Source organism: Cytobacillus eiseniae (genome assembly GCF_017874625.1).
GTDB lineage: Bacteria > Bacillota > Bacilli > Bacillales > Cytobacillaceae > Cytobacillus > Cytobacillus eiseniae.
This window is the reverse complement of the sequence record NZ_JAGIKZ010000004.1, coordinates 1-57,671: the sequence shown is the minus strand read 5'-3', so window position 1 is coordinate 57,671 and position 57,671 is coordinate 1. Positions and strand designations below refer to the sequence as shown.

The window sequence follows — 57,671 nt, the reverse complement described above, 5'->3', positions numbered from 1 at the left end:
CACAAACGCCACTACTCGAAAGAACGAGTAGCAAGCTAATGGTGCTAGATCGTAAAACGGGGAAAGTGGATCATGCCATTTTTAGGGAAGTAAAAGACTATTTGAAGGCTGGAGATTGTTTAGTCTTAAATGATACAAGAGTCCTTCCTGCAAGGCTTTTTGGTGAAAAAGAGGGAACTGGCGCAAAAATCGAAGTTCTTCTTTTAAAGCAACAGGAAGGCGATGTATGGGAAACACTTATTAAACCAGCAAAGCGTGTCAAAGTTGGTACACGAATTGTGTTCGGTGATGGGCTCTTAACGGCTGTATGTACAGGTACTGCTGATCATGGCGGTAGAGTATTGGCCTTCCAATATGAAGGGATTTTCTATGAGGTGCTTGAGCAATTAGGAGAGATGCCTTTGCCTCCCTATATTAAAGAGCAGTTAGATGATCAAGACCGTTATCAAACGGTATTTGCACGGGAGCGTGGCTCTGCAGCTGCACCGACAGCTGGGCTTCATTTTACAGAGGAATTGTTAGAAGAAATCAAAAGGATCGGTGTTCATATCGCATTCATCACCCTCCATGTTGGCCTTGGTACGTTTCGCCCTGTAAGTGTAGATGATATTAATGAGCATGAAATGCATTCTGAATTTTATCAAGTAACAGAAGGCACAGCAAGAGTACTTAATGAAGTTCGTGAAAATGGCGGGAGAATTATTTCAGTAGGGACAACTTCTACAAGAACACTTGAAACAATTGCGACGGCCAATAATGGCCGCTTTAAGGAGTCAAGTGGATGGACGGATATATTTATCTACCCAGGATATGAATTTAAAGCCATTGATGGCATGATCACAAATTTCCATCTGCCGAAATCCACTTTGATTATGCTTGTTAGTGCATTAGCAGGCAGGGAGAATGTGCTGAATGCCTACAATGAAGCTGTTGCACAAAGATATCGCTTCTTTAGCTTTGGAGATGCGATGCTTATTTTGTAAAAGTAAATGGGAAATTGATTGTTTGGAAGGAGAACTATTAAATTGACAGCAATTCGATATGAATTAATAAAAACTTGTAAGCAGACGGGGGCAAGACTTGGACGAGTCCACACACCACATGGTTCATTTGAGACACCTGTATTTATGCCTGTAGGAACACTTGCCACCGTAAAAACAATGTCACCTGAAGAGCTTGTGGAAATGGGTGCTGGCATTATTTTAAGTAATACGTATCATCTATGGCTTCGTCCTGGACATGAAATTGTGAAAGAAGCTGGCGGCTTACATAAATTCATGAATTGGGATCGGGCGATTTTGACCGATTCCGGTGGTTTCCAAGTATTTAGCTTAAGTGAATTCCGAAAAATTGAGGAAGAAGGCGTCCATTTCCGTAATCATTTAAACGGGGATAAGCTATTTTTATCACCAGAAAAAGCAATGGAAATTCAGAATGCATTAGGCTCAGATATAATGATGGCCTTTGATGAGTGCCCTCCATTTCCAGCTACTTATGAATATATGCAGAAATCGGTTGAGAGAACATCACGTTGGGCTGAGCGTTGTTTATCTGCTCATCAGCGTCCAAATGATCAAGGCCTATTTGGAATTGTTCAGGGTGGTGAATATGAAGAACTTCGGAAACAAAGTGCGAAAGATCTTGTCTCAATGGACTTCCCAGGCTATGCAGTTGGTGGGTTATCAGTAGGCGAACCAAAGGATATTATGAATCGGGTGCTTGAATTTACAACTCCATTGCTGCCATCTAATAAACCAAGATATTTAATGGGCGTTGGTTCTCCAGATTCATTAATTGATGGCGCAATTCGCGGGATTGATATGTTTGATTGCGTATTGCCAACTAGAATTGCTCGTAATGGCACATTAATGACAAGTGAAGGGCGTCTAGTCGTCAAAAATGCAAAATTTGCAAAAGATTTTGGACCGATTGACGAGAATTGTGATTGCTATACATGCAGAAATTATAGTCGAGCTTATATTCGTCATTTAATTCGCTGTGATGAAACATTCGGAATAAGACTTACTTCTTATCATAACCTCTATTTTCTGTTAAAATTAATGGAACAGGTCAGACAAGCAATCAGAGAAGATCGTCTAGGAGATTTTAGAGAAGAATTTTTCGAGAAATATGGCTTTAATAAGCCAAATGCGAAAAACTTCTAACTAGGGGATTATTCAAAAAATGATTATTTTGGGTAGCCGTTCATAGTGAAAGGAGGGGAAAATATATGGAAATGATTAGTACATTAGGACCACTATTATTAATGTTTGTTTTATTTTATTTCTTGCTTATTCGTCCACAGCAGAAGCGCCAAAAGGCAGTTCAGCAAATGCAGAATGAGTTGAAAAAGGGAGATAAGATTGTTACAATCGGAGGTCTCCATGGCTTTGTCGATGCAATTGATGAAGGGAAAGTAGTCATTAAGTGTGGAGATGGAAGTCGTCTTACATACGATCGTCAAGCAATACGTGAAGTAACTGAAGCATCTGCTGGAGATCTACTAGCAAAATCTTAAGTCGAAAAAAAAGCAGGATCTTAATAGATCCCGCTTTTTTTTTATATGCTCTTGTCAAAAAGTTTGTTGTTTTTAGATCAAATATTAGAATGAGTGGTTTACCAAATAGCTTGGTTGATTGGAGCGGAAGGTGAGAGACTCCTGTAGCGGAAATCAACCTTTACCAATTATGTGTAAAATAGCAACAAGGATTATTGTATTTACGCTGCTCTTGATTTATTCGTCATGTTCACACCTAAAATCCCACCCATCATTGCAGTAAGGATATAGCATACATGGTAAATAATCTGCTGCAAATTAAACAAGCTGTCATGACCTAAATATTGAAATAAAAAGATGATCAATGAATAGCTCAGTCCTGTTAATCCCCCAAGCATCCATCCCTTTTGTTTTCCTTTTCCACCAGAGACAAAGCCACCGATGAAAAGTGAAACAAATGAAACGGCAGTAACGACAAACTGAACAGATGATTCTTGAAGAGATGTAAATGTGAGTATAAGAGAAATAATAAGACTACAAACAATCGCAAGAACAAATACGATGATAAGCCCGAATAGGACCCCGCTGCCGATATTTTTTGAATCTTCTATTTTGCCCCTCCCCCTTCTATCTTTAAAGATGATCAGACGAATCGGATTGATTGACCGATTCCTTAGTACAAGCATATTCGCATAGAAAAAAAATAGAATAGAAATCTTCTAAAAGGTAAAAATATAAACTTTAGCCACTTCAAATCACAAAAGTAGCAACAAAAAGAAAATACATGTTTTCTTTCCTATTACTCATAATAAAGTGAATGATATTAAAAGGGGGAAGGGGAAATGGCGGAGTACGGGACGATTATTTTTCGGACCATTTTTTTATATATCATCATTATGGTTATCTTTCGTACAATGGGAAAGAAAGAGCTTGGTCAGCTAAGCACAGTTGATCTTGTTGTTTCAATTATGATTGCAGAAATGGCAGCATTGGCAATTGAGGACCCTAAGAGTAAATTATTTACAAATATCCTGCCGATGCTCATTTTGATGGTGATTCAGATGTCTTTTTCCTTTGCGACATTGAAAAGCAAGAAGCTCCGTGATCTTGTAGATGGAAAGCCTTCAATTATTATTAATAATGGGCAAATAGATGAAGAAGTAATGAAGAAGCATCGCTATAATTTTGATGATCTGCTTCTTCAATTGAGAGGGAAGGATATAAGGAATATTTCAGATGTTGAGTTTGCTATTTTAGAAACTACTGGTGAATTATCTGTTATAAAGAAGGAAAAGAAAAAGAAAGGAAAAATGACCGTCCCACTCATTTTGGATGGAATCATTCAAGAGGCAAATTTAATAGCAATTAATGAAACAAATTTCTGGCTTCGACAACAGTTAAGAAAAAGAGGATATACTGATATTCAAAATATCTCTTTTTGCAGCTTTGAGAATGGTCAATTTTACATCGATTTAAAGGATGAAAAAAAGTAGAAGAGACACTTAATCAAGACAGTGTCTCCCGCATTTTACTTGATTGCAAACTTTGCTAAAAACCTTCCAGCCCATGGAATTCTTTGTAATTCCTCTTTTTTTATTAATCCAAATAGGAGGCTAAGAATGGTATATATCAAAGATATAGCAATCGCTGTAACGATTACCTGAAGGAGGAGGGACATGCTCTGGCTTGTTTTTGTTAGTAAAACGGATCCTCCCCAGGCTGAAATCCCCATCACAAGAAATGTTTTTATATAGTCACGAACGTAAAAGGTGAAAGAAATCCGTTTCAAAATGGTGGCGAAATGAAGCAATGTGACTAAGACAAAACCAACGATAATGCCCATTGCCACGCCATTAATCCCAAATTCAGCTTGCCTTGCTAATAAAAAAATGATAGCTGTCTTCACAATTGCACCAATTAAGCTATTGATCATGGCAGCCCTTGCTAAGTTTAATGCTTGCAATGTTGCTTGAAGAGGTCCTTGGAAATAATGAAATAGGATGAATGGCGCCATTAGTTTTATAAACTGCGTTCCGCTGGAGGAATTGTACATCAGCTCCATTAATTCATTAGACAAAATATATAAAGTAACTGCGGCCAAGCCACCACTTAATAGGCAAAAGCGAAGTGCCTGCTGCAAACGATACTCAATTACGAGCATTTTGCCTTTTGAGTTTGCCTCACTTATCGCTGGCACAAGCGCAACTGAAAGTGAATTAGTGATGAAGGATGGCAGCATTAATAATGGCATGGCAAAACCAGTGAGAGCCCCATATTGTTTTGTCGCAGCAACAGCTGCTACTCCAGCAATCGCAAGACTATGCGCAACAACAATTGGTTCGAAAAACCAGGCAAGTGATCCAATCATTCTGCTTCCCGTAGTAGGTAGGGCAATGCTCATCAGTTCTTTAAATGTACTTTTACCTGTTTTTACAAATGTAAAAAATTGTTTTCGGACACGAAACTTTTTTTTCAACTTAAAGCTCATTAGTAAATAGATTAATGATGCCAATTCACCAATAACAGATGCAAACATCGCACCAGCAGCTGCATACTCAATCCCATATGGAAGAAATGCCTTCGTTAATGCAGCAATTAAAGTAATTCTGACAACTTGCTCAAGTACTTGCGAAAATGCTGCGGGTTTCATGTTCTGTTTTCCTTGAAAATAACCTCGAATGACAGAAGAGATCGCAACAATTGGAACGATTGGTGCAATGGCAAGCAATGGAAGATGTATACGTGGGTCGGTAAATAATGTTTCTGAAAGCAGTGGTGCGAGTAAGAGTAAGGCAGGAGTGAAAATAATCGAAAGTGAGATTGTCGTTGCAAGAGAGACAACTAAAATCTTCTTCACCTTAGAAGAGTCACCACGAGCTTCAGCCTCTGCTACGTTTTTGGATATCGCTACAGGCAATCCAAGCTGTGTAATTGTAATGACGAGCATTAAGGTTGGAAAAGCCATCATATATAATCCGACGCCCTCTTCCCCAATAAATCTTGCAATCACAATTCTGTTTATAAAGCCAAGCACCCTTATGACAAGTCCGGCTGCTAATAGAATCATTGTTCCTCTTAAAAACTTTGACATATGGCTCCCTGCCTTCTCAAAATAGGTGTAATCATATACAATTAACTATATGCAAGAACAAGGACAAACCATGACAAGCAAAAGATAATATTTTTACTAAATAGCTTTAATTGTAGAAAAGAAAATGGATGATACTTGATGTGAATGAGAAAGGGAGGTTTCAAGATGAGGGCAAGCCATGCATATGAGCAGTTTCGATTCGAGGTTCAACCTGCATTAACGAGCAAATTGGAGGAATTCACTTTATTAGGCTACGGACAAGTAAAGGAAAAGGAACTTTGGGAATATTTAATCATGAAAAAGTGGCGGAAAATTGAAGAAAATAAACGCATATCAAGTATTGTTGAAGATATTTTTTCAGTAAGAGTCGGTGACTATTTTAGCTTTGCAACGATAGAGGCTTTTAAGGGAGCAGAATTTGTATTCGATGATGAGAATGAACTTCGGGAGCTCTTAAAATAGTGGTGAATGTGAGGGAGAAAGGAAATAAGAGATTGTTCTGTTCCTTTTTCAATGATGGCTCTGTTATATTCACTGTTGATTTTTCATGTGTGTATGAGGACTTTTGCCCAGAAAACTGCAGAAGCAAAATATAAGCGGAATAATTCCGGTTAATGTAAAAAAGAAAGCTATAAAAGTGAAAACATTGTTAAATTAGAAAGGAAACTTATGAGTGAATGAGATATCCTGTTCCAAAGACTGCTGCTTTAATATGACGAGTCGCCCACTAAAAATTGGTTAAGGTAAAGTGGACAATCGTGTGCGAATAATAAGGTGATTTTTGTATTTGTCTTTACGATTCAGCTCTTAAAGGATGGGAATTGACAGCTTTTGCAAACTGTTTCATAATGAGAATATTGGAATTTCCGGTCGAAATATCATTTCTTCTTTTGGCAAGCTTAAATTACGCACAAGGGTTGATTTGACGCAACCGGTAATATGCTGGAGAAGTCTATAAATAGGCTTGGATTTGAGGAGGACACATACATAATGGTAAAACGTGGTCGCATAGTTGCATTCTTCCTTATTGTCGTATTAGTAGGGAGTTTGATTGGTGCAACAACGAATGGCATAACGAAAAATATTAAATTAGGGCTAGATCTTCAAGGTGGGTTTGAAGTTCTCTATGAGGTTTCTGCATTAGATGGTGGAAAGATTGATAAAGAGGCTTTGGCAAGCACGGCAAAAGCACTGGATAAACGGATAAATGTATTAGGTGTTAATGAACCAATTATCCAAATTGAAGGAGAAAACCGAATTCGTATTCAGCTTGCGGGCGTCACTGATCAAAATAAGGCTCGAGAGATGTTATCTACGGAAGCCAATCTTTCCTTCCGTGATGTAAATGACGTAAAAATGATGGATGGATCGGATCTAGCAGAAGGTGGAGCAAAACAAACCTTTGATGAAAATGGGAACCCAAGTGTTTCGCTTAAGCTAGTAAGTGCAAGCACATTTAAAGATGTAACTCAAAAAATTGTCAATATGGGTGTTCCTAATAATTTACTTGTTATTTGGCTTGATTTTGAAGAAGGCAATTCCTTTGCAGAAGAATCAGCGAAGGAAGATCCAGCTTATTTATCTGCACCACAAGTAAGTCAAGTATTTAACCAGGATTCAGTTTCAATCACTGGTAGATTTACGATTGAAGAAGCACAAACTTTAGCAGATTTATTAAATGCAGGTTCCCTGCCTGTGAACTTAGATGAAGTGTATTCCACTTCTGTTGGAGCTAGCTTTGGTGAGCAGGCACTGGAGAAAACAATCATCGGTGGAGCTGTAGGAATTGCACTGATCTTTTTATTCATGATTGTGTATTATCGTTTCCCAGGATTTATCGCAACGATTACATTATCTATTTATATTTTCATTATCCTTCTCGTATTTGACTGGATGAATGCCGTATTAACTCTTCCAGGTATTGCTGCTCTAATTCTTGGAGTTGGGATGGCTGTTGATGCGAATATCATTACCTTTGAGCGAATAAAAGAAGAAATGAAAGTTGGAAGAACGCTAAAGTCAGCCTTCCAAGCAGGTAGCAAAAATTCATTTGCGACCATTTTTGATGCGAACATTACAACCTTACTAGCAGCAGTTGTGCTATTTGCTTTTGGGACAAGCTCTGTAAAAGGGTTCGCAACAATGTTGATTCTTAGTATCCTTGTCAGCTTCTTGACAGCTGTCTACCTATCTAGACTATTGATGGGATTATGGGTAAACAGCAATATCTTTAATAAAAAACCAGGTTGGTTTGGTGTAAAGAAAGATGAAATTAAGAATATTGCTGAAAATTTTGAAGCACAAGATTTGCCAACAAGATTTGATCGAATTGATTTCGTTAAACATCGGAACAAATTCTTTATTTTTACAAGTGTAGCTATGGTTGTAGGGATTATTATTTTAGCTGTTTTCCGTTTGAATTTAGGTATTGACTTCTCAAGTGGTTCAAGAATTGAACTTCTGGCAAAGGATTCATTAACGAAAGAAGAAGTGAAAACAGAGCTTGCAGACTTTGGGATAGAAACCGAGGATATCGTAATCTCTGGAGATGACAAAAATATCGGTGTCGCAAGGACGAAGGATGTTCTTTCCAAAGACGAAGTGGCTGAGTTAAAAGCCCATTTCAATAAAGAATTTGGTTCAGAGCCAAATGTGAGTACAGTATCTCCGACAGTTGGGAAAGAGCTTGCAAAAAATGCAATCAAATCTTTAATTATTGCTGCCATCGGTATTATCATTTATGTAACAGTTCGTTTTGAATACCGAATGGCTATTCCAGCTGTATTAGCATTGTTGCATGATTCATTTTTCATCATTGCTATCTTTAGTATTACAAGGCTTGAAGTCGATATTACCTTTATCGCAGCAGTCCTAACGGTGGTAGGGTACTCGATTAATGATACAATCGTTACGTACGACCGTATGCGTGAAATTATGTATAAGAAAAAACGTTTGAAAACGCCTGAAGATATAGCAGAAGTTGTCAACAAAGGTCTTCGCCAAGTGATGGGACGTTCAATAAACACAATTATAACTGTTATAATTGCGATCCTAGGTTTATTGATCTTTGGTAGTGAGTCCATCCGCAACTTCTCGATTGCTTTACTTGTAGGTATAGTTGCTGGAACTTATTCTTCTATCTTCCTAGCTGCGCAAATTTGGTACGTATGGAAGTGTAAAGAACTTAAGGCAAAGGGCACAATTAAAACAGTAAAAGAAAAACGAAAAATGAGCGATGAACCACAAGTATAATTTAGGACGAAAAATAATATATTAAAATGAAGAAACCTCAGGAGCAATCTGAGGTTTCTTCATTTTAATTTGAAATAAATTCATTAAGGGGATCTTGAAGCTCCCTTTTTTCTTGAATGCTGCAATTATCAGTTGAACTAGGATAAACTATTTATACAATAGTGGAGGAAGGAAGTTTCGTATGAGCAATCAAGATCGATTTAAAAGGGCTGAGTTTGCGGCGATGCTCGGCATCATTATCAATATTCTTCTTGCAATTGTAAAATGGGGAATTGGCATCTATGCAGGAAGCCGTGCATTAGTTGCTGATGCTGTTCATTCAGCTTCAGATGTGGCTGGTTCTTTTGCTGTTTACTTAGGCCTTAAGGCGGCTAAGCAGCCTCCTGACGAAGACCATCCATACGGGCATGGGAAAGCAGAGTCGATTGCTGCAATTATCGTTGCTGTCCTCCTATTTTTTGTCGGAATTGAAATCGGAAAATCATCAGTTGAATCCTTTTTTCAGCCAATTGATGCACCGAAAACCATTGCAATTGTAGCAGTTATTCTCTCCATCGTTGTGAAGGAATTGCTTTTTCGCTATAAATATAAACTAGGAAAAGAATTGAATAGTGACGCACTTATTGTGAACGCCTATGAGCATCGATCAGATGTATACTCATCCATTGCCGCGTTAGCTGGAATTAGTTGTGCCATTATTGGCGGAAAGCTTGGGATTGAATGGCTAGAGTATGCAGACCCGGTTGCTGGATTAATTGTTTCACTAATGGTCATTAAAATGGCTTGGACACTAGGGAAAGAATCGATCCATAATACACTTGATCATGTGCTTCACGAAGAGGACACAATCGAATTGCGCCGTGTAGTCGAGGAATTTACTGAAGTAAAGCAAATTGATCAACTACATGCAAGAGAGCATGGACACTATGTCATCATTGACTTGAAAATATCAGTCGATCCCTATATGACAGTCGAAGATGGCCATCGTGTTGGTAAAAGAGTAAAAAAGAAATTATTAGAAATGAACAATGTCCAAAATGTTTTTGTTCATATTAACCCTTATAATGATGGGGAAAAAATAATCGAGTAGAAAATCCCATTTTTCTTTCATTGAAACAGAAGTTTCACTCCTGTATAATTAAAAAGTTGTGGGGTGAACATATGTTACATTCAAAAACACGTTGGATTGTTCGGAATCCAGATGCAGAAAAGGAAAATCAGCTTATTCAAGAATTAAATATCTCTCCACTTGTGGCTTCATTACTTGTAAATCGTGGATTAGAAACGGTGGAATCTGCTCAACAATTTTTATTCGATAAAAATGCAGATTTTCATGATCCCTTTTTACTAATGGGAATGGATACGGCAGTTTCTAGGATAAAAAAGGCCATTAAGCTGGAAGAACATATTTTAATATTTGGAGATTACGATGCCGATGGTGTAACAAGTACTTCAGTGATGATGAAGACGCTGAGAGAACTTGGTGCAAATGTTGATTTTTATATACCTAACAGGTTTACAGAAGGATATGGCCCTAATGTGCCTGCTTTTAAGCATGCTGCGGAAATAGGTGTTAGCTTAATCATTACCGTTGATACTGGAATTGCAGCAGTAAATGAAGCAAAAGCTGCAAGTGAGCTAGGAATTGATCTGATTATTACAGATCATCATGAACCAGGCCCTATCCTTCCAGAAGCAGTAGCCATTATTCATCCTAAACTAGAAAATAGCAACTACCCTTTTCGTGAATTAGCAGGAGTAGGGGTAGCATTTAAATTAGCTCATGCCTTATTAGGAAGGGTACCAGAGCATTTACTTGAATTAGCTGCTATTGGAACGATTGCAGACCTTGTGTCTTTAAAAGGTGAAAATCGTTTAATTGCAAAAAAAGGCATAAAGAAGCTCCAAGCAACAAGCAATGTTGGGTTGAAATCATTGTTAAAATTAGCAGGAGTGGAAACGAACACGATTAGTGAAGAAACGATTGGTTTCCTTATTGCCCCTCGGTTAAATGCTGCTGGACGCTTGGATAGTGCCGATCCTGCGGTTGACTTATTATTGACTGAAGATGTGGACGAGGCGGAAGCAATTGCTGAGGAAATTGATCAATTGAATAAAAATAGACAAGCCATTGTGAGTGAGATTGCAGAGCAGGCGATTCGTGAAGTAGAGGAAAAGTATCCAATCAGTGAAAATGCAGTACTTGTCATTGGAAAAGAAGGCTGGAATGCTGGTGTAATTGGAATTGTGGCTTCAAAGCTTGTAGAAAAATTTTATCGACCAGCAATTGTTCTTAGCTATGATTTAGAAAAAGGAATAGCGAAGGGCTCTGCAAGAAGTATTATTGGTTTTGATTTATTTAAAAATCTATCTGCTTGCAAAGAGATTTTGCCTCATTTCGGTGGCCATCCGATGGCAGCGGGAATGACATTGAGTCTTTCAGACGTGGACGACCTTCGCAATCGATTAAATATGGCTGCGAAAGAGCAATTAACTGAAGGGGATTTCATCCCGGTTACTCAATTGGATGGAGAAATTGCCTTATCGGAAATTCACCTTTCATCTCTTGAAGAAATGCAAATGCTTTCACCATATGGCATGGATAATCCGAAGCCGAAAATATTAATTAAAGATGCGAATATTAACGGAATGAGAAGGATTGGTTCAGAGCAGAACCATCTGAAGATGACGCTAGAAACGGATGGCTATTCCTTAGATGGAATCGGATTTGGGCTTGGTTCAGCTTATGAACAGATCTCCCCTTCTTCGAAAATATCGATCATTGGGGAACTATCAATAAATGAATGGAATAATATCCGAAAGCCGCAAATCTTTCTTCAGGATTTAGCCATTGATCGATGGCAGCTTTTTGATGTTAGAGGGGTAAAACGCCTCCAAAGTTTAGTAGATATTATTCCTGCTCAGACGAAGTGGATTGTATTTAATCAAGAAAATATCGAAAAGTTCCAAGCGTATTCAAAAGGCAATCATGTACTCATTTCTTCTATCGAAGAAGCGATTGCATTGGAGTTAAATAATAATCATGTGATTTTAGCAGATTTGCCATCGTCTAAAGAAATGTTAATCTCTTTGTTTTCTAAGAAAAATCCTGCAAGGGTGTATGCCCATTTTTATAAAGAGGACAGTGCTTACTTCAGTACTGTACCAACTCGAGATCATTTTAAATGGTTCTATGCTTTAGTAATGAAGAAAGGACCAATTGATTTAAAAAGGCAAGGAGAGGACATAGCTAAGTTTAAGGGATGGAGCAAAGAAGTAATTGACTATATGTCACAGGTGTTTTTTGAACTAGATTTTGTTAAAATAAACAATGGATTCATTTCAGTTAATCAAGTTACACAAAAACGTGATTTATCCGAATCAATTTCGTATAAAAAGAGACAAGCCCAGTATGCACTTGAAAGTGAGCTTGTATACTCTTCCTATCAACAGTTGAGTGAATGGTTTGACGAAGTGATCCAAGGTTCTGTGAAATTTGAGGAGGCAATGAAAGAATGGACTTAAAAAAATATGTTACGATTGTCCAAGATTGGCCAAAACCAGGCATTAAATTTAAAGATATTACAACATTAATGGATAATGGTGATGCATACAAATATGCAACAGACCAAATTGTAGAATATGCTAAGGAAAAAGAAATTGAACTTGTTGTTGGCCCAGAAGCCCGCGGCTTTATTATTGGCTGTCCTGTTGCCTATTCTCTTGGTGTTGGCTTTGCCCCTGTAAGGAAGGATGGAAAGCTTCCTCGTGAAACAATTAAAGTAGATTACGGTTTAGAATATGGGAAAGATGTTCTAACTATTCATAAGGATGCGATTAAACCGGGACAGCGAGTACTTATAACAGATGATTTACTTGCAACTGGAGGAACAATTGAAGCAACGATTAAATTAGTGGAAGATCTTGGTGGAGTCGTAGCTGGAATTGCCTTTCTAATTGAATTATCCTATTTAAATGGTCGTGAAAAGCTTGGAAAATATGATGTCCTTACATTAATGGAATTCTAATTTTCTACTAGAGCGCTATAATTGGCGCTCTTTTTTGCATATAAATAACAAAAAAACGTGCATCTGCAACAAATTTCGACATTCTTTGTGTTTTTCCTTAAAAATAACCTCCTAAGGCTTTACATCTTCGTTTTTTTTTTCGATAATAGTAACAATCATAATTATATTCATGAGGATGATGTGATTGAAGCATACCCTTATGGAGCTAAACAATAATCTTAATCAAAAGGCTCTTTTGTAAAAAATTGTTACTTTTGAATTCTATGTTAGAATGAATGGTTTACCAAATAAGTCGGTTGATTGGAGCGGAAGGTGCGAGATCCTCGAAAATGCTATCGCATTTCCTTCGTGCTGTGTGAATCCTAAGAAGCCTACTCAATGTCCTGCGGGATGCGTGGGACAGCTGAGACCCCACAGGAGCGAATGCTCCGAGGAGGCTCAGCGCCCACCCCGCGGAAAGGGAGCACACGTACGCGGAAATCAACCTTTACCAACAATTTTTCGAAAAAGAGCTTAGTCCAAAGAGAAACTTTTTAACTTATTCAATCAAACGGAGTCTCAGTAAAACAAATATTAGATAAAGGTGATCCCATGGCAAACGATCATGTTCTGACCGCTGAACAAGTCATCGACAGGACAAAAGTATATTTAAATGATGAGCATGCGGAACTAGTGAAAAAAGCATATGAATTCGCGAGGCATGCGCATCGTGAACAATATCGAAAATCGGGTGAACCTTATATCATCCATCCTATTCAAGTTGCTGGGATACTAGCAGATTTGGAGATGGATCCTTCAACGGTTGCAGCTGGTTTTCTACATGATGTTGTTGAGGATACAGATGTCACATTAGAAGATATTAAGGTTGCTTTCAATGAGGAAGTAGCAATGCTTGTTGATGGCGTGACAAAGCTCGGAAAAATTAAATATAAATCCAAAGAAGAACAGCAAGCAGAAAATCACCGAAAAATGTTTGTGGCAATGGCTCAGGATATTCGTGTGATTTTAATTAAACTAGCCGACCGACTTCATAATATGCGTACACTTAAGCATCTGCCAGCTGAAAAACAAAGACGGATTGCAAATGAAACGCTAGAAATTTTCGCCCCGCTAGCCCATCGATTAGGGATTTCTAAAATTAAATGGGAGCTTGAAGATACTGCTTTAAGATATTTAAATCCGCAGCAATATTATCGGATTGTTAATCTCATGAAAAAGAAGAGAGCAGAACGGGAGCAATATCTTGAAGATGTCATCGAGATGATGCGTGAGCGTATGGGTGAGGTATCGATTAAATCAGACATTTCTGGCCGACCGAAGCATATTTACAGCATCTATCGAAAAATGGCTTTACAAAATAAGCAGTTTAGTGAAATTTATGATTTACTAGCTGTCCGAATTGTCGTAAATAGCATTAAAGATTGTTATGCAGTGTTAGGGATTATTCATACTTGCTGGAAGCCAATGCCTGGACGTTTCAAAGATTATATCGCGATGCCAAAGCAAAATATGTATCAATCTCTTCATACAACAGTGATTGGACCAAAAGGGGATCCGCTGGAAGTACAGATAAGGACCTTTGATATGCATCGCATTGCGGAATTCGGGATTGCTGCTCACTGGGCTTATAAAGAGGGGAAAAAGGTGAATGAAGGCTCCTCGATAGAAGATAAGCTGACATGGTTCCGTGAGATTCTAGAGTTCCAAGATGATGCCGTGAATGCAGAAGAATTTATGGAATCCCTTAAAATTGACTTATTTTCTGATATGGTTTTTGTTTTCACCCCTAAAGGTGATGTCATCGAGCTGCCTTCAGGATCTGTACCAATTGACTTTGCTTACCGGATTCACTCAGAGATTGGCAATAAAACAATCGGAGCAAAAGTGAATGGGAAAATGGTGACCCTTGATTATAAGCTTGGAACGGGAGATATTATTGAAATATTAACGTCTAAGCATTCATATGGCCCAAGTAAAGATTGGCTAAAGCTTGCACAAACATCGCAGGCAAAAAATAAAATCAGAGCCTTTTTTAAAAAGCAATTGCGAGATGAGAATGTTGAAAAAGGCAGAGAACAGGTTGAAAAAGAAATCCGCAATATGGATTTTGATTTGAAGGAAATTTTAACAAATGAAAATATTAAAAGAGTCGTTGAAAAGTTCAATTTCATGAATGAGGAAGATATGTATGCTGCCGTCGGTTATAGCGGAGTCACGGCATTACAGGTCGCCAATCGATTAACAGAGAAATGGCGTAAGAAAAGAGATTTAGAGCAAACAGCTAACATTATTACAAATGCTGTATCGGAACTAAAGACCTTCCCTTCAACGAAAAAACGTGAATCAGGCGTTAGGGTAGCTGGAATTGATAATTTACTTATTCGCCTTTCCCGCTGTTGCAATCCAGTACCAGGCGATGAGATTGTTGGTTTCATTACAAAGGGGCGCGGGGTATCTGTCCACCGTGCAGACTGTACAAATATTGTTACGGACGATGCGAAAGCTAGATTAATTGCCGTCGAATGGGAAACAGCGTTAAATGATCGGAAAGAATACAGTGTTGAAATTGAAATTACTGGTTATGACAGACGGGGATTATTAAATGAGGTTCTCCAAGCAGTAAATGAAACAAAGACGAATATTTCTGCGGTTACAGGCCGCTCAGATCGCAATAAGGCAGCAACAATTAATATGACAATTGCTATTCAAAATGTTAGTCATTTACAGAAAGTCGTTGATCGCATTAAACAAATCCCAGATGTATATGCTGTCCGAAGAATTATGAATTGAGGAGTCATCTGTATGCGAATTGTTGTACAAAGAAGTAAGGAAGCAAGCGTGACTGTTGATCAGAAGATAGTTGGTCAGATTGTAAAGGGATTTGTATTGCTTGTTGGTGTTACACATGAAGATAGTGAAAAGGATGCTCAATTTTTAGCAGAGAAAATTGCTAATCTCCGAGTCTTTGAAGATGAAAATGGCAAAATGAATCGATCAATCCTTGAGGTCGGTGGAGATATTTTATCAATTTCGCAATTTACTTTATATGGAGATTGTCAAAAGGGACGGAGACCTAATTTCATGAATGCTGCTAGACCTGAGCATGCTGTGGAGATCTATCAAGTCTTTAATCAATTTCTTCAGGAAAAAGGTTTAAAGGTTGAGACAGGTAATTTTGGTGCTGAGATGTCCGTGCAGTTAATTAATGATGGCCCAGTCACATTAATTATCGATAGTAAATAAAATAAAAAAAGGCTAGACAGTTCTCGTGCGGAGTTGTCTAGCCTTTTTCAAATACGTTCATACCTGATTGTTATTTAAAATGCTTAACTAAGCCTTGCAGAATGCCGTTTGTCACGACTTCCTGAAATTGCTTTGTTGTCACAAGTATTTCTTCGGATGGATTACTTAAATAGCCGAGCTCCAAAAGGATGGCACGATTTTTGTTTTCCCTTAATACATAATAATCACCAAATCGATAATCCCTGTTTTTTAAACGAGATTGAGAAGCGATAGAAGAATGAACATCTGCCGCCAGCGCCTTTTGATAGGAATGATAATAATAAGTAGTCAATCCTCTTACACTGCGGTCATTGATGCTATCATAATGAATACTAATAAATGCGTCAGCGTTATGATAATGGGACGCATACACTCTAGAAGATAAGGGAATGTATGAATCGCTACTTCTTGTTAAAATCACATTTGCACCAGTTGCTTTTAATTTATCAGATAATAGCTGAGCCGTTTTTAAGGTTAATGACTTTTCATTGGTCCCACTTGCGCCAGTCGTGCCATTATCTCTGCCACCGTGACCAGGATCAATGACGATATTTTTATTTTTTAAATTGTTAGTTGAGCTTGATTTATCAATACTTGGAGCCGATCCATTAACAGATACAATCCATCCAGCAATAAAGCCTTTTCCACCATTTGAAAGCTGAATTTCATACCAATCATTTTGTACACTAATTACTTTAAATGCTTCTCCTTCATTTGCCCTTTGGACAACTGACGAGGAGGTATTCGCACTTTTTCTAATATTTGTCCCATCATGGAGGATCGTAACGGTGCTATCCTTAAGAACTTGCTTGCTCGATAGATTTCCATTTTGAGAAGATGTATCTAAATACCAGCTTGCAACCCATCCGTATGTATCTTTTTTAAATTCGATTTTCGCCCAATTATTTACTTCCTCTAATATCGTAAAGCTTTGCCCCTTCGTAACAGATCCAATGGATTTTCCGTTCAATGAACCAGTATTTCTAACGACTAAAGTAGTTGCTGTAACGGTTCCTTTGCCTTTTTTGTCTGACTGTGTTGAGACGTTTTCACTTTGTTTATTCGATTGATCTGGAGTCGAATCCGTCTGTACATATTGACTGCTAACCCATGCTTTTGTTCCTGAATAAGAGATTTCAGTCCATCCGTTACTTTGTGAAAGAATAGTGATCGTATCGCCAGCACTTAATTTTCCAATGATGGAGCCGTTAAGTGAAGGAGTAGAGCGAATATTTAAGACGTTGGAAGTAACTGTCCCGCTTGAACGAGTGTCCTCTAGATTCTTAGTAGCCGTATTTTTTAGTTGAACATAGTCGGTTGAAGCCCAGCCAACACCAAAAGATGTATCAAGCTGTACCCAATTTCCGTTAGTGGAAAGAACAGCAAAGCTGTCTCCCTTATTTGCCGTACCAATTACTTGATACTCTGTTCCTGGCCCTTTTCGTATTCTTAACCCATCATCCATAACGATAGCCTTATTGCTTGTGGATTGCGATTGTGTAGATGAATTGGTCGTCCCCTGTTTTTTAGAAACAAGCCAATTGGCTACCCAGCCCTTTTTCCCGTTATCGAGCTGAATTTCGATCCATTCTTGTTTTTCTGATAGAAATGGATACTCTTCTCCTTTTTGAGCTTTCTGAACAACAGGATAGCTTAAACCTGGCCCTTCCCGAATGTTTAAATGGTCTGTGCCTATCTTTACGGTTTCACTTGCCCCAATTGTTAATAGTGGCATTGGTCCTAATCCAATTAGGAGAATGAAGCAAATCAAACCAATGATTTTCTTTTTATTCATTCGCACACTCCTCTCATAGTTAGATAAGAAACTCATCTTTTTAGAAAACCAAAATTTCTTCAATGAGTCAAGTAATCATTGCAAAATTGGCCATTCTTATTAGTTCTCTTAAAGCAGTTAATTTCCTTCTACAAATTTTGCATAACAATTGGATTGTTTTATCACTTGTATGGAAACAATAAGAGGAATAAGAGAATGAGGGGGATGTACATGAGATTTAGTGATAAAGGGGTATCCACTCAATCAGGTGAAAATCAGTTATTTGGTGTAGATTTTCATGATTTCATCCAGAAGGAACAAGGATCAAATATGGTTGAATTGGCTACAGAATTTGGGTTGACTGTGAAGGACGTCAGGAAATTAAAAAAACATTTAGAACGATCTTAGGTAAAACCCTATTGACATCAGACTTGATGATACGTATTATTAAATAAATATTAATGAGTCGCTTAGATGAAGCACTACATGTCTAGCTTTCGAGCCAAAGATTATTGGGTAGAAATAAGGAATCTAAGCAATACGAATAACCGTTGATGAAGCAGAGTAATTAAACCCCACATGAAAAGAGAAGAAATGCCATAGGCTGAAAGCATTTCTACATGATGATTTAATGAATGAACACTTCGTAGGTTTCTCTCTGAAAGAAGCGTTGCTTTAAGTAGGAGCTGAACGTTAACAGGCGTTAACTGTAAAAGAGGAAGTTCGTCACAAGTGGCGACTTCAACTAGGGTGGCACCACGGGAATTTAAAGCTCTCGTCCCTTGTATTTGTATACAAGGAGGCGGGGGCTTTTTTATATTTTTTGGCTCATTACTAAAATATTGTTGCTTTAGATACAAATGTTTGTATGGATATGGTTGATCAACTAGTTCAGTTGATTGGAGCGGAAGGTGCGAGACTCCAGCGGGAGAAGTGGGACAGGTGAGACCCCGCAGACGCTTTAGCGTCGAGAAGGCTCACCGCCCACCCCGCGGAAAGCGAGCACCTGGAGCGGAAATCAACCTATGCCAAACTTTATCTTAATTAGCAACAGTGTTTGTGAAAATAGCCTATTTTTTTAACAAGAGGAGGACAATGAAAAATGTCGATTCGTTTGCCGAGAGGCACCCAGGATATTCTTCCTGGACAAGTAGAGAAATGGCAATTAATTGAGGAAAAAGCGCGTGAGCTTTGTGCAAACTTCCAATATAGTGAAATCCGTACACCGATTTTTGAGCATACAGAGCTTTTTTTGCGAAGTGTAGGTGACACGACAGATATCGTTCAAAAGGAAATGTATGAGTTCAAAGACAGAGGGGATCGGAGTTTAACATTACGACCAGAGGGAACAGCAGCTGTTGTACGTTCCTTTGTCGAACATAAAATGTATGGTGACGCGAATCAGCCAGTAAAACTTTACTATATGGGACCGATGTTTCGCTATGAGCGTCCACAGGCAGGGCGTTATCGTCAATTTGTCCAATTTGGGGTGGAGGCGATAGGCAGTGCTGACCCAGCCATTGATGCAGAAGTAATTGCCCTTGCTATGTCTCTCTACGGCTCACTAGGCTTAAAGAAATTAAAGCTAATCATTAATAGCTTAGGGGATAAAGAGAGTAGAAATGCGCATCGCCAAGCGCTCGTTGATCACTTTAAGCCAAGAATCGGTGAGTTTTGCTCTGACTGCCAAAATCGACTTGAGAAAAACCCAATGCGGATTCTTGACTGTAAGCAGGATCATGACCATGAGCTTATGAAAAATGCACCATCTATTCTTGACTACTTAAATACTAATTCGAAGATATATTTCAATAAGGTACAACAATACTTAACGAATCTAAATATTCCATTTGAAGTAGACTCCAATCTCGTTCGTGGGCTGGATTATTATAATCATACGGCTTTTGAAATCATGAGTGACGCAGAAGGGTTTGGAGCCATTACTACTCTTTGTGGGGGAGGACGCTACAATGGGTTAACCGAGGAAATTGGTGGACCTGAAGCGCCTGGAATTGGATTTGCCATGAGTATTGAACGTTTCATCGCAGCATTAGATGCTGAAAACATTGAACTTCCGATTAAGAATGAGATTGATTGCTATCTCGTATCACTAGGAGAAGAAGCGAAGGATTATACGGTTGGCTTGCTGCATAAGCTGCGCCTTGCTGGATTCTCAGCTGAAAGAGATTATCTTGATCGAAAAATAAAAGCACAATTCAAAGCAGCTGATCGTTCAAATGCGAAATATGTAGCGGTTTTAGGTGAAGATGAATTGAAAGCAAATAAAATAAATTTGAAGTCGATGGCAACCGGTGAACAAATGGAGATTGAACTAGAAACATTTATTGATAAACTAGCTGAATTAATCTAGTTAAAGCAAGGCAAGTTTATCTTACTTATAGGGGGTATCATCATGTTTGGGAGAACGTATTTTTGCGGCGAAGTAACAGAGGCTGCAATCGGAGAAAAGGTAGTTTTAAAAGGATGGGTACAAAAAAGACGTGATCTAGGCGGTCTTATTTTTATCGATCTTCGTGATCGTACAGGAATTGTTCAAGTTGTATTTAATCCAGAGGTATCTCCTGAAGCTCTTTCTTCGGCAGAAAAAGTAAGAAATGAGTTTGTTCTAGATATTGAAGGAACGGTCGTTGCCAGAGAAGACGGCACAGTGAATACAAATCTAAAAACAGGGCGTATTGAGATTAAAGCAGAAAAAATAACGATTTTAAATGAAGCAAAAACACCGCCATTTACACTAGATGATAAAATGGAAGTATCTGAGGATGTTCGACTTAAATATCGTTATCTTGATTTAAGAAGACCTGCCATGTATGAAACATTAAAAATGCGTCATCAGGTGACAAAAACGATGAGAGACTTTCTTGATGGGGAAGGCTTCCTTGATATTGAGACACCAATTCTGACAAAAAGCACGCCAGAAGGTGCACGTGACTATTTAGTTCCTAGCCGCGTCCATCCAGGTGAATTTTATGCATTGCCACAGTCACCACAAATTTTCAAACAGCTTCTAATGGTTGGTGGCTTTGAGCGGTATTACCAAATTGCTCGCTGTTTCCGTGATGAGGATCTACGTGCAGACCGTCAGCCAGAATTCACACAGGTCGATATGGAAATGAGCTTCATGAGTCAAGCAGACATCATCAGCTTAATGGAAAATATGATGAGCAAGATCATGAAAGAAGTGAAGGGAATGGATGTTCAATTTCCATTCCAGCAAATGACTTATCAGGAAGCAATGAACCGTTATGGCTCTGATAAGCCTGATACAAGATTTGAAATGGAGTTAGTGGACCTTTCTGAAATCGTGAAGGATTCAAGCTTTAAAGTATTCGCAGGTGCAGTATCATCTGGTGGCCAAGTAAAGGCAATCAATGTGAAAAATGGAGCAGGCAGCTATTCAAGAAAAGACATTGATGCGTTAACAGAATTTGTTTCTGTCTATGGGGCAAAAGGACTTGCATGGTTGAAAGCAGAAGAGAATGAGTTAAAGGGACCTATTTCTAAATTTGTGACTGAAGAAGAGCAAAAGGCAATGAAGGAAATTCTAAGTGTTGAAACAGGTGACCTTCTCTTATTTGTAGCAGATAAGAAAAACGTAGTTGCTGATGCATTAGGTGCTTTACGCTTGAAGCTTGGAAAGGAACTTGGGCTGATTGATCAAAGCAAATACAATTTCCTTTGGATTACAGACTGGCCATTGCTTGAATATGATGAAGAGACGAGCCGCTATTATGCAGCTCACCATCCATTTACAATGCCACAGCGTGAGGACTTGCCACTGCTTGAAACAGATCCTTCAAAAGTACGAGCACAAGCATATGACCTTGTTCTTAATGGATATGAGCTTGGTGGGGGATCCCTTCGTATTTTTGAAAGGGATGTACAAGAGAAAATGTTTAGTGTTCTTGGTTTTTCGAAAGAAGAAGCAAATGAACAATTTGGTTTCTTATTAGATGCTTTCGATTATGGCACGCCACCACATGGTGGAATTGCTCTCGGACTTGATCGACTTGTGATGCTCTTAGCTGGAAGAACAAATCTTCGTGATACAATTGCCTTCCCGAAAACAGCAAGTGCAAGCTGTGTTTTAACAAATGCACCAGGTGAAGTGAGTGCGGCACAATTAGATGATCTACATTTGGCGCTCAAATTAAAAAAATAATGGAAGTCTCTTAAAGGATCGCTTGAAAGAGAAAAATGCATATGATAAAATACAATTAATAAATAAAGAGTCCTGAAATGTTCGTTGTGTAACTAAATTTTGACCAACATTATTTCTACGGGAGACTGAGTTTTCTAGCTGCGTAAACGCCTTGGATAAGGACTTACATAAGCTGGAAACAGGACACCCACCTGCTGAGTGCGGGTTCAAAATTTAGGCATCAGGGCGACGGCATGATTGGGACTCTTTACCTACATAAGAAAAGTTAAATCCATGTCAATTAGACATGGATTTATTTGTTGTATAGATTGTTTTTTTTAGATTTAATTAGCTGTCATGTATTCTGCTGAAATCTGCGTGATGATCGTTTGAACCGGTAGTATTTTATTAATTTCTGCTACCCTAGAGCCAGCAAATACTAAACCATTTTCAACATCTCCTCCAACTGATTTCAGCATGGAATCGAGCGTACAGAAGCGATAGGAGCAGTTTTTTAAACAATCATGGCATTTTGCAATTTTTAATTTACCTGTTCCAGCAATTAACTCTGTGAATTTATTTTTTATGGCTCTTCCCTGAAGGCCAACTGTCGTTTTAACTAAAATGGTATCTCCTATTTGAGCCTGAACATATTTTTCTTTAAAAGCGAGCGGGGCATCACATTCCTCACTAGCTACAAATCTTGTCCCCATCTGAACACCTGAAGCCCCTAGTTTAATCGCCTTTGCTAAATCATGCCCTGTCAAAATCCCACCTGCAGCGATCACAGGTATTTTCACAGCTTCAACTACTTCTGGAAGAATCTCAAATAGTGGTCGATCCGTTCCTAAATGGCCACCAGCTTCATGTCCTTCCACAACAATCGCAGAAGCTCCAAGTCTTTCTGATAGCCTTGCAAGTTTTGCAGAGGAAACAATCGATAGAACGGGAATATTGTATTCCTTTCCCCATGCATACATATCTCGTGAAATTCCTGCACCTGAAATAATAAAATCCACCTTTTCTTCAAGAGCTGCTTTCATTTTTTCAGCAAAATCATTCATAGCGAATAGAACATTGACCCCGATATAGCCTGTATCTTTTATTAATTCCTTTGCCCTTCTAATGTGAAAGCGCAGCTCCTCAGTAGAGATGCCTGTTCCAGAAATAATGCCTATGCCCCCCGCATTTGCAACAGCTGAAGAAAGGCTGCTAAGTGATATTCCAACCCCCATCCCACCTTGAAGGATTGGAACCTTAGGCTCCATATGTCCAATTTTTAATTGTGGCAAGCTCATACGATTTCCCCATTTCTTCCCAAAAATTTTTAATCCCCGCCTAAGCGTACCATCAAGAAGAAAATGATAATAGTGACATCTGTCATCTGGTCCTAATAGTTAGTATAATTTTTTTAAAAAGGTTCTTTATAAAAGATTGTTGTATTTATATCAAATGTTAGAATGAATGGTTAACCAAATAGGTCGGTTGATTGGAGCGGAAGGTGCGAGATCCTCGAAAATGCATTCGCATTTCCTACGTGCGGTGTCGATTCAAGAAGCAAATTCAATGTCCTGCGGGATGCGTAGGACAGCTGAGACCCCACAGGAGCGAAGCGACGAGGAGGCTCAAGCGGACTACTCCGCGGAAAGGGAGCAACCTGGAGCGGAAATCAACCTTTACCATTTATGTGTTAAATAAATAATAACAATGTTTGCAAAAACAGCCTATTTTTTAAATAAAGTATGATATATTCATAATCGGGAAAAAAATAAGGAATATCATTTAGAATAATAATATGGAGTTGAATGAAATGTTGCATCAATTTTCGCGAAATGAATTGGCTTTCGGCAAGGAAGGCCTTGAAATAATGAAAAATAGTACAGTAGCTGTTCTAGGAGTTGGCGGAGTTGGAACATTTGCTGCTGAAGCCCTTGCTCGTTCTGGTGTGGGACGTCTTGTCCTTGTGGATAAAGACGATGTAGATATTACAAATGTTAACCGTCAAATTATTGCTTTGCTTTCTACGATTGGGCAGCCAAAAGTAGATTTAATGAAAGAGCGGATCAAGGATATTAATCCAGAATGCGAAGTCATTGCATTAAAAATGTTTTACACAGAGGAAACATACGAACAATTTTTTGAGTATGGGCTTGATTTTGTAGTAGATGCTTCAGATACCATCTCATATAAAATTCATTTAATGAAAGAATGCTTAAAACGCAAAATTCCAATTATTTCGAGTATGGGTGCGGCGAATAAATTGGATCCAACCCGTTTTCAAATTGCTGATATTTCAAAAACACATACCGATCCAATGGCAAAGGTGATCCGAACTCATTTAAGAAAAGAAGGAATTAGAAAGGGGATTCCAGTCGTATTCTCTGATGAAAGCCCAATTGTGATTCGTGAGGATGTTAGAAAGGTAGTAGGCAAGGAAGGGGCGACAATCCGCAAAGCCAAAATGCCACCCGCATCTAATGCCTTTTGTCCGTCAACAGCTGGCTTAATCATGGCAAGCTATGTGGCAAGAGAATTGCTTAAAGATATTAAAGTTTATCGTGTGAATGATTAATTATAAGAAATATTAGAGTCGGGCTAAATAGCCTGGCTTTTTTTGTTATATAAGGGTGTACAAAGAGGATCTTCTATAAATTGTAATTTTTTAATTGACGGATAAGTATGTATCGGTGTACTATTAAACTAGAACACTGATACAGGGGTTGATCGATGTGAAGGTTTTTAAAGGATTAATCTATAAAGAATTAAAACTCATGAAAAACTGGTTTATGCTCGGATTAGCTTTATTAATTTTGGGTGTAATGATTGGATTCGGTTTGACAAAATACTTCAATGAGCCAAATATTTTTGTAGCCGTGGCATTGTTGATGGTAGTGGGGTACGGGTTGTATTTGCCTGCATATCTTTTATCTTCACTTAATATCGAGGGGCAGACGCAGCTCTGGCTTCATAATCCAAATAGTGGAATCGTTCTATTTCTAGCTAAATTAACGGCAGGGATTGTTTTTTATTTCGCATCTTTTCTCCTTTCGATTGTTATTGCCATTTGGGGATTTAAACATGGGGGCAACTTAGAAAGTTTGCTGCAATTAACGGGTGGGCCCGCTCTCAATATTGTCATCATGGCAGTTGGTATTACGCTAGGTACCCTTTTTCTAGGCGTTTGGGTTTTATTTTATTGGTCCTTATTTCATTCTTTGAAAAACATTCCCGTTTTAAGCTCTCTACGCTGGCCAGTCGTGATTGGCACATGGCTTCTGTTCACAACGTTCGGCAATTATGTGAGCAATCTTCCGCTATATCAAAAATTAAAAAACATTGGTGTCATTAAACTTAATGCTTATTCGTTCGAGATTAAAACTTGGAATACGACTGCTTCCGCTGGTTTTGTAGAAAGTGCTGAACTATCAATGGTGAACGGGATCATTTATACCGTACTTGTTTTTAGCGTGTTTTATGCGGCTGTATGGCTTCTAGAGCGGAAAGTGGAGGTGTGATTTCATGAGTGAGGAATTTCAAGCATCAAGACCAATTTATATGCAAATTGCTGACAAAATCAAACAGCAAATGATCCGAGGGGAATTATTGCCTGGAAACAAGCTTCCCTCCGTTCGTGAAATGGCCGTACAGTCAGGTGTCAATCCAAATACGATTCAGAGAACCTATAGTGAACTGGAGAGGATGGAAATCGTGGAAACGAAGCGTGGACAAGGGACATTCGTAACAGAGAATGAAGGGGCGATCCATCAATTAAAGCTTGGTATGCAAATGGACATCATTGAATTATTTGTTCACAACATGAAAGAACTTGGGCTCACAGAAGAGGAGATCATCTCTGGCTTAAAACGTTATTTTAATGGAAGGCAGGAGATAAAAAATGATTGAGTTCAAAAATGTATCCAAAAAATACGGACGTGATATTGGTTTAGTTGATGTGTCCTTTTCTCTAGAGAAAGGAAAAATCTATGGTTTAATTGGCCCAAATGGAAGTGGAAAGTCAACGACATTGAAGATCATAGCTGGACTTGTTCATTTTTCGAAAGGAACGGTTCTAGTAGATGGCATTCCTGTTGATCGAAGAATCGCTAAAAAGGTTGCCTACTTATCTGAATTAGATATGTTCTATCAGCCTTTTAAAGTGAAGGACATGATTGACTTCTATGCTTCTCAGTTTGAGGATTTCCGAATGGATCGTGCGAATGAGTTGCTTTCATTTATGAAGCTGGATCCAGATAAAAAGCTAAAGCAATTATCAAAGGGAAATCGGGGAAGATTAAAACTTGTGCTTGCAATGGCAAGAGATGCTTCTGTCCTCTTATTAGATGAGCCTTTTTCGGGCCTTGATCCAATGGTAAGGGACTCAATCGTAAAGGGGCTGCTGTCTTATATTGATTATGAAAATCAGACAGTTATTATTGCGACCCATGAAATTGATGAAATAGAGCCGCTTTTGGATGAGGTACTAGCAGTTAAAGATGGCAAAGTGATTGATCGGCAGAATGTCGAGGATTTAAGAGAAACAAAAGGTTTATCTGTTATTCAGTGGATGAAGGAGACTTTTAAAGAATGAGAGGAGAAAATACAATGGATACCCTCGTGGAAATTCAAAATGTAACCAAAACAATAAAGGGCAGAACGATTATTGATTCGCTGAGCTTTAATGTGAATGAAGGGGAAGTATTTGGCTTCCTAGGTCCGAATGGTGCCGGCAAAACAACGACAATTCGAATGATTGTCGGCTTGATAGGCATAACTTCTGGTGATATTAAAATATTGGGTCATAGTATAAAAACAGATTTTGAACAGGCAATCAAGCATATTGGCGGCATTGTTGAAAATCCGGAGATGTATAAGTTCATGAGCGGTTATCAAAATCTCATCCATTATGCGCGGATGTCTCAAGGGGTTACGAAAGAAAAAATTAAGGAAACAGTAGAATTTGTTGGTCTTACCGATCGAATTCATGACAAGGTAAAAACATATTCGCTAGGAATGAGGCAGCGTCTTGGATTAGCACAGTGTCTTTTGCATGATCCGAAAATTTTAATTTTGGATGAACCGACGAATGGTTTGGACCCTGCTGGGATTCGTGAAATTAGGGACCATGTAAGAAAGCTGGCAAGAGAGAGAGGAATGGCCGTGATTGTTTCAAGTCACCTCCTAGCTGAAATGGAGATGATGTGTGACCGGATTGGCATCATTCAGCAAGGGAAGCTAATCGATGTTCAGCATATGACCGATTTTGTCCAAGGGAAAGAGAAAATCTATGAAATAGAAGTAGATGAGAAAGAAAGAATAAGTGAAATACTTAGCCAAATGGAGCTACCAGTACAGGCGACAGAAAATGGGATTGCGTTACCGCTGACAAGAGAAAAAATCCCTGGAATAATTAAGGAAATTGTTAGCCATGATATTCAAATTTACAGTGTAAAAGAGGTAAATAAAACATTAGAGGATCGTTTCCTTGAGCTGACTTCAAAAAAGGAGGGGCTGTCACATGATTAAATTAATTCAAAATGAATGGATGAAAATATTTAGAAGAACAGGCACATATGTCATGATTGGCCTTCTTCTCTTTATCCTTACAGTTGTTGGCGCATTTGTGAAATATCAAGATTCGAGAGGGACAATTCCTGATAATTCAGAATGGAAAAGAGGCCTCCAAGTTCAAAATGAAAGCTTTAAGAAAGAAATGGAAGATATGGGACCTGCTATTCCCGAGGCAGTAAAGGATAGCTATGAAAGGCAAATAGCTATTAATGAATATCGGCTAACAAATGATTTATCACCGAATGAAGAATATTCAGTTTGGGGATTTATTTCAGATGGATCGCAAGCCATTGACTTTGTTGGATTATTTGTGATTATTATTGCTGGTGGCATTGTTGCGAGTGAATTTAACTGGGGAACGATCAAGCTTCTCCTAATTCGGCCAATCAACAGAGGAAGAATTCTAGCATCCAAATATATAACCGTGCTGTTATTTGGCTTATTTATGTTATTTATACTGTTTGCCTACTCCATGTTGTTAGGTATGATCCTTTTTGGCTTCCCAGAACAGGCATCTCCTTACTTAAATTATCAGGATGGCGTCGTAACAGAACAAAGCATGCTCCTTCATCTTCTAATAAATTTTGGCCTGAAATCTGTTAATATGCTAATGTTGGCAACAATGGCATTTATGATATCTTCTGCTTTCAGAAATAATTCACTTGCCATAGGATTATCGATCTTCCTTATGTTTATGGGGGGGCAGATTACAAGCTTAATTGCGATAAAATATGAATGGGCAAAATATCTGCTTTTTGCCAATACTGATTTACTCCAGTACTTTGATGGTACTCCGATGATTGAAGGAATGACGCTAGGTTTTTCAATTGTTATGATTATTATTTATTTTGTAATGTTCCAAGCAATCGCTTTTTATGTATTCAAAAAGAGGGATGTTGCTGCATAGGAACGAGTGGCATTATTGGATAATCCTTTATAAATATCAAAATGCTCAGAGATCGATTGAACTCTGAGCATTTTTTGAAAATGGATGACTGATAGCGGAATGAGGGTCTATTTGAAAAATGTAGCGGACACCCAATCCGCTATTTGTATATGATCCACTATTTTTACTACGCGAACGGACACCTATTCCGTTAATGAGTCATCATCATCCGAAATTTACGCTCTTGAACCTTAATAGCGGAACCTTAGTCCGTAAGTGTAAGAAATAAAGGGATTATGTTGAAATAGCGGAACGTCAGTCCGCAAAAATACAATGTATAACTAATTGAATCATTATTTCATTAACTTGCTATAAATCGTAGCCAATGCTTGTTCGAATTTCCCAGTCTTCTTCGGTTCATAATAAATTTTGTTTCTCAAGCGATCAGGTAAGTATTGCTGCTTCACCCAGCTTGCATCATAATCATGAGGGTATTTGTATTCAATCCCTCTGCCAAGTTCTTTTGCACCCTTATAATGGGCATCCTTTAAATGGTCGGGAACTTCTCCGCTCTTGCCAGCTCTTATATCTTCAAGGGCTGCACTAATAGCGATTACTGCTGAATTTGATTTTGGCGACAAACATAATTCAATGACCGCACTTGCAAGTGGAATCCTTGCTTCAGGAAATCCGATTCGTTCGGCCGTTTCAATTGCAGCGAGTGTTCTTGCCCCAGCTTGTGGGGAAGCGAGTCCAATATCTTCATAGGCAATTACAAGCAATCTTCTTGAGATGCTTATGAGATCGCCTGCCTCAATTAATCTGCCTAAATAATGTAAGGCTGCATTAACATCGCTGCCACGAATTGATTTCTGGAAGGCGGATAGCACATCATAATGTGCATCTCCATCTTTGTCATGTGACAAACTCTTTCGCTGCATACATTCTTCGGCCGATTGCAAGTCAATGCGAATGATGCCATCATCATCTGGCTCCGTAGACAAAACGGCGAGCTCTACTGCATTTAAAGAGCTTCGAACATCTCCGTTAGAAGCAGTAGCAAAGTGCGTGAGGGCATCCTCACTCATATTGACATGTTTCTCTCCCACTCCACGTTCACTGTCTCCAAGTGCTCTAAGAAGCGCCTCTTTAATATTTTCAACGGATAAAGGCTTTAATTCGAAAATCTGACAGCGGCTTCTAATCGCTGGATTGATCGCATGGTATGGATTGCTAGTCGTTGCCCCAATTAAAGTAATCATTCCATTTTCTAAATAAGGAAGCAGGAAATCTTGTTTGCCTTTGTCGAGCCGATGAACTTCATCAAGAAGAAGAATGACCTTCCCAGACATTTTCGCTTCTGCAGCAACGACTTCCATATCCTTTTTGTTGTTCGTTACTGCATTAAGTGTGCGGAAAGCATAGCTTGTGCTTCCGGCAATTGCGCTTGCAATGGACGTTTTACCGATTCCAGGGGGACCATATAGAATCATCGAGGATAGCTGTTTTGCTTTGACCATCCGATGAATAATTTTGCCTTCTGCTACAAGATGCTCCTGGCCAATTATTTCCTCAATTGACCTTGGCCGCATCCGAAAGGCCAACGGTTTAATACTCATAATTATCACTCCAAAACGTTCAAAGGTTATTAAAATAAACATACCATATTCTATGTTCAGGCAAAATGATAAAGCGAATTAAATATGCTATAATAACAAAAGTCTATCTAATTACTAAGAATATAACAGTCATGACGAGCGGGGAGATAAAAGCAATGAATGTGAAAAAAAATGGCCAAATAGGTGCGAGATTCATTGTGTATTTAAGTGGCCTTCTTGTTATGAGCTTAGGGATTGTCTTATTGATTATTGCTGATTTAGGTGCAACGCCCTGGGATGTTTTGCATGTTGGCTTATACTATCAGCTCAGGCTAACAATTGGAAGCTGGTCAGTAATCGTCGGCGTTGTGATTTTGACCGTTGCCTCACTTATCTCAAAAGAGTTCCCGAAAATGGGTGCTTTTTTAAATATGATACTAATTGGACTCTTTATTGATTTATATTTATTGCTGCCATTTATGCAGACTCCACCTTCTTTAGTTGGGAAAATGATGATGTTTGTCTGTGGAATTATCATCTATTGTTATGGAATGGGAATCTATATTTCAGCACAATTTGGTGCCGGCCCGCGTGATAGCTTAATGATTGCCTTAACTGCTAAGACGGGGTGGAAGGTTAGTCATGTTAGAAGCTGTATGGAAGTACTTGTTTTACTAGTTGGCTGGCAGCTCGGTGGGCCCGTATTTTGGGGCACAATCATTATTAGCTTGGCAATCGGGCCAATAGCAGGCATTGCATTGCCGCAATGTCAGTCATTAACGAATCAATTTTTAGCAAAAATAAGAAAACAAGGATATACAACAATTGGAAATGAAAAGGATAGAGGTGTGAGTTAATGAAAATATCGACGAAAGGTCGTTATGGTTTAACGATTATGATTGAATTAGCAAAAAAACATGGAGATGGCCCGATTTCATTAAAGACCATTGCACAGGCGAATAATTTATCAGAGCATTATTTAGAGCAGCTCATTGCTCCACTTAGAAATGCTGGCTTAGTGAAAAGTATTCGTGGTGCATATGGCGGCTATATTTTAGGGGATGAACCAGCAAATATTACAGCTGGTGATATTATTAGAGTACTTGAGGGGCCGATCAGTCCTGTTGAGGGGATTGAAGACGAAGAACCCGCAAAAAAACATCTTTGGATGCGTATTCGTGACGCAGTAAAAGATGTTTTGGATGGTACAACAGTGGAAGATTTAGCGAATTACAATGATGAAGGCGAATCAAATAGCTATATGTTTTATATTTGATAAGTAAATGAATAGAAGTATGAAAAAAGAATCAACTTGTTAAAATCAACTCTTAAAAATAGTGCATTCATATAAGAAGGTGAATATAGTGGAACGGATTTACGTTGATCATGCGGCAACCTCACCAATGCATCCAAAAGTGATCGAAAAAATGGTTGCTATTATGAATTCCGAGTTTGGAAATCCATCAAGCATCCATCATTTTGGACGAAGTGCCCGTCATATTGTGGATGAAGCGCGTGCAGATTTAGCAGCTAGCATTGGGGCCCATGCAAATGAAATCATTTTTACAAGTGGGGGAACGGAAGCGGATAATTACGCGATATTTGGTGTTGCAGATACATATGGACATCAAGGAAAGCATATTATCACTTCTCAAATTGAGCATCATGCGGTCCTTCATGCGTGCAAACAGTTGGAGAAACTTGGATATGAGGTTACATACTTGCCTGTAGATAAATCAGGCAGAGTGTGTGTTGAGGATGTAAGGGAAGCGTTAAGAGATGATACGATTCTCGTTACGATCATGTATGGGAATAATGAGGTTGGCTCGATTCAGCCGATAAAGGAAATAGGTCAGCTATTGGCTAATCATTCAGCAATCTTTCATACAGATGCAGTCCAAGCATATGGAATTGAAAAGATCGATGTCAATGTTGAGGGAATCGATTTGATGTCTGTTTCTGCACATAAATTAAATGGCCCAAAAGGCATTGGTTTTTTGTATGCCAATAATGATATTAAGCTTTCTCCTCAAATATTTGGCGGAGATCAAGAAAGAAAGAGACGAGCAGGGACAGAAAATGTAGCTTCCATTGCCGGGTTTCAAGAGGCAGTCCACATTAGCCAGAAGGAAATGAATGAAAGAATCAGTAGTTATACACAGTTTAAGTCAAGTTTAATAAAGAAACTAACTGAGGAAAAGATTCACTTCCTGCAAAACGGATCACTTGATTATTCCTTGCCTCATGTTTTAAACTTAAGCTTTCCTGGCACAAATGTGGAGGCGATGCTTGTGAACTTAGACTTGGCAGGGATTGCTGCTTCCAGCGGTTCGGCTTGTACAGCAGGGGCAATTGACCCATCACATGTTTTAGTCGCTATTCATGGCCAAGGAGATCAACGACTGCAAAACTCTATTCGCTTTAGCTTTGGCCTTTTTAATACAATAGAGCAAATAGAGAAAGTAGGAGAAGAAACGAGCAAGATTATTAAACGGTTAACAAAATAGATTATTTATAATAGGAACGTGGTGAACAAAATGAATAAAGCACCAAAGGATACGAGAGTTGTTGTCGGGATGTCTGGGGGAGTGGATTCCTCAGTAGCTGCATTGCTCTTAAAGGAACAAGGCTATGATGTCATCGGGATTTTTATGAAAAATTGGGATGATACAGACGAAAATGGTGTGTGTACAGCAACAGAGGATTATGAGGATGTCATTCGTGTGTGTAATCAAATCGGCATTCCATATTATGCAGTTAATTTCGAAAAGCAGTATTGGGATAAGGTGTTTACGTATTTTCTTGAAGAATATAAAGCAGGAAGAACACCAAATCCTGATGTCATGTGCAATAAAGAAATTAAATTCAAGGCTTTCCTTGAGCATGCGATGAATCTTGGCGCAGACTATCTTGCAACAGGCCATTATGCAAGAGTAGAATATCGAGATGGCGAATATAAAATGCTTCGCGGAATCGATGAAAATAAGGATCAAACCTATTTTTTAAATCAATTAAATCAAGAACAACTCGAAAAGGTCATGTTTCCAATTGGGAACATCGAGAAGGCAAAAGTTAGAGAATTAGCCACAAAGGCAGGACTTGCAACGGCAACGAAAAAAGATAGTACCGGTATTTGCTTTATTGGAGAAAGAAATTTCAAGGAATTCCTGAGCAATTATCTGCCTGCGCAACCTGGAAATATGGAAACCTTTGATGGAAAAGTAGTCGGAAAACATGATGGTCTCATGTACTATACAATTGGGCAGCGTCATGGCTTAGGAATTGGTGGTGCGGGTGAACCATGGTTCGCAATTGGGAAGGATTTAAAGAAAAATATCCTTTATGTCGGACAGGGCTTCCATAATGAAAAGCTTTATTCACAATCGATCACAGCCGTAAATATGAGCTGGGTTTCAAACGTGGAGAAAGCAAAAACATTTCAATGCACAGCAAAATTTAGGTATCGCCAACCTGATAATCAAGTGACGGTTGAGATTTTGGAAGACAATCAAGTAAGAGTGATCTTTCAAGAACCGATCCGTGCGATTACACCTGGACAGGCGGTTGTTTTCTACCAAGGAGATGAATGCCTTGGCGGTGGAACGATTGATGAAGTATTTAAAGATGGAAATCGTCTCGATTATGTAGGATAAGCAGGTAGCCTCGATTCTTATAAATAGAATCGAGGCTTTTTAACATGTAATGAATAGAAACAAATATGCTATAATTTTGAAAGTAGAAATGGAGTGAATAATGAATGGATAAAAACCAATTAGGTATTCAATATATGCAAGAAGGAAAATGGGAAGAAGCGGCAACGACATTTATGGAAGCAATTGAGGAGAATCCAACAGATGCTGTTTCTTATATAAACTTTGGCAATGTACTATCAGCAGTTGGCGAAGTGGAAAGGGCATTAAAATTCTATCAGAAGGCAATTGAATTAGACGGTGAAGCAGGTACTGCCTATTATAGTGCAGGAAATTTATATTTCGAGCTTGAGAAATATGATCAAGCAAAGTCCATGTTTGAAGCCGCTATGAAGAAAGGGCTTGAATCAGGTGATAATTATTTTATGCTTGGTTTAACACTCCTAGCCTTAGAGCAAGGGAAATTGGCTTTGCCATATCTTCAAAGAAGCACAGAGTTAAATGATCAAGATGCGGAAGCCTTCTTCCAATATGGATTATGTTTAGCACAATTGCGATATGTTGATGAATCGATTAGTCAATTGGAAAAATGTATTCAGATTAATCCAGCACATGCAGATGCGCTTTATAATTTAGGTGTTGCATACGGATTTAAAGAGGAAGGCGAAAAAGCCCTTCAATTTTTCAACAAAGCACTTGAAATTCAACCAGACCATTTATTAGCAGGATATGGTAAGAAGCTAATCGAAAAAGGAAGCATAGACGAATAAGTAAACGGATGAATCCTTTTTTAAAAAGGAAGGAGGAGAAATGATGGAGAAACAGGACTCCTTGGACTTATTTGCAGAACATGGAAAGTATATGAAGGGCAAGCATTTAGTGACCATCTTTCATAATGAACAAAATTTATATACGGTTTTGCGCATTCGAGTGGAAGAGACGAATGATCAATATGAGGATAAAGAAGCAGTAATTACAGGGTATTTTCCGAAAATGCATGAGCAGGAAACATATATTTTCTATGGGGAATTAAAGGATCATCCGAAATTTGGAGTCCAGTTTCTGGCTACTCATTTTCGTAAAGACATCCCTCAGACAAAACAAGGCGTTGTCAATTATTTATCCAGTGAGCTCTTTAAAGGTATAGGGAAAAAGACTGCAGAAACGATTGTCGAAACATTAGGGGAAAATGCGATTTCCCGGATTTTGAATCAGCCTTCCTTGCTTGATCAAATTCCTCGATTGCCTCCAGAAAAGGCGAAATCTTTATACGATACATTAATGGAGCATCAAGGACTTGAACAAGCGATGATTGCCTTGAATCAATATGGTTTTGGTCCACAGCTATCGATGAAAATTTATCAAGCGTATAAAGAGCAAACGCTAGAGGTTATTCAGAAAAACCCATATAAGCTTGTAGAAGATATTGATGGAATTGGCTTTGGCCGTGCGGATGAATTAGGTTACCATCTAGGAATTACAGGCAATCACCCCGATCGTATTCGTGCCGCCTGCTTATACATACTTGAAACAGAAAGCATGCAGGCCGGTCATGTGTATATGGAGGGAAGAGCTTTATTACCAAGTGTGAAAAAGCTATTAGAGGAAAATAATCGAGATGTCATCGAATTTAATGATATTTCAAATGAAATTGTTAAGCTTCAAGAAGAAGGGAAAATAATGATTGAGGAGCAGAGATTGTATTTGCCCTCCCTTTATTTTTCTGAAAAGGGCTTAGTAACGAATATTAAGCGAATATTACAGCAAACTCAGTATAATGAGCAATTTCCAGAGTCTGAATTTCTCCTTACACTAGGAAAATTAGAGGAGCGATTGAATGTTCAATATGCGCCAAGCCAAAAGGATGCCATTCATACGGCCTTAATGTCTCCAATGATTTTATTAACGGGTGGACCTGGTACGGGAAAAACAACAGTCATTAAGGGCATTGTTGAAATGTATGCTGATTTGCACGGCTGTTCATTAGAAATTAAGGATTATAAGAAGGAAGAGCCTTTTCCATTTTTACTTACAGCTCCAACAGGAAGAGCGGCAAAAAGAATGTCGGAATCAACAGGACTGCCTGCAGTTACGATTCATCGGCTTTTAGGCTGGAACGGCTCAGAAGGTTTTGATCGTCATGAGGAAAGCCCATTAGAGGGGAAAATCCTTATTGTTGATGAAACTTCTATGGTTGATATTTGGCTCGCAAATCAACTTTTTAAAGCAATTCCTGAAAATATGCAAGTGATTTTAGTTGGAGATGAAGATCAGTTGCCATCAGTAGGACCTGGTCAAGTGTTAAAGGATTTGCTTCTTTCTGAACGGATCCCTACTGTTCGTCTAACAGATATATATAGACAGGCAGAAGGATCATCGATTATAGAGCTTGCACATGAAATAAAAAAAGGAAGACTTCCTGCAAATATTTCTGCCCAACAAGCCGATCGATCCTTTTTCCGATGTGGACCAGGTCAAATTGCAACCGTTGTTGAAAAGGTCGTTCAAAACGCAAAGAAAAAGGGGTACTCTTCTAAGGATATTCAAGTGCTAGCCCCGATGTATAAGGGCCCGGCTGGGATTGATCGATTAAATGAAATTGTTCAAGAAATCTTTAATCCAAATACGGATGGCACAAGGAAAGAGCTTTCTTTTGGAGAGGTCAAATATCGAATTGGCGATAAAGTCCTGCAGCTTGTTAATCAGCCTGAAAATCATGTGTTTAATGGGGATATGGGTGAAATTGTTTCGATTTTCTATGCAAAGGAAAATACGGAGAAGCAGGATATGATTGTCGTTTCCTTTGATGGGGCAGAAGCAACTTATACCCGTCAGGATTTAAACCAAATTACACATGCCTATTGCTGCTCCGTCCATAAATCGCAAGGCAGTGAATTTCCGATTGTCATTCTACCCGTAGTAAAGAGTTACTATCGCATGCTGCGAAGAAATTTACTATACACAGCGATTACACGAAGCAAGCAGTTTCTTATTTTATGTGGCGAAGAAGATGCCTTGAGACTTGGTGTTGAAAGAGCAGATGAGCAGGCAAGGCTTACAAGTTTAACGCAAAGACTGACGGAAGAAGTACTCATACAAAGTGCGGAAGAAAATGAAACGATTGTTCCATTAAATATCGAAGAAGCGCTTATGAAAATCGACCCGATGATTGGCATGGAAAGTATCACACCGTATGATTTTATGTGAATGAGCAGAATAACAAAAACAGCCTAACTAATTTTTATGGAGAAACAAATATCAATTAACAGGCAGATTGCGTAGTAACAATAATTATTGGCATATTCGTAATTTAAAGGACATACGTTCCGCTATTTACATCAATAATTGTGCTTTGGCATTTTTATCGGACATACATTCCGTTATTTATCTGAAAGGGTGTTGTTTTCATCTAATTATTAGCAAATAACGTACTCAGTGTGTCCGATGATGCTCTAAAATAAGATGGTTTTTGATAAATAACGTACTCAATGTCCACAAAAAGTTGAAACGCATGGATTTTCACAACAATCCATGCGTTTTTGCGTGCTATTTCTATTGCTTTTTTTGATGACCAATGCGCTTCCGCTTTTCTTTGTCTAGCTACAGCGCCTATCGCCTACCAAACTTCAGATCCCCTCCCTGTGATAAGTCAACATCGGTTCGTTCCTCACCGTGTTTCCTTTATCTCAGTCGGAGACCTTCCAGTTTGTACGGCGATGACCAATGCGCTTCCGCTTTTCTTTGTCTAGCTGCAGCGCCTATCGCCTACCAAACTTCAGGTCTCCTCCCTGCGATAAGTCAACATCGGTTCGTTCCTCACCGTGTTTCCTTTATCTCAGTCGGAGACCTTCCAGTTTGTATGGCGATGACCAAGGCGCTTCCACTTTTCTTTGTCTAGCTGCAGCGCCTATCGCCTACCAAACTTCAGGTCCCCTCCCTGCGATAAGTCAACATCGGTTCGTTCCTCACCGTGTTTCCTTTATCTCAGTCGCGGCCCTTCCAGTTTGAACGGCGATGACCAAGGCGCTTCCGCTTTTCTAATTAGAAAATGTTACAGCTTATTTTTTTATTTTTGTGAAGCAAACTATAAATGTTCCGGGAAGGTGGGACGATCTTTGCGGACATTTTCATTACTAAAAGGACTTCCGGTTATTAATATTCAAAATGGAATGAGAATGGGTGATGTTTGCGATATCCGAATCTCTGGCAATGGGATTGTAACAGGATTGCTTGTTCGAAAGGGCGCCCTTTTAAAAAGAACCTCTCTGATAGATGTTCGAGATGTCTACTCCTTTGGATGGGATGGAGTGATGATCGAGGATCCATCTGTACTCAAACCAATAAAAAAATCAAGTGAATATACATTTCAAAGCCAGAATCGTTTAACAGGCAAGATGCTCATGACGAAAGAAGGAGAGCGGTTAGGCTTAGTTGAGGATGTATATTTTCATGAAGAATTGGGGACAATTATAGGGTATGAATTATCGGATGGGTTCTTTTCAGATATGCTAGAGGGAAAGCGTGTGGTCAAAACAGAAGTGCCACCTGCAATTGGAAAGGACACCATCATCGTTAATGTAAAAGAGTGAGGTGTTTTTTCCATGCTGAAATGTCCAAATTGCCATAGCAAAGATATCGGAAAAATTGGGATCAATCAATATTACTGCTGGAATTGCTTTATAGAATTGTCCTTATCCGAAGGTCTAATTAACACACATCAGGTGGAAGAAGACGGAACATTAAGTTCACTTGATGATTTGTTTGCAGAAGATGATCGTCGGTTTCTTATATAGGACAGCTGGCAAATATAAAATCGAGGTGAAGAGAATGAATCGCATAATAACCTCAGCAATCACTTTTGGTGCTGGAATGGCAGCGTATAATCTCGCACAAAGAAAAAATTTACTATCTAGTCGTCAAATGAAGAAAGTTCAAAAACGAATAAAGAAAATGTTCTAATAGGAAAGGCTGACATCTTTGGTGTCAGCCTTTTTGTATGTGCTAGAGAGGCTAAAGCGGAGAACTCTGCGGGAAATTAATCTTACCAATTAAGTGTAATATAGCGACGATTTTTACGAAAAACAGCTTTTGCATAAAACCATTCACAAATACTCAAAATAGGAGGAGGAGGGTCATTTGTGGATATTCGATTAAAATGGTATTACCGATTAGGTTTTCTCCTGCTTTTAATGATTGTATTATTTGTTTTTTTGAAACTGCATCAATTGTGGATGCCCATTTTAAAAGTAGTTCTAGCTGTATTTATTCCTTTTATTTTGGCTGCCTTTATTACGTATTTGCTCCATCCAATTGTTCAAAAGCTTCATGATAGTGGGCTACATAAGGGACTTGCAGTTTTTTTCATTTATATTCTTTTTTTTGGAGGAGTGGGTTTTGCTCTTTATAAGGGAATTCCTGCATTCATTCATCAATTAAAGGATTTAACAGAAAATGCTCCACAATTTGCTGACCAATACAGAGGATGGATTGAGGAAATACAACAAAAAACGAAAACATGGCCAGAAGGGCTGCAGACAAGAGTGGATGAAGGCATTATTGCAATGGAAAAAGCATTAGATCGGCTTCTTTCCAAAAGCATTAATATACTACTGGGCATTTTAAACTATTCATTAATGATAGCGATTATCCCTTTTATTTCTTTTTATATGCTTAAAGATATTGATTTGATGAAGCTTGCACTTTGGTATTTAACACCGAGAAAATGGCGGCAGGAAGGCATTCTTTTTTTGCGTGATGTCGATCAATCTTTAGGCAGTTATATTAGGGGACAACTGTTTGTCTGTATAGTAGTCGGAGCGATTTCTGCCTTGCTTTTTTTCCTTTTTGGAATGAAATATCCTCTTTTACTCGGAATATTAATCGGTGTAACAAATATTATCCCCTATTTTGGTCCGATTTTTGGAGCAGTTCCGGTATTAATTATCGCATCAACGATTTCTGTAAAGATGATGATCATTTCTATCATTATTATTTTTGTACTCCAATTTGTTGAAGGGAATATTCTGTCGCCATTAATTGTTGGCAAGAGCTTACATATGCATCCCCTTATCATTATGTTCGCTTTGTTAGCAGGAGGGGAGGCTGGTGGGATTATCGGATTAATTATTGCAGTCCCAGTTTTAGCCGTTATTAAGGTTAGTCTTGTTCATGCAAGAACACACTTTGGAAAAAGACCGAACCCGAAATTTTCTCGTCCTTGACAAACATATTTTGTAATCGCTATAATTCGACTATACTAGTAAAAAATGAATGACAGCAATCATGAAGAAGGAACGAGTATGTTATAGACCATCTAAGCGAATGTATTTCGCATAAGAGAGGAAATTCCTGGGCTGAGAGAATTTCTAGATGAAGGATAACAGAATGCTAATCCGGAGTGCAGCTAATCCCTGCCGTTTATCCGCGTTAAGGATCTGAGATATGAAGAAGAGGGCACTTTTTGCTTTTCTTTTCATAAATCAGGGTGGTACCGCGAATATGCTCTTCGTCCCTGTATGGGATGAGGGCTTTTTTTGTTCAAAAAAATGTCTAGGAGGCAATGGAAATGAAGTATTTAACTGGATCAGATATTCGACGTTTATTTTTAGAGTTTTTCAAAGAAAAAGGGCATGCAATTGAGCCAAGTGCTTCACTCGTTCCACATGAAGATCCATCCCTTCTTTGGATTAATAGTGGTGTGGCAACATTGAAGAAATATTTTGATGGACGTGTCATTCCGGAAAATCCTCGGATTACGAATGCACAAAAGTCAATTCGGACAAATGATATTGAGAATGTAGGGAAAACAGCAAGACATCATACATTCTTTGAAATGCTTGGAAACTTCTCAATTGGTGATTATTTTAAAGAAGAAGCGATTCAATGGGCATGGGAGTTTCTTACGGATGAAAAGTGGATTGGATTTGAAGCGGAAAAGCTTTCAGTCACCGTCCATCCTGAAGATGACGAAGCGTTTGATATTTGGCGAAAGGAAATTGGTGTTCCAGAAGATCGAATTATTCGTTTGGAAGGGAATTTCTGGGATATTGGAGAAGGCCCGAGTGGTCCAAATACAGAAATTTTCTATGACCGCGGACCAGAATATGGGGATGACTTAAGTGATCCAGAATTGTATCCTGGCGGTGAGAATGACAGATATTTAGAAGTATGGAATTTGGTTTTCTCCGAGTTTAATCATAATCCTGATGGAACATATACGCCGCTTCCGAAGAAAAATATTGATACAGGAATGGGCCTTGAGCGTATGGCATCTGTTGTTCAAAATGTTGCGACAAACTTTGATACAGATTTATTTATGCCAATTATTCAAGGAACAGAAGAAATTTCAGGTGAAAAATATGGCAAAAATAAAGAAACAGATGTTGCATTTAAAGTCATTGCAGACCATATTCGAACAGTAGCATTCGCAGTCGGAGACGGTGCGCTCCCTTCTAATGAAGGCCGAGGATATGTACTGCGTCGTTTGCTTCGCAGAGCTGTTCGCTATGCAAAGCAAATTAATATTAATCGCCCATTTATGTACGAGCTTGTCCCTGTAGTCGGTGATATTATGGCTGACTTCTACCCGGAAGTAAAAAGCAAGACTGAATTTATTCAAAAGGTAATTAAAAATGAAGAAGAACGCTTCCATGAAACATTACATGACGGCTTAGCCATTCTGTCTTCTGTTATAAAAAAAGAAAAAGAAGCTGGAAATGACATGATCCAAGGTCAAGATGTTTTCCGCCTGTATGACACTTATGGTTTCCCTGTTGAGCTTACAGAAGAATATGCAGAAGAAGAAGGTATGAAGATTGATCATCAAGGCTTTGAAACTGAAATGGAACATCAGCGTGAACGAGCACGGGCAGCAAGACAAGATGTAGATTCCATGCAAGTTCAAGGTGGGATGCTTGGTGAAATTAAAACGGAAAGCAAATTTGTAGGTTATGATTCGCTTCATACACAATCGAAAGTGCTTGTAATTCTTAAAGAGGGACAAATGATTGATCAAGCAGAAGCTGGTGAAGAGATTCAACTTATTTTAGACTCGACGCCATTTTATGCGGAGAGTGGTGGACAAATTGCTGATAGTGGTGTATTAGAGGCAAATGGAGTGAAAATTGCCATTAAGGATGTCCAAAAAGCACCGAATGGTCAAAATCTCCATCGTGCAGTAGTGGAGTCAGGCAATGTAGTAGTAAATATGGATGTACGTGCATTCGTTCATGAACATTCGCGATCAAAAATTATTAAGAATCATACAGCCACACATCTTCTTCACCAAGCATTAAAGGATGTACTTGGCACACATGTCAATCAAGCAGGTTCACTTGTTGAACAAGACAGATTACGCTTTGATTTCTCTCATTTTGGTCAAATTACAGCCGAAGAGCTTGAAAAAATTGAGAACATTGTAAATGAGAAAATTTGGCGCAGTCTTGACGTGAATATTGAATTTAAAAATATCGAAGAAGCAAAAGCGATGGGCGCTATGGCACTCTTTGGTGAAAAATATGGCAAAATTGTTCGTGTTGTTCAAGTAGGAGATTATAGCTTAGAGCTTTGCGGTGGCTGTCATGTGCCAAATACATCTACAATTGGATTATTTAAAATTGTATCAGAAAGCGGAATTGGTGCTGGTACTCGTCGAATTGAAGCGGTAACTGGTGAAGCGGCTTACAAATTATTAAATGATCAAATTAGTATTTTGAAGGAAGCAGCAGGCAAATTAAAGGCGTTTCCGAAAGAACTTCCTTTAAGAATCGAGACATTACTTGCGGAAATGAAGCAGCTTCAGCGTGAAAATGAATCGTTAGCAGCAAAATTGGGTAATATTGAAGCGAGTAGCCTTGTATCGAATACGAAGGAAATCAATGGAGTTACGGTCTTATCGGCAAAAGTTGCTCCAACAGACATGAACAATCTCCGAAATATGGCTGATGACTTAAAGAATAAGCTTGGATCTGCAGTCGTTGTTCTTGGCAGTGTAAACGAAGGCAAGGTAAATATCATTGCTGCTGTAACAAATGATTTGATTGAAAAAGGCTATCATGCAGGAAAAATTATTAAAGAAGTAGCTACAAGATGCGGTGGCGGCGGTGGCGGCCGTCCAGATATGGCGCAGGCAGGTGGAAAAGACCCTGAAAAACTTGAAAGCGCACTGAACTTTGTTGAAGAATGGGTCAAATCCGTTTGATATCTTAGAAAAGTAGTGTAAAATGAAAAGAAAAGCGGAAGCGCCTTGTTTAGGGGCGACAAGCATAAGACAGGCCAGCAAGAAGGTTGTTTTTTAACCTTCATGCTGGAATGGCTTATGACTCGAGGGTCTAGTTGCTTCAGCTTTGATAAAAGTGGACATGCTAGTAAACGTTCCAGATACTGGACGATAAAATAGTAGTTGTCTGCAAGGACGCTCAAAAAAAGAGGTGTAAAGTATGAGCTCATTTGATAAAACAATGAGGTTTAATTTCCCAGAAGAGCCAATCGAGCATGATGTAAATCAAGTGTTATTTCAAGTGTATGAGGCTCTTCAAGACAAAGGGTATAACCCAATTAACCAAATTGTTGGGTACCTGCTATCAGGGGATCCTGCGTATATTCCTCGTCATAAGGATGCACGTAATATTATCCGCAAACTTGAAAGGGATGAAATCATCGAAGAGCTTGTCAAATCATACTTAAAAGAGCATCGAAAGGGATAATGTATGCGGATAATGGGATTGGATGTCGGCTCAAAAACAGTCGGCATAGCGCTCAGTGATGCGTTAGGTTGGACAGCTCAAGGCTTAGAAACTTTAAAGATTAATGAAGATGAAAACATCTTTGGTTTTGAGCAGATTGGAAAAATCATCAAAGAACATGAAGTCAGTAAAATTGTTGTCGGTTTGCCAAAGAATATGAATGGGACAATCGGGCCACGCGGTGAAGCTACACAAAGGTATGCCGCTGAGCTTGAAAAGCTTTTTAATTTGCCAACTGTGCTTTGGGATGAGCGTTTGTCAACTGTAGCAGCTGAAAGAGTTCTGCTTGAAGCGGATGTTAGCAGAAAAAAGCGAAAAAAGGTCATTGATAAAATGGCTGCTGTTATGATTTTACAAGGCTTTCTAGATAGCAAAAATTAATGAGGTGAAAAGAAATGGAACACGGTGAAAAAAATATTACAGTTATAGATGAGGAAGGCAACGAGCAATTATGTGAGGTGCTTTTTACATTTGATTCAGAGGAATTTGGAAAGTCATATGTTCTTTATTACCCAGTAGGTGCAGAAGAAGATGATGAAGGGGAAATAGATATTCATGCATCCGCTTTTCTTCCTAGTGAAGACAATCAAGATGGCGAATTAATTCCAATTGATGCAGATGCTGAAGAAGAATGGGCAATGATCGAAGAAATGTTAAATACATTCCTAGCTGAAGAAGAAGAATAAAATAAACAAAAAACTGGCTGGCTTTAAACAGCCAGTTTTTTTATTGTATTATTTTGCGACGATAAAAAGAAAATATAGTATAATAATCCGAGGTGTATTGAAAATTGGAAGCTACGACGTTTGCAGCTTGATAGGAGGGGAATTCAAATGTCGAATGAAAATAAAAATGAAAAAAGAGATAAAATCCGTCAAAAGATGATTGAGAGACAAAGTGAAGCAAAATTAGTCCGTAAAATCGTATTGATTATTGCCATTATATTTATCATTACAGTTGGGGCAGCAGTTGGTGGGGGCTATTTTTATATTAAATCAGCGATTCAGCCTGTTGACCCAAATAATAATAAAGATCAGCAAGTAGAAATTCCAATTGGGTCATCATCAACAAGCATAGGGAAAATACTTGAAGAAAATGGAATCATAAAAGATGCCCGTGTCTTTAAGTACTATGTGAAATTGAAAAACGAAACAGGATTTATGGCTGGTGAATATGCACTAAAGCCATCAATGACGATCCCTGAAATTATTAGCAGTCTTAAAACAGGAACCATTAATGAAGAACTAGTTTTTAAAATTACGATTCCTGAGGGGAAACAGCTTCTGCAAATTGCTGGCATCATTGCAGAAAAGGCAAATAAAAATGCAGATGAAGTGATTGAAAAATTAAATGATCAAGCCTTTATTGAGTCATTAATGAAGAAATACCCGAATTTATTAACTGAATCCATCCTTGACGAAAATATTCTCTATCCGTTAGAAGGCTATTTATTTCCAGCTACATATTCCTATTATAAAGAAGACCCAACCATTGAGGAAATTATTACGCCAATGATTGATAAAACAGTGAATGTGGTAAATGAATATCAAATAGCAATGGAAGAAAAAGAATTAACCGTTCATGAATTATTAACGATGGCTTCCTTAATTGAAGAAGAAGCAACTGAAAAGGTTGATCGAGATAAAATAGCAAGTGTGTTCTACAATCGAATGGCAACTGGCATGCCATTACAAACAGACCCAACTGTGCTATATGCTCAAGGGGAGCATAAAGAGAAGGTCCTTTATAAAGACTTAGAGATTGATTCACCGTATAACACGTATAAATATCCAGGATTAACGCCAGGACCAATAGCGAATGCAGGGGTTAGTTCGATTGAAGCAGCGTTAGTTCCTGACGAATCAGACTTTTTCTATTTCCTAGCTACTTCATCAGGAGAGGTTTTATTCTCAAAAACACTTGATGAACATAATCAGAAAAAAGCACAACATATTAAATAAGTAATTTTTTTAAGGGGATTGTATAGAAAATTAGCATTCCCCTTTGTTTTATGGTAAAATAGTTCAAGTATTTATATTGTTAACGATAGCGTAATCCACGGACGAGTAAGGATATCAGCCTCATAAGCTGAGATAGATGCAAATTTTTTTTGCATGAACATCATCCTTTCTGTGAACGCTATTTTTTCATGTTTAAAAAGATTGAGGTGATGGCAGCTTGGAAAATGAAAAGCTGCATGCATATATAGAGGGAATCATCCCTGAGCGACCTGAACTTTTTCAAAGAATGGAGCAGTATGCACATGATCACGAAGTGCCGATTATGGAACTTCCTTCGATCGAAGCATTGCTTCAGCTTTTAAGAATTCAACAGTCGAAAGCTATATTGGAAGTGGGAACCGCAATTGGCTACTCTGCCCTTCGAATGGCCTTTTCACTTCCGGATTGCCATATTGTGACAATCGAAAGAGATGCAGAAAGATACGAACGTGCTGAACAATATATTCAAGAAGCTGGAAAGGAATCTCAAATTGTTATTATTAAAGGAGATGCACTTGAAGCTGAGGAAAATGTGAAAGAGCATGGTCCATTTGATGTCATTTTTATTGATGCTGCAAAAAGTCAATATAAGCGTTTTTTTGAATTATATTCCCGCTATTTAAATAAAGATGGCATCATTATTACAGATAATGTTCTTTTTAAAGGGTTAGTCTGTGAGAAGGATGAAATAGAAAATCGTAATGTACGAGCACTCGTTAGGAAAATTGACAATTTTAATCAATGGCTAATGGGTCATCCGGATTATCATACAGCAATCTTGCCAATCGGTGATGGGGTTGCAATTAGTAAAAAGAGGTGAAGGAAAGTGGCAAAACCAGAATTATTAGTAACACCAACTTGTGTTGAAGATATTCTTCCATTAGCAGAGGCAGGAGCAGATGCTTTTGTTGTTGGTGAACAGCGCTATGGACTGCGTCTAGCTGGTGAATTTCAAAAGGAAGATGTGAAAAAGGCGATTGAGCTTGCACATGAAAATGGAAAGAAAGTCTATGTTGCAATGAATGCCCTTTTCCATAATGATAAAGTAGCTGAGTTGCCAGCATATATTCGATACCTTGAAGAAGTTCAGGCAGATGCAATTATTTTTGGTGATCCTGCTGTATTAATGGCTGCGCGTGAATCAGCTCCAAATATGAAATTGCATTGGAGTACGGAAACGACAGGGACCAATTGGTATACATGTAATTACTGGGGCAGAAAAGGGGCTAAAAGAGCGGTGCTTGCCCGTGAAATTAATATGGATGCAATCGTTGAGATGAAAGAGAATGCAGAAGTGGAAATTGAGGTACAAGTTCACGGGATGATGACTATGTTCCAATCAAAGCGCTCACTACTCGGCAATTACTATGAATATCAAGGAAAAGCAATGGAAGTAGAGAATCGCAATCAAGAGCATAACATGTTTCTTCATGACAAAGAACGCGCGAATAAATACCCAATTTTTGAAGATGAAAATGGAACACATATTATGAGCCCTAATGATATTTGTATCATTGATGAGCTTCAGGAAATGATTGAAGCGGGTGTAGATTCCTTTAAAATTGAAGGTATTTTGAAAAGTGCTGAATATATTCTTGAAGTAACAAAGCAGTACCGGAAAGCAATTGATCTTTGTGTGGAAGACCCGGACCAATATGAAGATGTTAAGGACGAACTTTTAAGTGAGATTGAAGAAATTCAACCGCCTAATCGTCCTTTAGATACAGGATTCTTCTTTAAAGAAACAGTGTACTAAAAAAACAGAGGTTTATGGTAAGGAATAAGGTTTCCGCCTCACAGCTCCTAACCGTTTACCTCTTGAATGGAGGGCTGCCTTATGACAGCGGTGAAAGATCATATTTCCCAAATGGTGGACGGCAAACGAGTAATCGTTAAGAAGCCCGAATTGCTCGCCCCAGCAGGGAATTTAGAAAAATTAAAAATAGCCGTTCATTATGGAGCGGATGCCGTATTTATTGGTGGACAGGAATATGGCTTACGTTCAAATGCGGATAATTTTACTTTTGAGGAAATGAAGGAAGGCGTCCAATTCGCGAAAAAGTATGGAGCCAGAATATATGTAACGACAAATATTTTTGCTCATAATGAAAATATTGATGGACTTGAAGCGTATATGCTTGGATTAAAAGAAGCAGGGATTGCTGGTATTATTGTTGCTGATCCGCTTATCATTGAAACATGCCGCAGAATTGCACCTGAGATTGAAGTACACTTAAGTACACAACAATCTTTATCCAACTGGAAGGCCGTACAGTTTTGGAAAGAAGAAGGATTAGAGCGTGTTGTGCTTGCTCGTGAAACAAGTGCAGAAGAAATCCGTGAAATGAAAGAGAAGGTTGATATTGAAATTGAAACCTTTGTTCATGGTGCGATGTGTATCGCTTATTCAGGTCGTTGTACTTTAAGTAATCATATGACTGCGCGTGACTCGAATCGAGGCGGATGCTGTCAATCATGCCGCTGGGATTATGATCTCTATCAATTAGATGGTGATAATGAGGTGCCATTGTTTAGTGAAGGAGATTCTCCATTCGCGATGAGTCCGAAAGACTTAAATTTAATTCAATCGATTCCACAAATGATTGAGCTAGGAATTGATAGCTTGAAAATTGAAGGCAGAATGAAATCGATTCATTATATTGCTACTGTAGTAAGTGTGTATCGAAAGGTGATCGATGCATATTGTGCAGATCCAGCAAATTTCCAAATTAAGCAGGAGTGGCTGGAGGAATTGGCTAAATGTGCAAATCGTGAAACAGCTCCAGCATTCTTTGAGGGTGTTCCAGGGTATAAGGAGCAAATGTTTGGAAATCATAGCAAAAAGACGAATTTTGATTTTGTTGGATTGGTTTTAGATTACAATACAGAAACACAAATGGTTACATTACAGCAGCGCAATCATTTCAAGCCAGGGCAAGAAGTTGAATTTTTCGGCCCGGAAATTAAAAATTTCACACATGTAATCGATAAGATTTGGGATGAAGAAGGGAATGAGTTGGACGCAGCTCGCCACCCGCTTCAAATCGTACAATTCAAGCTTGATAAGCCGGTATTCCCGAACAACATGATGCGAAAGGAGATTTAATACACCATGAAACGCAAACCAGTTGTTATCGGTGTGACCGGTGGCTCAGGCTCTGGAAAGACGAGTGTCACGAAATCAATTATTGATTATTTTAAAGGGCACTCCATCTTAATGTTAGAGCAGGATTATTATTATAAAGATCAGGCACATTTGCCATTTGAAGAACGCTTAAAAACAAATTATGACCATCCGCTTGCTTTTGATAATGATTTATTAATCGATCATATAGAAAAGCTTCTACGATATGAGACGATTCATAAGCCAGTATATAACTATGCTCTGCATACGCGCTCAGAAGAAGTGATTGTTGTTGAACCACAGGGAGTCATCATTCTAGAAGGAATACTCGTCCTTGAAGATGAGCGTCTCCGTAATTTAATGGATATTAAGCTTTTTGTGGATACGGATGCAGATTTGCGTATTATTCGCAGGATGTCTAGAGATATTAATGAGCGTGGAAGAACAATGGAATCAGTTATTGACCAGTATGTAAGTGTTGTTCGACCAATGCATAATCAATTTATTGAACCAACGAAGCGATATGCAGATATTATTATCCCAGAAGGCGGTCATAATCATGTCGCGATTGATTTAATGGTCACAAAGATTCAAACAATTCTTGAACAAAAGTCTTTTTTATGACACAATAGCATAGAAAATAATAATGGGTCCAAATAGATGGACATGTACCTTTGCGCGTCCTAATTGGGCGCGCTCCTATGCATTTCCTAAATACATAATAAAGAAAGAACACAATCTTACGTATTGTGAAAAATTGAAGGAGTGAAGGTTTTGGCAATTGAAAAAGTTTTCCCAATGACACAAGCGGGTAAAGAAAAGCTTGAACAGGAATTAGAATACTTAAAATCAGTAAAGCGTAAAGAAGTAGTGGAGCGAATTAAGATCGCACGTAGTTTTGGTGATTTATCAGAAAACTCCGAATATGATTCAGCGAAAGAAGAACAAGCATTTGTTGAGGGCCGTATAACAACAATTGAAAATATGATCCGAAATGCAAAAATTATTGCAGAAGACGAGTTAGGCGGAGACACAGTAGGATTAGGGCGTTCTGTTACTTTTATTGAATTGCCTGATGGCGAAGAAGAAACATATACAATTGTAGGCAGTGCAGAAGCAGATCCATTTGATGGGAAAATTTCGAATGATTCACCAATTGCTAAGAGCTTAATTGGCCGTAAAGTAGGCGATCAAGTAAAAGTACAAACGCCTGGTGGAGAAATGGACGTACGAATTGTTACAATTAAATAATGCATACTAAAGAAGAGGGCTTGGCCTTCTTCTTTTTTAGGATAATGTTTGTGAAAACAGCCTTTCTTTAAGAAAGAAAATAATTCTAATTGTTTGAAAAACAGAAACCTCGTCAAAACTTTTGACGAGGTGTTTTTTATGTGGCGAAAAAGAACAATTATCTGTGTATGTCTATGTTTAGCTGGATTATCAATATTACTTGGCAGACTCATTCAGCTTCAGCTTGTTGAAACAGAACACTTTACGAATAGAGAGATTAATTTACTCGAGGCAAGTGTCAGCCAGCGATCACAAGAAATGATTCTTGATACAGGAAGAGGGAATTTCCTCTATAAGGATGGAACACCGATTACACATCAAACAAAACCTGTACTCATTCTTTTCCCTTTTTTAAAAAAGATGGATTGGGATTCAAAGCGTGTAGCAGAAATAATGGATGTATCTGAATATGGATTAAGGCATGCAGTGGAAAATGCAAAGAAGCCATTTGCTTATGGGAGTCCAAAACCGATCGAGCTGACTGAAGCTCAAATAAAGGAAATGAATGACTTACAAATTCCAGGTGTGTTTGCTGTTGAAAAAAAGTATCATTTAACAGATAATCCTGCGGAGCATTTGATTGGCATTACTGGAGAAAATGAAACATTGCTCAGAAATCGTTATCCAGACAAAGAGCTTTCTGCACAAACGATGGTAGGGCTTACAGGGATGGAAAGAAGCTTTGATGAATTTCTTTTACCAGATGGGAAGTCAAAGCTTGTCTACCATGTCGATGCAACTGGAGGTCCATTATTTGGAATCAATGTAAAGTATGTGGAGCCGGCCAATCCTTATTATCCAGTAAATATCAAAACAACACTTGATCCAACCTTGCAGGAAGCTGTAGAGAAGCTTGTTGATCAGCATGAAATGGAAAGTGGAGGGGTTGTGCTTCTAGATATCGAGACCAATTCTGTTGTAGCGATGGCATCCCGCCCAACGATAAATAAACAGGATCCGTTTAATAAAGAAAATGGAGGATCAGAAAATCTAATGCTGAAAGAGCAAATCATTGGTTCGGTCTTTAAAACAGTTGTCACTGCAGCAGCTATTGAATATGAGCTGACGGATCCATCAAGGCAATTCGATTGCAGCAGAACGATTACAGGTGAGCCTGATCCTATCTTCCAGCATGGCATGCTAGATTTTACAAATAGCTTTGCGAGAAGCTGTAACAACACATTTGCTACGATTGCGAAGGAATTGAAGGAGTTGGATCCGAATCTTTTAGAGGCCTATGCGAATAAATTATCATTGACGGGACCTGTTGGCTGGATTGGGAATATTTATCATTTTGAAAATTTCCAGCAGCTGCAAGAGGATAAGGGGAGGATTTTTCTCTCAGAAGATGCAAAAAATGATAATAATTTTGTTGGTCTAACGGGTATTGGACAGCATGAGGTTCGTGCAACACCATTAGCTGTTGCGAATATGATGGCAACAATTGCTAGAGGTGGAAACAAAAAGATGGTACGAGTTGCCTCAAAGATTGAATATAAAAATAGCACATCATTACTAGATTTTAAAGAACAGAAGTTAGAAGGAGAGACGATTTCTCCATATACGATAATGAAGCTTCAGAAGCTGCTCCGTGAAGTTGTAATAAATGAAAATGGCACAGGAAGAAGTTTGCAAAATCTCCCGTATGAGGTTGCTGGTAAATCAGGTACAGGAGAAACAGGCAGAATGAAAGGGGACAAGCCAATTTATAATAAGTGGTTTACGGGTTATTTCCCTTTTGACCAACCGAAATATGCACTAGTCACAGTCAAACTTGGTGTAATAGGGGAAGCAAGTGGAGTTACCTCCCTCTTCGCTGATATTGTAAAAGAAGCCTATCAGTACGATCAATCTAATAATTAAATCATTCGGCCCTGTTCGATATGGAAAAACAATGATAAAGTGAAACTTTCCTTTTCAATTTTCGTCACTTATGTGTGAAGGAATCATAGATATTTTTCAAGTGTGATTAGACGTGTTAAAATACGGATAAGTGCAACTAAAAGCAGAAAAGAAATGTATGGGAAGGAGTATCTTTCTTATGAACCGCAAAAATGATTCATCTAGTCGGGAATTGCGTTCCGAATTAAGGGGAAAACGAAGAAAAACAAATCTCATCTTAAATACGTTAATTGGGCTTGTTATATTATTAATTATCTTTGTCTCTGTGAAAATATTTTCAGGAGGCAATGATGAAAAGTTAGCCGATCAAGAGCAGCAAACGGAATCAAGCCAGGACGAGGAAAAAGTAGCTGCGGAAGAATCGAATGCCTCGCCTATTGACGAACATCAGGATGAAAAAGAAATAGAATCTGACGAAAATAGCTTAGATGAAAGTGAAAAAAATGCAGGAAGTACTGACGATAAAAAAGAAGAGATAACAATCGTTCCTGCAAATGAAGATGACGCAGTCGTTACTGAAGGTGGAAGCAATAATAATGTGAAAAAGACAATCGAAAATCCAAGCTGGGCCCCGATAGGGACTTCACAAACAGGTGAGCATTATGCTGTTTATGATAAAGAGTCTACAGACTGGGCAGAAATGCTTCAGGCAATGTCTTATGCGACAGGTGTAGATCAAAATAATATGAATGTTTGGTTCCTTGGAAATAATGGATTTAATAAATCGGTTGGAACAATTACGACGAAGGATCAGAAGCAAGTATACCGTGTCTATATTGACTGGATCGATGGTCAGGGCTGGAAACCAACGAAAGTGGAAGAGTTGAATGAAGTAGAAAAGAAACCAACAAAAGAGGCAGAGAACGAGGATAGCTAAACTTAGCTATCCTTATTTTTTATGTGGGAATAACATTCGTGTATTGAATGTTCTCAAGTCATATGGTAAATTAAGAACATGTTTTTCATTAAATCATAGTATACTCATAGGAATTATAAGTGTATAATTTGAGGAGTGAACAAAGATGGGGAAAGAGTTTCTCGAAATATTTGAACAATGGGCTGGAACATATGATGATACCGTAACAGGACATGATATTGAATATAGAGAAGTTTTTAAGCATTATGATCGATTATTGCAGATGGTTGCTGACCGCGCTTATGGGCATGTTGTTGAATTCGGACCTGGGACAGGAAATCTAACAACGAAGTTTATCGAGAAAGGCCTGAAGGTTACTGGGATTGAACCCTCCCCTTCGATGAGAGCTTTAGCAATTGAGAAGGTTGGAAAGCAATCATCAATCATAGATGGAGATTTTCTTAGCTTTTCAGTGGATCAACCGATTGATATTTTTGCAAGTTCTTATGCATTTCACCATTTAACAGATGAGGAAAAGGGAACAGCGATTGCCAAGTATGGAAAATTATTAGCGACAGGTGGTAAAATAGTATTTGCGGATACAATGTATGAATCTGCTGATGCATACAAACAAGCAATCAAAAAAGCGGTAGAAGATGGCTTCCATAATCTAGCAGAAGATTTGCAGCGTGAATACTATACGACCATTCCTTTCCTTAAAGGGTTATTAGAAGAAAATGGTTTTACGGCAGCATTTGAACAATGCAATGACTTTGTATGGATTATGGAGGGAGTAAAAAAATAGAAAGAGGTCTAAATAATGAAGATAGCAATCATCGGAGCAATGGAAGAAGAAGTAACACTTTTACGTGAAAAAATAACGAATCAAACACAAGAGGTAATTGCAGGCTGTGAATATACAACTGGATTAATGGACGGTGTAGACGTTGTCTTACTACGCTCAGGTATTGGAAAAGTAAATGCGGCTTTGTCGACAGCTGTACTACTCGAAAGATTCAACCCAGATTATGTGATTAATACAGGCTCAGCTGGTGGCTTCAATCCAGAATTAAATGTTGGAGATGTCGTTATTTCATCAGAAGTAAGACATCATGATGTAGATGTAACTGCCTTTGGGTATGAATACGGTCAAGTACCACAGCTGCCGCCAGCTTTTGAAGCAGATGCTCAACTCGTTCAAGTAGCTGAATCATGTGCAAAAGAAATACAAGACATCCAAGTCGTGCGTGGTCTAATTGCAACAGGTGATTCATTTATGAATGATCCAGTTCGTGTTGAAGCCATTCGAGATAAATTCATAGATTTGCAAGCAGTTGAAATGGAAGCAGCTGCAATTGCTCAAGTTTCATACCAGTTTAAAAAGCCATTTGTGATCATTCGTTCTCTATCAGATATTGCAGGCAAGGAGTCAGATGTATCATTTGATCAATTCCTTGAAAAAGCTGCCCTTCATTCATCACAGCTTGTCATGAAGATTGTTGCAGCGATGAAAAACTAATATCGGGCAAAGGGTGAGAATGTTTGAACGTATATAGAAGTATTCATGAGTTAATCGGACATACACCAATGCTTGAAATTAGCCAATTCCCATTGCCGAAAGGTGTCCGTTTATTTGCAAAGCTTGAGTTTCTTAATCCTGGCGGAAGTGTGAAAGATCGTCTTGGTTTGGAACTTCTTAATGATGCTGTAAATAGTGGCAAGCTAAAAGAGGGCGGGACGATTATTGAACCGACTGCAGGGAATACAGGCATTGGTTTGGCATTAGCTGCCTTAAATAAGGGATTTAAAGTAATGGTCTGTATGCCTGAAAAGTTTAGCATGGAGAAACAAGTCATTATGAAAGCGCTTGGCGCCGAAATTATTCATACACGAACAAGCGATGGGATGGCCGGTGCGATTGCAAAAGCAAAACAATTACTTAATGAAATACCCAATTCTTTTTGTCCACAGCAATTCGGGAACCCGGCAAATCCAAACACCTATTATAAAACATTAGGGCCAGAGATTTGGGATCAGCTTGAAGGTGAGATTGATATTTTCGTTGCAGGTGCTGGTTCTGGTGGTACCTTTATGGGGACATCTCGTTTTTTAAAAGAAAAAAATCATAATATAAAAACAGTTATAGTCGAGCCAGAAGGATCCATTTTAAATGGAGGGGAATCTGGCCCGCATAAAACGGAAGGAATTGGAATGGAGTTCCTGCCAGAATTCATGGATTCCACTTACTTTGACACCATCCATACCGTGCTTGATGAAGCAGCATTTGAGCGTGTCAAGGAACTGGCATTGAAAGAAGGCTTATTAGTTGGGAGCTCATCTGGCGCTGCCCTCCATGCTGCATTGAAAGAAGCGCAGCATGCAAGGGAAGGAACAAATATTGTGACGATATTCCCTGATGGCAGTGACAGATATATTAGCAAAAAAATCTACGAAGGCGGTATATAAATGAGAAGAAAAACAAAACTCATCCACGGTGGAATTTCAGGCGATCCAAATACAGGTGCTGTATCCGTCCCTATATATCAAGTTAGCACTTATAAGCAAGAAAGTGTCGGAAAGCATAGTGGTTTTGAATATTCAAGAACAGGCAACCCAACGCGACATGCACTTGAAGAATTAATTAAAGATTTAGAAGGCGGTCAAGCAGGATTTGCCTTTGGTTCGGGAATGGCAGCAATTACTGCGGTTATGATGCTATTTAATAGCGGCGATCATGTCATCATGACAGATGATGTATACGGTGGATCCTATCGTGTCATGACAAAGGTATTGAACCGATTTGGCATTGAATCAACATTCATTGATACGAGTGATCTTACGACTATTCAAGCAGCAATTAAGCCAAATACAAAAGCCATTTATATCGAAACACCAACGAATCCCCTTTTGAAAATTACGGATATTGCGGGGGCTGCAAAAATAGCGAAAGAACATCAATTGCTTACAATTGTTGATAATACGTTCTCAACCCCTTATTGGCAAACACCAATTGAACTTGGAGCAGATATCGTCCTTCATAGTGCAACGAAATATATTGGCGGACATAGTGATGTTGTTGCGGGGTTAGTCGTTGTGAACAGTGAAGAATTGGCTACAGACTTACATTTTGTTCAGAACTCGACAGGAGGCGTCCTCGGTCCTCAGGATTCATGGCTTCTCATGAGAGGGATTAAAACACTTGGTATTCGTATGGAAGAGACAGAGAACAATACGAGAGCGATCGTCCAGTTCCTTGAAAGCCATCCAGCTGTATCTAAGATTTACTATCCAGGACTTGAAACACATCCAAATCATGATCTTGCGAAAAAACAAGCGAAAGGCTTCGGTGGAATGGTTTCCTTTGATGTAGGCAGTGAAGCGAATGCAGACGTTCTTCTTGAAAAAATAAAATACTTTACATTAGCAGAAAGCCTTGGTGCTGTCGAAAGTTTAATTTCTGTTCCAGCAAGAATGACACATGCTTCCATCCCACAGGAAAGACGCGCAGAGCTTGGAATTACGGATGGATTAGTCCGTATTTCAGTTGGACTTGAAGACGTGGAAGATTTAATTGAAGATTTAAAACAGGCATTAGAAAAATAAGCGGTAAAAAAAACTGTGGGGAGTGTATTCTCACAGTTTTTTATTGAAAAGGATCTTACTGACAAGCTAAAAATAACGTAAACATACCCAATTTTTCAAAAATAGTAAAAAATAGGTTTACAAATATAGTAGATGTGGCTATAATTACCAATGTAAGTGAAAAATTTCTAAAAAGGGAGGTTGAATACAATGATGATGAATACATTTGTTACTTTACAATTACATGCTTCTTTATATTTAACGAATTCGACCTACAGGGAATGGCTCGCTTAATTATTTAATTTGCCCATCCAAGCCGCAGGGAGAATCGTGTTCCCGCGGCTTTTTTATGCCTAAAATTAAGCTGCAGGAGCAATTGTCTCTTTGCGGCTTTTTTGTCCCCAAATTTAAAGGAGGTGAATGCTATCATGACATTAAATATTTTGTTTTTAACAATAACGATTAAGAAACGTAATGTTTCAATTGAAGAAGTCCTTCATAATCAAATGCTTAATAAAATTCAAGAAGACAATCGCGATCGTCAATTTTCAATGTATCGTCACTTTTAATTTATTTAGAATATAAAAAGAAAGGTGGTAGTTAAGGATGAAAGTATTCATGCAATGTCGTCAAGCAATTTCCTGGGTGGAGAAGGATTCCACCTAGCTAAAGTTAGAGGAGGGAACTGATTTGTTACATGTTCTGCTATTAACGCTTGAATTTAAGAAAAAAAGGCGCAAAGCACAATCCAATTAGCCAATCTTTCTTTAACAAAATGTTCATATTTGTTTCAAATATTTACGTGGTGTTTATGGTAAGTTTGAAGTGAATAAGGATGTTTAAAGGGAGGCTAAACCATGTTTACTATTGTGATGGGGCTAGTACTTTGCACAACGATTGGACTTATTATTTACTCTGAAGTAAGTTACGTAGAATAATATAAAAATAAAATTAACCAACTTATGGTAAGTAGTTTAGTTGTAGAGCAGCAATCTGAATTCATAAAGTCAGTATTAAGCTAAATCGATTAAGAAACGTAGAGGGCTGCATATCCTCTGCGTTTTTTTAGTCTAATGGACTCGTTCTTTAACTAGCGGATCTTTGGTAAAGAGTAAGATGTATTCTCCCTCATCAAGTAATGAGCAAAAGCAAAATAAGCGGAGAAATTCCGCTTAAATGTAGAATGAAGCCTATTTTGGGTAGAATAAGCGGAATTTTTCCGCTTATTCAATGAAAAATCCTCTATTTTTGCATTTTTTGAGTAAATAGGCGGAGTTTCTCCGCTTATTTGAGTCAAGTCCACAATATTGTGTAAAAATGATTTACAATGTTTTATCTTATTGATCTTACTTTGGGTTATGGCTGAATTTTGTAAGGAAAAAGGGG

General features: G+C 38.5%; 52 protein-coding genes, 1 other RNA gene and 1 other annotated feature (1 of these 54 running past the window's edge). Of the genes, 48 read left to right on the top strand and 5 right to left on the bottom strand.

Annotated elements, in window-relative coordinates:
- The 3 genes from queA to yajC all read left to right on the top strand — a co-directional run.
- A protein-coding gene (gene queA, locus J2Z40_RS05475; RefSeq protein WP_066396321.1) for a tRNA preQ1(34) S-adenosylmethionine ribosyltransferase-isomerase QueA crosses the window boundary here: on the top strand, positions 1-983 show its 3' portion. The gene continues 46 nt to the left of window position 1, outside the view; only the last 983 of its 1,029 coding nucleotides appear in the window; its start codon lies off the left edge, out of view; the stop codon is at positions 981-983.
- 42 nt (positions 984-1,025) lie between these two features.
- Positions 1,026-2,165, top strand: coding sequence for a tRNA guanosine(34) transglycosylase Tgt (tgt, locus tag J2Z40_RS05470; RefSeq protein WP_066396319.1), 1,140 nt, complete (start codon positions 1,026-1,028; stop codon positions 2,163-2,165).
- A gap of 65 nt (positions 2,166-2,230) precedes the next feature.
- Positions 2,231-2,518 carry a preprotein translocase subunit YajC gene (gene yajC, locus J2Z40_RS05465; RefSeq protein ID WP_066396317.1) on the top strand — a complete coding sequence of 96 codons (288 nt, stop codon included), beginning with the start codon at positions 2,231-2,233 and terminating at the stop codon, positions 2,516-2,518.
- Between the two features lie 200 nt (positions 2,519-2,718).
- Here the strand turns inward: yajC and J2Z40_RS05460 are convergent, their stop codons facing one another.
- Positions 2,719-3,108 (bottom strand): TIGR04086 family membrane protein, encoded by a 390-nt coding sequence (locus tag J2Z40_RS05460; protein WP_066399435.1) that lies wholly within the window; start codon positions 3,106-3,108, stop codon positions 2,719-2,721.
- Positions 3,109-3,339: 231 nt separating this feature from the next.
- On the opposite strand from J2Z40_RS05460, the gene J2Z40_RS05455 reads away from it, so the two are divergent.
- Positions 3,340-3,990, top strand: a complete 651-nt coding sequence (locus J2Z40_RS05455; RefSeq protein WP_066396316.1) for a DUF421 domain-containing protein — start codon at positions 3,340-3,342, stop codon at positions 3,988-3,990.
- Between the two features lie 35 nt (positions 3,991-4,025).
- Here the strand turns inward: J2Z40_RS05455 and spoVB are convergent, their stop codons facing one another.
- A complete protein-coding gene (gene spoVB / locus J2Z40_RS05450) occupies positions 4,026-5,588 on the bottom strand; it encodes a stage V sporulation protein B (RefSeq protein ID WP_066396315.1) in 1,563 nt (520 codons plus the stop codon).
- A gap of 165 nt (positions 5,589-5,753) precedes the next feature.
- On the opposite strand from spoVB, the gene J2Z40_RS05445 reads away from it, so the two are divergent.
- The 7 genes from J2Z40_RS05445 (at position 5,754) to dtd (ending at position 16,111) form a co-directional block, all read left to right on the top strand.
- On the top strand, positions 5,754-6,050 hold the full coding sequence (locus tag J2Z40_RS05445; RefSeq protein WP_066396313.1) for a post-transcriptional regulator: 297 nt from the start codon (positions 5,754-5,756) through the stop codon (positions 6,048-6,050).
- A gap of 528 nt (positions 6,051-6,578) precedes the next feature.
- A complete protein-coding gene (secDF, locus tag J2Z40_RS05440; protein WP_066396311.1) occupies positions 6,579-8,840 on the top strand; it encodes a protein translocase subunit SecDF in 2,262 nt (753 codons plus the stop codon).
- Between the two features lie 181 nt (positions 8,841-9,021).
- Positions 9,022-9,930, top strand: a complete 909-nt coding sequence (locus tag J2Z40_RS05435) for a cation diffusion facilitator family transporter (protein ID WP_066396309.1) — start codon at positions 9,022-9,024, stop codon at positions 9,928-9,930.
- A gap of 71 nt (positions 9,931-10,001) precedes the next feature.
- Positions 10,002-12,365 carry a single-stranded-DNA-specific exonuclease RecJ gene (recJ, locus tag J2Z40_RS05430; protein WP_066396307.1) on the top strand — a complete coding sequence of 788 codons (2,364 nt, stop codon included), beginning with the start codon at positions 10,002-10,004 and terminating at the stop codon, positions 12,363-12,365.
- The gene (locus J2Z40_RS05425) at positions 12,356-12,868 is read left to right on the top strand and encodes an adenine phosphoribosyltransferase (protein WP_066396305.1); all 513 of its coding nucleotides are present in this window, start codon (positions 12,356-12,358) and stop codon (positions 12,866-12,868) included. The genes recJ and J2Z40_RS05425 overlap by 10 nt, the downstream gene beginning before the upstream one ends.
- 591 nt (positions 12,869-13,459) lie before the next feature.
- Positions 13,460-15,658 (top strand): RelA/SpoT family protein, encoded by a 2,199-nt coding sequence (locus tag J2Z40_RS05420; protein WP_066396302.1) that lies wholly within the window; start codon positions 13,460-13,462, stop codon positions 15,656-15,658.
- Between the two features lie 12 nt (positions 15,659-15,670).
- The gene (gene dtd / locus J2Z40_RS05415; protein ID WP_066396300.1) at positions 15,671-16,111 is read left to right on the top strand and encodes a D-aminoacyl-tRNA deacylase; all 441 of its coding nucleotides are present in this window, start codon (positions 15,671-15,673) and stop codon (positions 16,109-16,111) included.
- A gap of 70 nt (positions 16,112-16,181) precedes the next feature.
- On the opposite strand, the gene J2Z40_RS05410 is transcribed toward dtd, so the two are convergent.
- Complete coding sequence (locus tag J2Z40_RS05410) at positions 16,182-17,945, bottom strand: N-acetylmuramoyl-L-alanine amidase family protein (RefSeq protein WP_066396299.1); 1,764 nt, start codon at positions 17,943-17,945, stop codon at positions 16,182-16,184.
- 210 nt (positions 17,946-18,155) lie between these two features.
- Between J2Z40_RS05410 and J2Z40_RS05405 the strand changes: the two genes are divergently transcribed.
- The 4 genes from J2Z40_RS05405 (at position 18,156) to ssrS (ending at position 22,355) form a co-directional block, all read left to right on the top strand.
- Positions 18,156-18,332 (top strand): hypothetical protein, encoded by a 177-nt coding sequence (locus J2Z40_RS05405; protein ID WP_162840492.1) that lies wholly within the window; start codon positions 18,156-18,158, stop codon positions 18,330-18,332.
- A 134-nt stretch (positions 18,333-18,466) separates the two neighbouring features.
- Positions 18,467-18,710: a binding site (T-box leader), on the top strand.
- A 316-nt stretch (positions 18,711-19,026) separates the two neighbouring features.
- Complete coding sequence (gene hisS / locus J2Z40_RS05400; RefSeq protein ID WP_066396293.1) at positions 19,027-20,295, top strand: histidine--tRNA ligase; 1,269 nt, start codon at positions 19,027-19,029, stop codon at positions 20,293-20,295.
- A gap of 42 nt (positions 20,296-20,337) precedes the next feature.
- On the top strand, positions 20,338-22,107 hold the full coding sequence (aspS, locus tag J2Z40_RS05395; protein WP_066396291.1) for an aspartate--tRNA ligase: 1,770 nt from the start codon (positions 20,338-20,340) through the stop codon (positions 22,105-22,107).
- A 66-nt stretch (positions 22,108-22,173) separates the two neighbouring features.
- A non-coding RNA gene (gene ssrS, locus J2Z40_RS05390) (6S RNA) lies at positions 22,174-22,355 on the top strand.
- A gap of 75 nt (positions 22,356-22,430) precedes the next feature.
- Here ssrS and J2Z40_RS05385 read toward each other — a convergent pair.
- The gene (locus J2Z40_RS05385; RefSeq protein ID WP_066396289.1) at positions 22,431-23,384 is read right to left on the bottom strand and encodes an NAD(P)H-dependent flavin oxidoreductase; all 954 of its coding nucleotides are present in this window, start codon (positions 23,382-23,384) and stop codon (positions 22,431-22,433) included.
- 512 nt (positions 23,385-23,896) lie between these two features.
- On the opposite strand from J2Z40_RS05385, the gene J2Z40_RS05380 reads away from it, so the two are divergent.
- The 6 genes from J2Z40_RS05380 to J2Z40_RS05355 all read left to right on the top strand — a co-directional run bounded on the left by J2Z40_RS05380 (position 23,897) and on the right by J2Z40_RS05355 (position 28,561).
- The gene (locus tag J2Z40_RS05380) at positions 23,897-24,658 is read left to right on the top strand and encodes a tRNA threonylcarbamoyladenosine dehydratase (RefSeq protein ID WP_066396283.1); all 762 of its coding nucleotides are present in this window, start codon (positions 23,897-23,899) and stop codon (positions 24,656-24,658) included.
- Positions 24,659-24,815: 157 nt separating this feature from the next.
- A complete protein-coding gene (locus J2Z40_RS05375; protein WP_066396280.1) occupies positions 24,816-25,601 on the top strand; it encodes a hypothetical protein in 786 nt (261 codons plus the stop codon).
- Between the two features lie 4 nt (positions 25,602-25,605).
- Positions 25,606-25,989 (top strand): GntR family transcriptional regulator, encoded by a 384-nt coding sequence (locus J2Z40_RS05370; protein ID WP_066396278.1) that lies wholly within the window; start codon positions 25,606-25,608, stop codon positions 25,987-25,989.
- On the top strand, positions 25,982-26,674 hold the full coding sequence (locus tag J2Z40_RS05365) for an ABC transporter ATP-binding protein (RefSeq protein WP_066396276.1): 693 nt from the start codon (positions 25,982-25,984) through the stop codon (positions 26,672-26,674). Before J2Z40_RS05370 ends, J2Z40_RS05365 begins: the two co-directional genes overlap by 8 nt.
- A 14-nt stretch (positions 26,675-26,688) precedes the next feature.
- Complete coding sequence (locus J2Z40_RS05360) at positions 26,689-27,609, top strand: ABC transporter ATP-binding protein (RefSeq protein ID WP_066399433.1); 921 nt, start codon at positions 26,689-26,691, stop codon at positions 27,607-27,609.
- Entirely contained in the window at positions 27,602-28,561 is a 960-nt protein-coding gene (locus J2Z40_RS05355) for an ABC transporter permease (RefSeq protein ID WP_066396273.1), read from the top strand. Before J2Z40_RS05360 ends, J2Z40_RS05355 begins: the two co-directional genes overlap by 8 nt.
- A gap of 332 nt (positions 28,562-28,893) precedes the next feature.
- Here the strand turns inward: J2Z40_RS05355 and J2Z40_RS05350 are convergent, their stop codons facing one another.
- Positions 28,894-30,159 carry a replication-associated recombination protein A gene (locus J2Z40_RS05350; protein ID WP_066396271.1) on the bottom strand — a complete coding sequence of 422 codons (1,266 nt, stop codon included), beginning with the start codon at positions 30,157-30,159 and terminating at the stop codon, positions 28,894-28,896.
- A 155-nt stretch (positions 30,160-30,314) separates the two neighbouring features.
- Between J2Z40_RS05350 and J2Z40_RS05345 the strand changes: the two genes are divergently transcribed.
- From J2Z40_RS05345 to J2Z40_RS05215, 27 genes are all read left to right on the top strand, one after another.
- Positions 30,315-30,995, top strand: a complete 681-nt coding sequence (locus J2Z40_RS05345; protein WP_066396269.1) for a YczE/YyaS/YitT family protein — start codon at positions 30,315-30,317, stop codon at positions 30,993-30,995.
- Positions 30,995-31,414: a cysteine metabolism transcriptional regulator CymR gene (gene cymR / locus J2Z40_RS05340; RefSeq protein ID WP_066396267.1), complete on the top strand. Its 420-nt coding sequence runs from the start codon at positions 30,995-30,997 to the stop codon at positions 31,412-31,414. The genes J2Z40_RS05345 and cymR overlap by 1 nt, the downstream gene beginning before the upstream one ends.
- Positions 31,415-31,502: 88 nt before the next feature.
- Positions 31,503-32,645 carry an IscS subfamily cysteine desulfurase gene (locus tag J2Z40_RS05335; protein ID WP_066396264.1) on the top strand — a complete coding sequence of 381 codons (1,143 nt, stop codon included), beginning with the start codon at positions 31,503-31,505 and terminating at the stop codon, positions 32,643-32,645.
- Positions 32,646-32,675: 30 nt separating this feature from the next.
- Positions 32,676-33,791, top strand: a complete 1,116-nt coding sequence (mnmA, locus tag J2Z40_RS05330) for a tRNA 2-thiouridine(34) synthase MnmA (RefSeq protein ID WP_066396261.1) — start codon at positions 32,676-32,678, stop codon at positions 33,789-33,791.
- A gap of 104 nt (positions 33,792-33,895) precedes the next feature.
- Positions 33,896-34,558: a tetratricopeptide repeat protein gene (locus J2Z40_RS05325; protein WP_066396258.1), complete on the top strand. Its 663-nt coding sequence runs from the start codon at positions 33,896-33,898 to the stop codon at positions 34,556-34,558.
- A 43-nt stretch (positions 34,559-34,601) separates the two neighbouring features.
- Positions 34,602-36,995, top strand: coding sequence for an SF1B family DNA helicase RecD2 (gene recD2, locus J2Z40_RS05320; RefSeq protein ID WP_066396249.1), 2,394 nt, complete (start codon positions 34,602-34,604; stop codon positions 36,993-36,995).
- A 908-nt stretch (positions 36,996-37,903) separates the two neighbouring features.
- Positions 37,904-38,377: a PRC-barrel domain-containing protein gene (locus tag J2Z40_RS05315; protein ID WP_066396247.1), complete on the top strand. Its 474-nt coding sequence runs from the start codon at positions 37,904-37,906 to the stop codon at positions 38,375-38,377.
- 12 nt (positions 38,378-38,389) lie between these two features.
- Positions 38,390-38,581, top strand: a complete 192-nt coding sequence (locus J2Z40_RS05310) for a hypothetical protein (protein ID WP_083953932.1) — start codon at positions 38,390-38,392, stop codon at positions 38,579-38,581.
- A gap of 34 nt (positions 38,582-38,615) precedes the next feature.
- Positions 38,616-38,747: a YrzQ family protein gene (locus J2Z40_RS05305; protein WP_083953931.1), complete on the top strand. Its 132-nt coding sequence runs from the start codon at positions 38,616-38,618 to the stop codon at positions 38,745-38,747.
- A gap of 179 nt (positions 38,748-38,926) precedes the next feature.
- Positions 38,927-40,009 (top strand): AI-2E family transporter, encoded by a 1,083-nt coding sequence (locus tag J2Z40_RS05300; RefSeq protein WP_066396237.1) that lies wholly within the window; start codon positions 38,927-38,929, stop codon positions 40,007-40,009.
- Positions 40,010-40,353: 344 nt separating this feature from the next.
- Positions 40,354-42,987 (top strand): alanine--tRNA ligase, encoded by a 2,634-nt coding sequence (gene alaS / locus J2Z40_RS05295; protein ID WP_066396235.1) that lies wholly within the window; start codon positions 40,354-40,356, stop codon positions 42,985-42,987.
- A 238-nt stretch (positions 42,988-43,225) separates the two neighbouring features.
- On the top strand, positions 43,226-43,492 hold the full coding sequence (locus tag J2Z40_RS05290; protein ID WP_066396233.1) for an IreB family regulatory phosphoprotein: 267 nt from the start codon (positions 43,226-43,228) through the stop codon (positions 43,490-43,492).
- Positions 43,493-43,495: 3 nt separating this feature from the next.
- Positions 43,496-43,912, top strand: a complete 417-nt coding sequence (ruvX, locus tag J2Z40_RS05285) for a Holliday junction resolvase RuvX (protein WP_066396230.1) — start codon at positions 43,496-43,498, stop codon at positions 43,910-43,912.
- Between the two features lie 14 nt (positions 43,913-43,926).
- A complete protein-coding gene (locus tag J2Z40_RS05280; protein ID WP_066396228.1) occupies positions 43,927-44,217 on the top strand; it encodes a DUF1292 domain-containing protein in 291 nt (96 codons plus the stop codon).
- Between the two features lie 147 nt (positions 44,218-44,364).
- Complete coding sequence (gene mltG / locus J2Z40_RS05275; RefSeq protein ID WP_066396226.1) at positions 44,365-45,492, top strand: endolytic transglycosylase MltG; 1,128 nt, start codon at positions 44,365-44,367, stop codon at positions 45,490-45,492.
- 217 nt (positions 45,493-45,709) lie between these two features.
- Positions 45,710-46,351, top strand: a complete 642-nt coding sequence (locus tag J2Z40_RS05270) for an O-methyltransferase (RefSeq protein WP_066396224.1) — start codon at positions 45,710-45,712, stop codon at positions 46,349-46,351.
- Between the two features lie 6 nt (positions 46,352-46,357).
- Positions 46,358-47,287, top strand: coding sequence for a U32 family peptidase (locus J2Z40_RS05265; protein WP_066396223.1), 930 nt, complete (start codon positions 46,358-46,360; stop codon positions 47,285-47,287).
- Positions 47,288-47,368: 81 nt separating this feature from the next.
- The gene (locus J2Z40_RS05260; RefSeq protein ID WP_066396220.1) at positions 47,369-48,637 is read left to right on the top strand and encodes a peptidase U32 family protein; all 1,269 of its coding nucleotides are present in this window, start codon (positions 47,369-47,371) and stop codon (positions 48,635-48,637) included.
- Between the two features lie 6 nt (positions 48,638-48,643).
- Positions 48,644-49,279 carry a uridine kinase gene (gene udk, locus J2Z40_RS05255; RefSeq protein WP_066396218.1) on the top strand — a complete coding sequence of 212 codons (636 nt, stop codon included), beginning with the start codon at positions 48,644-48,646 and terminating at the stop codon, positions 49,277-49,279.
- Positions 49,280-49,429: 150 nt separating this feature from the next.
- Positions 49,430-49,906 (top strand): transcription elongation factor GreA, encoded by a 477-nt coding sequence (greA, locus tag J2Z40_RS05250; protein ID WP_066396216.1) that lies wholly within the window; start codon positions 49,430-49,432, stop codon positions 49,904-49,906.
- Positions 49,907-50,044: 138 nt separating this feature from the next.
- A complete protein-coding gene (locus J2Z40_RS05245; protein WP_066396214.1) occupies positions 50,045-51,808 on the top strand; it encodes a peptidoglycan D,D-transpeptidase FtsI family protein in 1,764 nt (587 codons plus the stop codon).
- Between the two features lie 178 nt (positions 51,809-51,986).
- Positions 51,987-52,724 (top strand): YrrS family protein, encoded by a 738-nt coding sequence (locus J2Z40_RS05240; RefSeq protein WP_066396207.1) that lies wholly within the window; start codon positions 51,987-51,989, stop codon positions 52,722-52,724.
- Positions 52,725-52,869: 145 nt separating this feature from the next.
- Entirely contained in the window at positions 52,870-53,508 is a 639-nt protein-coding gene (locus tag J2Z40_RS05235; RefSeq protein ID WP_066396205.1) for a class I SAM-dependent methyltransferase, read from the top strand.
- A 15-nt stretch (positions 53,509-53,523) separates the two neighbouring features.
- Positions 53,524-54,222: a 5'-methylthioadenosine/S-adenosylhomocysteine nucleosidase gene (mtnN, locus tag J2Z40_RS05230; protein ID WP_066396202.1), complete on the top strand. Its 699-nt coding sequence runs from the start codon at positions 53,524-53,526 to the stop codon at positions 54,220-54,222.
- Positions 54,223-54,245: 23 nt separating this feature from the next.
- The gene (locus J2Z40_RS05225; RefSeq protein WP_066396200.1) at positions 54,246-55,169 is read left to right on the top strand and encodes a PLP-dependent cysteine synthase family protein; all 924 of its coding nucleotides are present in this window, start codon (positions 54,246-54,248) and stop codon (positions 55,167-55,169) included.
- Positions 55,170-56,306, top strand: a complete 1,137-nt coding sequence (locus tag J2Z40_RS05220; protein WP_066396191.1) for a bifunctional cystathionine gamma-lyase/homocysteine desulfhydrase — start codon at positions 55,170-55,172, stop codon at positions 56,304-56,306.
- A gap of 407 nt (positions 56,307-56,713) precedes the next feature.
- Positions 56,714-56,854 carry a YrzI family small protein gene (locus tag J2Z40_RS05215; protein ID WP_083953930.1) on the top strand — a complete coding sequence of 47 codons (141 nt, stop codon included), beginning with the start codon at positions 56,714-56,716 and terminating at the stop codon, positions 56,852-56,854.
- The last annotated feature ends 817 nt before the right edge of the window (positions 56,855-57,671 follow it).

Bases quoted from the DNA above. Each gene is read 5' to 3' on its own strand.
- J2Z40_RS05435 (WP_066396309.1), top strand. From the start codon at position 9,022: ATGAGCAATCAAGATCGATTTAAAAGGGCTGAGTTTGCGGCGATGCTC.
- J2Z40_RS05290 (WP_066396233.1), top strand. From the start codon at position 43,226: ATGAGCTCATTTGATAAAACAATGAGGTTTAATTTCCCAGAAGAGCCA.
- secDF (WP_066396311.1), top strand. From the start codon at position 6,579: ATGGTAAAACGTGGTCGCATAGTTGCATTCTTCCTTATTGTCGTATTA.
- J2Z40_RS05425 (WP_066396305.1), top strand. From the start codon at position 12,356: ATGGACTTAAAAAAATATGTTACGATTGTCCAAGATTGGCCAAAACCA.
- J2Z40_RS05355 (WP_066396273.1), top strand. From the start codon at position 27,602: ATGATTAAATTAATTCAAAATGAATGGATGAAAATATTTAGAAGAACA.
- mtnN (WP_066396202.1), top strand. From the start codon at position 53,524: ATGAAGATAGCAATCATCGGAGCAATGGAAGAAGAAGTAACACTTTTA.
- J2Z40_RS05345 (WP_066396269.1), top strand. From the start codon at position 30,315: ATGAATGTGAAAAAAAATGGCCAAATAGGTGCGAGATTCATTGTGTAT.
- dtd (WP_066396300.1), top strand. From the start codon at position 15,671: ATGCGAATTGTTGTACAAAGAAGTAAGGAAGCAAGCGTGACTGTTGAT.
- J2Z40_RS05220 (WP_066396191.1), top strand. From the start codon at position 55,170: ATGAGAAGAAAAACAAAACTCATCCACGGTGGAATTTCAGGCGATCCA.
- recD2 (WP_066396249.1), top strand. From the start codon at position 34,602: ATGGAGAAACAGGACTCCTTGGACTTATTTGCAGAACATGGAAAGTAT.
- alaS (WP_066396235.1), top strand. From the start codon at position 40,354: ATGAAGTATTTAACTGGATCAGATATTCGACGTTTATTTTTAGAGTTT.
- J2Z40_RS05370 (WP_066396278.1), top strand. From the start codon at position 25,606: ATGAGTGAGGAATTTCAAGCATCAAGACCAATTTATATGCAAATTGCT.
- yajC (WP_066396317.1), top strand. From the start codon at position 2,231: ATGGAAATGATTAGTACATTAGGACCACTATTATTAATGTTTGTTTTA.
- J2Z40_RS05280 (WP_066396228.1), top strand. From the start codon at position 43,927: ATGGAACACGGTGAAAAAAATATTACAGTTATAGATGAGGAAGGCAAC.
- J2Z40_RS05240 (WP_066396207.1), top strand. From the start codon at position 51,987: ATGAACCGCAAAAATGATTCATCTAGTCGGGAATTGCGTTCCGAATTA.
- J2Z40_RS05305 (WP_083953931.1), top strand. From the start codon at position 38,616: ATGAATCGCATAATAACCTCAGCAATCACTTTTGGTGCTGGAATGGCA.
- recJ (WP_066396307.1), top strand. From the start codon at position 10,002: ATGTTACATTCAAAAACACGTTGGATTGTTCGGAATCCAGATGCAGAA.
- J2Z40_RS05350 (WP_066396271.1), bottom strand. From the start codon at position 30,159: ATGAGTATTAAACCGTTGGCCTTTCGGATGCGGCCAAGGTCAATTGAG.
- J2Z40_RS05310 (WP_083953932.1), top strand. From the start codon at position 38,390: ATGCTGAAATGTCCAAATTGCCATAGCAAAGATATCGGAAAAATTGGG.
- J2Z40_RS05445 (WP_066396313.1), top strand. From the start codon at position 5,754: ATGAGGGCAAGCCATGCATATGAGCAGTTTCGATTCGAGGTTCAACCT.
- J2Z40_RS05455 (WP_066396316.1), top strand. From the start codon at position 3,340: ATGGCGGAGTACGGGACGATTATTTTTCGGACCATTTTTTTATATATC.
- cymR (WP_066396267.1), top strand. From the start codon at position 30,995: ATGAAAATATCGACGAAAGGTCGTTATGGTTTAACGATTATGATTGAA.
- J2Z40_RS05385 (WP_066396289.1), bottom strand. From the start codon at position 23,384: ATGAGCTTGCCACAATTAAAAATTGGACATATGGAGCCTAAGGTTCCA.
- J2Z40_RS05360 (WP_066399433.1), top strand. From the start codon at position 26,689: ATGGATACCCTCGTGGAAATTCAAAATGTAACCAAAACAATAAAGGGC.
- J2Z40_RS05365 (WP_066396276.1), top strand. From the start codon at position 25,982: ATGATTGAGTTCAAAAATGTATCCAAAAAATACGGACGTGATATTGGT.
- mnmA (WP_066396261.1), top strand. From the start codon at position 32,676: ATGAATAAAGCACCAAAGGATACGAGAGTTGTTGTCGGGATGTCTGGG.
- udk (WP_066396218.1), top strand. From the start codon at position 48,644: ATGAAACGCAAACCAGTTGTTATCGGTGTGACCGGTGGCTCAGGCTCT.
- J2Z40_RS05420 (WP_066396302.1), top strand. From the start codon at position 13,460: ATGGCAAACGATCATGTTCTGACCGCTGAACAAGTCATCGACAGGACA.
- J2Z40_RS05325 (WP_066396258.1), top strand. From the start codon at position 33,896: ATGGATAAAAACCAATTAGGTATTCAATATATGCAAGAAGGAAAATGG.
- J2Z40_RS05245 (WP_066396214.1), top strand. From the start codon at position 50,045: ATGTGGCGAAAAAGAACAATTATCTGTGTATGTCTATGTTTAGCTGGA.
- J2Z40_RS05405 (WP_162840492.1), top strand. From the start codon at position 18,156: ATGAGATTTAGTGATAAAGGGGTATCCACTCAATCAGGTGAAAATCAG.
- spoVB (WP_066396315.1), bottom strand. From the start codon at position 5,588: ATGTCAAAGTTTTTAAGAGGAACAATGATTCTATTAGCAGCCGGACTT.
- hisS (WP_066396293.1), top strand. From the start codon at position 19,027: ATGTCGATTCGTTTGCCGAGAGGCACCCAGGATATTCTTCCTGGACAA.
- mltG (WP_066396226.1), top strand. From the start codon at position 44,365: ATGTCGAATGAAAATAAAAATGAAAAAAGAGATAAAATCCGTCAAAAG.
- J2Z40_RS05215 (WP_083953930.1), top strand. From the start codon at position 56,714: ATGACATTAAATATTTTGTTTTTAACAATAACGATTAAGAAACGTAAT.
- J2Z40_RS05380 (WP_066396283.1), top strand. From the start codon at position 23,897: ATGTTGCATCAATTTTCGCGAAATGAATTGGCTTTCGGCAAGGAAGGC.
- aspS (WP_066396291.1), top strand. From the start codon at position 20,338: ATGTTTGGGAGAACGTATTTTTGCGGCGAAGTAACAGAGGCTGCAATC.
- ruvX (WP_066396230.1), top strand. From the start codon at position 43,496: ATGCGGATAATGGGATTGGATGTCGGCTCAAAAACAGTCGGCATAGCG.
- J2Z40_RS05235 (WP_066396205.1), top strand. From the start codon at position 52,870: ATGGGGAAAGAGTTTCTCGAAATATTTGAACAATGGGCTGGAACATAT.
- J2Z40_RS05410 (WP_066396299.1), bottom strand. From the start codon at position 17,945: ATGAATAAAAAGAAAATCATTGGTTTGATTTGCTTCATTCTCCTAATT.
- J2Z40_RS05260 (WP_066396220.1), top strand. From the start codon at position 47,369: ATGACAGCGGTGAAAGATCATATTTCCCAAATGGTGGACGGCAAACGA.